This window comes from Streptomyces spinosisporus, assembly GCF_022698145.1.
Lineage (GTDB): Bacteria > Actinomycetota > Actinomycetes > Streptomycetales > Streptomycetaceae > Streptomyces > Streptomyces spinosisporus.
Window position 1 is genome coordinate 110,998 of sequence record NZ_JALDAX010000014.1, and the last position, 57,671, is coordinate 168,668.

48 protein-coding genes and 2 pseudogenes (2 of these 50 only partly in view) are annotated in these 57,671 nt (G+C 69.7%); 27 read left to right on the plus strand and 23 right to left on the minus strand.

The window, feature by feature from the left end; genetic code table 11:
• The 9 genes and pseudogenes from MQN93_RS30995 to MQN93_RS31035 form a co-directional block, all read right to left on the minus strand.
• Positions 1–439 carry the start of an aldehyde dehydrogenase family protein gene (locus MQN93_RS30995; RefSeq protein WP_242712161.1) on the minus strand. It extends 980 nt beyond the left edge of the window, so 439 of the gene's 1,419 nt are visible here — the first part of the coding sequence; the start codon lies at positions 437–439; its stop codon lies beyond the left edge, outside the window.
• A 212-nt stretch (positions 440–651) separates the two neighbouring features.
• The gene (locus tag MQN93_RS31000) at positions 652–1,557 is read right to left on the minus strand and encodes an AraC family transcriptional regulator (protein WP_242712162.1); all 906 of its coding nucleotides are present in this window, start codon (positions 1,555–1,557) and stop codon (positions 652–654) included.
• Positions 1,558–1,840: 283 nt separating this feature from the next.
• Positions 1,841–2,857: pseudogene (locus MQN93_RS31005) on the minus strand (PAS domain S-box protein); the annotation flags it as partial.
• A 126-nt stretch (positions 2,858–2,983) separates the two neighbouring features.
• Positions 2,984–3,667, minus strand: a pseudogene (locus MQN93_RS31010) (caspase family protein); the annotation flags it as partial.
• On the minus strand, positions 3,597–4,007 hold the full coding sequence (locus tag MQN93_RS31015) for an effector-associated constant component EACC1 (RefSeq protein WP_308404450.1): 411 nt from the start codon (positions 4,005–4,007) through the stop codon (positions 3,597–3,599). The pseudogene MQN93_RS31010 and the gene MQN93_RS31015, both read right to left, overlap by 71 nt.
• 183 nt (positions 4,008–4,190) lie before the next feature.
• Positions 4,191–6,098 carry an amylo-alpha-1,6-glucosidase gene (locus tag MQN93_RS31020; protein WP_242712163.1) on the minus strand — a complete coding sequence of 636 codons (1,908 nt, stop codon included), beginning with the start codon at positions 6,096–6,098 and terminating at the stop codon, positions 4,191–4,193.
• Positions 6,095–7,450: an MGH1-like glycoside hydrolase domain-containing protein gene (locus tag MQN93_RS31025; RefSeq protein ID WP_242712164.1), complete on the minus strand. Its 1,356-nt coding sequence runs from the start codon at positions 7,448–7,450 to the stop codon at positions 6,095–6,097. The genes MQN93_RS31020 and MQN93_RS31025 overlap by 4 nt, the downstream gene beginning before the upstream one ends.
• A complete protein-coding gene (locus MQN93_RS31030) occupies positions 7,447–8,247 on the minus strand; it encodes a sugar phosphate isomerase/epimerase family protein (RefSeq protein ID WP_242712165.1) in 801 nt (266 codons plus the stop codon). The genes MQN93_RS31025 and MQN93_RS31030 overlap by 4 nt, the downstream gene beginning before the upstream one ends.
• A gap of 20 nt (positions 8,248–8,267) precedes the next feature.
• Complete coding sequence (locus MQN93_RS31035; RefSeq protein WP_242712166.1) at positions 8,268–9,314, minus strand: zinc-dependent alcohol dehydrogenase; 1,047 nt, start codon at positions 9,312–9,314, stop codon at positions 8,268–8,270.
• Between the two features lie 125 nt (positions 9,315–9,439).
• Between MQN93_RS31035 and MQN93_RS31040 the strand changes: the two genes are divergently transcribed.
• From MQN93_RS31040 to MQN93_RS31060, 5 genes are read left to right on the plus strand one after another with little or no spacing between them, the layout of a single operon-like run.
• Positions 9,440–10,843 (plus strand): ABC transporter substrate-binding protein, encoded by a 1,404-nt coding sequence (locus MQN93_RS31040; protein WP_242712167.1) that lies wholly within the window; start codon positions 9,440–9,442, stop codon positions 10,841–10,843.
• Between the two features lie 31 nt (positions 10,844–10,874).
• Positions 10,875–11,894 (plus strand): carbohydrate ABC transporter permease, encoded by a 1,020-nt coding sequence (locus tag MQN93_RS31045; RefSeq protein WP_242712168.1) that lies wholly within the window; start codon positions 10,875–10,877, stop codon positions 11,892–11,894.
• The gene (locus MQN93_RS31050; protein WP_016432751.1) at positions 11,894–12,760 is read left to right on the plus strand and encodes a carbohydrate ABC transporter permease; all 867 of its coding nucleotides are present in this window, start codon (positions 11,894–11,896) and stop codon (positions 12,758–12,760) included. The genes MQN93_RS31045 and MQN93_RS31050 overlap by 1 nt, the downstream gene beginning before the upstream one ends.
• A gap of 15 nt (positions 12,761–12,775) precedes the next feature.
• A complete protein-coding gene (locus MQN93_RS31055; protein WP_242712169.1) occupies positions 12,776–13,978 on the plus strand; it encodes an ROK family transcriptional regulator in 1,203 nt (400 codons plus the stop codon).
• A gap of 59 nt (positions 13,979–14,037) precedes the next feature.
• Entirely contained in the window at positions 14,038–14,934 is an 897-nt protein-coding gene (locus tag MQN93_RS31060; RefSeq protein WP_242712170.1) for a Gfo/Idh/MocA family protein, read from the plus strand.
• A 43-nt stretch (positions 14,935–14,977) separates the two neighbouring features.
• Here the strand turns inward: MQN93_RS31060 and MQN93_RS31065 are convergent, their stop codons facing one another.
• Entirely contained in the window at positions 14,978–15,589 is a 612-nt protein-coding gene (locus tag MQN93_RS31065; protein WP_242712171.1) for a TetR/AcrR family transcriptional regulator, read from the minus strand.
• Positions 15,590–15,717: 128 nt separating this feature from the next.
• On the opposite strand from MQN93_RS31065, the gene MQN93_RS31070 reads away from it, so the two are divergent.
• Positions 15,718–16,668: an alpha/beta fold hydrolase gene (locus MQN93_RS31070; RefSeq protein ID WP_242712172.1), complete on the plus strand. Its 951-nt coding sequence runs from the start codon at positions 15,718–15,720 to the stop codon at positions 16,666–16,668.
• 25 nt (positions 16,669–16,693) lie between these two features.
• Here the strand turns inward: MQN93_RS31070 and MQN93_RS31075 are convergent, their stop codons facing one another.
• Entirely contained in the window at positions 16,694–18,094 is a 1,401-nt protein-coding gene (locus MQN93_RS31075) for a hypothetical protein (protein WP_242712173.1), read from the minus strand.
• 206 nt (positions 18,095–18,300) lie between these two features.
• Here MQN93_RS31075 and MQN93_RS31080 point away from each other — a divergent pair, with 206 nt between their 5' ends.
• Entirely contained in the window at positions 18,301–19,941 is a 1,641-nt protein-coding gene (locus MQN93_RS31080) for a long-chain fatty acid--CoA ligase (RefSeq protein WP_242712174.1), read from the plus strand.
• Positions 19,942–19,990: 49 nt separating this feature from the next.
• Here MQN93_RS31080 and MQN93_RS31085 read toward each other — a convergent pair whose 3' ends face one another.
• The gene (locus MQN93_RS31085; protein ID WP_242712175.1) at positions 19,991–21,805 is read right to left on the minus strand and encodes a helix-turn-helix domain-containing protein; all 1,815 of its coding nucleotides are present in this window, start codon (positions 21,803–21,805) and stop codon (positions 19,991–19,993) included.
• A 142-nt stretch (positions 21,806–21,947) separates the two neighbouring features.
• Here MQN93_RS31085 and MQN93_RS31090 point away from each other — a divergent pair, with 142 nt between their 5' ends.
• Together MQN93_RS31090 and MQN93_RS31095 are read left to right on the plus strand one after the other, a co-directional pair.
• The gene (locus MQN93_RS31090) at positions 21,948–23,336 is read left to right on the plus strand and encodes an MFS transporter (RefSeq protein ID WP_242712176.1); all 1,389 of its coding nucleotides are present in this window, start codon (positions 21,948–21,950) and stop codon (positions 23,334–23,336) included.
• A 12-nt stretch (positions 23,337–23,348) separates the two neighbouring features.
• Positions 23,349–25,025 (plus strand): tannase/feruloyl esterase family alpha/beta hydrolase, encoded by a 1,677-nt coding sequence (locus tag MQN93_RS31095; RefSeq protein ID WP_242712177.1) that lies wholly within the window; start codon positions 23,349–23,351, stop codon positions 25,023–25,025.
• Positions 25,026–25,061: 36 nt separating this feature from the next.
• Here the strand turns inward: MQN93_RS31095 and MQN93_RS31100 are convergent, their stop codons facing one another.
• A complete protein-coding gene (locus tag MQN93_RS31100; protein ID WP_242712178.1) occupies positions 25,062–25,979 on the minus strand; it encodes a LysR family transcriptional regulator in 918 nt (305 codons plus the stop codon).
• An 89-nt stretch (positions 25,980–26,068) separates the two neighbouring features.
• On the opposite strand from MQN93_RS31100, the gene hisD reads away from it, so the two are divergent.
• From hisD to MQN93_RS31130, 6 genes are all read left to right on the plus strand, one after another.
• On the plus strand, positions 26,069–27,388 hold the full coding sequence (gene hisD / locus MQN93_RS31105) for a histidinol dehydrogenase (protein WP_242712179.1): 1,320 nt from the start codon (positions 26,069–26,071) through the stop codon (positions 27,386–27,388).
• A gap of 86 nt (positions 27,389–27,474) precedes the next feature.
• Positions 27,475–28,836, plus strand: a complete 1,362-nt coding sequence (locus MQN93_RS31110) for an ABC transporter substrate-binding protein (protein ID WP_242712180.1) — start codon at positions 27,475–27,477, stop codon at positions 28,834–28,836.
• Entirely contained in the window at positions 28,833–29,858 is a 1,026-nt protein-coding gene (locus MQN93_RS31115) for a carbohydrate ABC transporter permease (RefSeq protein WP_242712181.1), read from the plus strand. Before MQN93_RS31110 ends, MQN93_RS31115 begins: the two co-directional genes overlap by 4 nt.
• Positions 29,855–30,664: a carbohydrate ABC transporter permease gene (locus MQN93_RS31120; RefSeq protein WP_242712182.1), complete on the plus strand. Its 810-nt coding sequence runs from the start codon at positions 29,855–29,857 to the stop codon at positions 30,662–30,664. Before MQN93_RS31115 ends, MQN93_RS31120 begins: the two co-directional genes overlap by 4 nt.
• Positions 30,661–31,524, plus strand: a complete 864-nt coding sequence (locus MQN93_RS31125) for a nitrilase-related carbon-nitrogen hydrolase (RefSeq protein ID WP_242712183.1) — start codon at positions 30,661–30,663, stop codon at positions 31,522–31,524. Before MQN93_RS31120 ends, MQN93_RS31125 begins: the two co-directional genes overlap by 4 nt.
• Positions 31,521–33,194: a glycoside hydrolase family 13 protein gene (locus MQN93_RS31130; protein ID WP_242712184.1), complete on the plus strand. Its 1,674-nt coding sequence runs from the start codon at positions 31,521–31,523 to the stop codon at positions 33,192–33,194. The genes MQN93_RS31125 and MQN93_RS31130 overlap by 4 nt, the downstream gene beginning before the upstream one ends.
• A gap of 28 nt (positions 33,195–33,222) precedes the next feature.
• Here MQN93_RS31130 and MQN93_RS31135 read toward each other — a convergent pair whose 3' ends face one another.
• Genes MQN93_RS31135 through MQN93_RS31145 form a run of 3 tightly spaced genes read right to left on the minus strand, consistent with a single transcriptional unit; the run spans position 33,223 to position 37,108 of the window.
• A complete protein-coding gene (locus MQN93_RS31135; protein ID WP_242712185.1) occupies positions 33,223–33,612 on the minus strand; it encodes a TraR/DksA family transcriptional regulator in 390 nt (129 codons plus the stop codon).
• Between the two features lie 51 nt (positions 33,613–33,663).
• Complete coding sequence (locus MQN93_RS31140; RefSeq protein ID WP_242712186.1) at positions 33,664–34,206, minus strand: carboxymuconolactone decarboxylase family protein; 543 nt, start codon at positions 34,204–34,206, stop codon at positions 33,664–33,666.
• 34 nt (positions 34,207–34,240) lie between these two features.
• Complete coding sequence (locus tag MQN93_RS31145) at positions 34,241–37,108, minus strand: AAA family ATPase (protein ID WP_242712270.1); 2,868 nt, start codon at positions 37,106–37,108, stop codon at positions 34,241–34,243.
• Between the two features lie 931 nt (positions 37,109–38,039).
• Between MQN93_RS31145 and MQN93_RS31150 the strand changes: the two genes are divergently transcribed.
• A complete protein-coding gene (locus tag MQN93_RS31150; protein WP_016432766.1) occupies positions 38,040–39,437 on the plus strand; it encodes an FAD-dependent oxidoreductase in 1,398 nt (465 codons plus the stop codon).
• A gap of 19 nt (positions 39,438–39,456) precedes the next feature.
• Here the strand turns inward: MQN93_RS31150 and MQN93_RS31155 are convergent, their stop codons facing one another.
• Entirely contained in the window at positions 39,457–40,674 is a 1,218-nt protein-coding gene (locus MQN93_RS31155; protein WP_242712187.1) for a DUF3103 family protein, read from the minus strand.
• Between the two features lie 217 nt (positions 40,675–40,891).
• Here MQN93_RS31155 and MQN93_RS31160 point away from each other — a divergent pair, with 217 nt between their 5' ends.
• From MQN93_RS31160 to MQN93_RS31200, 9 genes are all read left to right on the plus strand, one after another.
• A complete protein-coding gene (locus tag MQN93_RS31160) occupies positions 40,892–43,381 on the plus strand; it encodes a molybdopterin oxidoreductase family protein (protein ID WP_242712188.1) in 2,490 nt (829 codons plus the stop codon).
• Positions 43,378–43,863, plus strand: coding sequence for a hypothetical protein (locus tag MQN93_RS31165; protein WP_242712189.1), 486 nt, complete (start codon positions 43,378–43,380; stop codon positions 43,861–43,863). The genes MQN93_RS31160 and MQN93_RS31165 overlap by 4 nt, the downstream gene beginning before the upstream one ends.
• A 113-nt stretch (positions 43,864–43,976) precedes the next feature.
• On the plus strand, positions 43,977–45,689 hold the full coding sequence (ctaD, locus tag MQN93_RS31170; protein ID WP_242712190.1) for an aa3-type cytochrome oxidase subunit I: 1,713 nt from the start codon (positions 43,977–43,979) through the stop codon (positions 45,687–45,689).
• A gap of 13 nt (positions 45,690–45,702) precedes the next feature.
• Entirely contained in the window at positions 45,703–46,197 is a 495-nt protein-coding gene (locus tag MQN93_RS31175) for a DUF2243 domain-containing protein (protein ID WP_242712191.1), read from the plus strand.
• Complete coding sequence (locus MQN93_RS31180; RefSeq protein ID WP_242712192.1) at positions 46,194–47,093, plus strand: cytochrome c oxidase assembly protein; 900 nt, start codon at positions 46,194–46,196, stop codon at positions 47,091–47,093. The genes MQN93_RS31175 and MQN93_RS31180 overlap by 4 nt, the downstream gene beginning before the upstream one ends.
• Positions 47,093–48,007 (plus strand): SDR family oxidoreductase, encoded by a 915-nt coding sequence (locus tag MQN93_RS31185; RefSeq protein ID WP_242712271.1) that lies wholly within the window; start codon positions 47,093–47,095, stop codon positions 48,005–48,007. The genes MQN93_RS31180 and MQN93_RS31185 overlap by 1 nt, the downstream gene beginning before the upstream one ends.
• 51 nt (positions 48,008–48,058) lie before the next feature.
• The gene (locus MQN93_RS31190) at positions 48,059–48,220 is read left to right on the plus strand and encodes a hypothetical protein (RefSeq protein WP_242712193.1); all 162 of its coding nucleotides are present in this window, start codon (positions 48,059–48,061) and stop codon (positions 48,218–48,220) included.
• Positions 48,221–48,471: 251 nt separating this feature from the next.
• Positions 48,472–49,671 (plus strand): hypothetical protein, encoded by a 1,200-nt coding sequence (locus tag MQN93_RS31195; RefSeq protein ID WP_242712194.1) that lies wholly within the window; start codon positions 48,472–48,474, stop codon positions 49,669–49,671.
• Positions 49,672–49,681: 10 nt separating this feature from the next.
• Positions 49,682–50,272: a hemerythrin domain-containing protein gene (locus MQN93_RS31200; protein WP_242712195.1), complete on the plus strand. Its 591-nt coding sequence runs from the start codon at positions 49,682–49,684 to the stop codon at positions 50,270–50,272.
• Positions 50,273–50,366: 94 nt separating this feature from the next.
• Here the strand turns inward: MQN93_RS31200 and MQN93_RS31205 are convergent, their stop codons facing one another.
• The 4 genes from MQN93_RS31205 to MQN93_RS31220 all read right to left on the minus strand — a co-directional run bounded on the left by MQN93_RS31205 (position 50,367) and on the right by MQN93_RS31220 (position 55,319).
• A complete protein-coding gene (locus tag MQN93_RS31205; RefSeq protein WP_242712196.1) occupies positions 50,367–51,038 on the minus strand; it encodes a response regulator transcription factor in 672 nt (223 codons plus the stop codon).
• A 38-nt stretch (positions 51,039–51,076) separates the two neighbouring features.
• Positions 51,077–52,240 (minus strand): sensor histidine kinase, encoded by a 1,164-nt coding sequence (locus MQN93_RS31210; protein WP_242712197.1) that lies wholly within the window; start codon positions 52,238–52,240, stop codon positions 51,077–51,079.
• A 135-nt stretch (positions 52,241–52,375) separates the two neighbouring features.
• Complete coding sequence (locus tag MQN93_RS31215) at positions 52,376–54,634, minus strand: MMPL family transporter (RefSeq protein ID WP_242712198.1); 2,259 nt, start codon at positions 54,632–54,634, stop codon at positions 52,376–52,378.
• A 337-nt stretch (positions 54,635–54,971) separates the two neighbouring features.
• Entirely contained in the window at positions 54,972–55,319 is a 348-nt protein-coding gene (locus tag MQN93_RS31220) for a helix-turn-helix transcriptional regulator (protein ID WP_016432771.1), read from the minus strand.
• Between the two features lie 208 nt (positions 55,320–55,527).
• Here MQN93_RS31220 and MQN93_RS31225 point away from each other — a divergent pair, with 208 nt between their 5' ends.
• Positions 55,528–56,244 (plus strand): anti-sigma factor antagonist, encoded by a 717-nt coding sequence (locus tag MQN93_RS31225; RefSeq protein ID WP_242712199.1) that lies wholly within the window; start codon positions 55,528–55,530, stop codon positions 56,242–56,244.
• Positions 56,245–56,361: 117 nt separating this feature from the next.
• On the opposite strand, the gene MQN93_RS31230 is transcribed toward MQN93_RS31225, so the two are convergent.
• Both MQN93_RS31230 and MQN93_RS31235 read right to left on the minus strand, forming a co-directional pair.
• A complete protein-coding gene (locus tag MQN93_RS31230) occupies positions 56,362–56,799 on the minus strand; it encodes a DUF2267 domain-containing protein (protein WP_242712200.1) in 438 nt (145 codons plus the stop codon).
• A gap of 120 nt (positions 56,800–56,919) precedes the next feature.
• Positions 56,920–57,351 (minus strand): Hsp20/alpha crystallin family protein, encoded by a 432-nt coding sequence (locus MQN93_RS31235; RefSeq protein ID WP_242712201.1) that lies wholly within the window; start codon positions 57,349–57,351, stop codon positions 56,920–56,922.
• Between the two features lie 125 nt (positions 57,352–57,476).
• Between MQN93_RS31235 and MQN93_RS31240 the strand changes: the two genes are divergently transcribed.
• Positions 57,477–57,671 carry the 5' portion of a type III effector protein gene (locus MQN93_RS31240; protein WP_242712202.1) on the plus strand. Its footprint extends 450 nt past the window's final position, so only the first 195 of its 645 coding nucleotides appear in the window; it begins with the start codon at positions 57,477–57,479; the stop codon falls past the right edge of the window.

A 57,671-nucleotide genomic window follows, 5' to 3' on the forward strand; every position in this document is an offset into this window, starting at 1 on the left:
TCCACGGCGTGATCAACCCCGCGACACCTGCCGGCGCCAGCTCCACTTCCGCCTGACCGATCCGCCGCGTGAAGTCGAACTCCGCCAGCGTGCTGATCATGCCGGCGAAGGCACCGGCAGCCGCGTCCACCAGAAACGAATGACGCTGTGGCCCGCCGTACTCCACGGTGACGGCCTCCAGGAGATCGTCCCTCTGGGCGGCCACCGCGGCCTGCAGCCTTCCCAGCGCGTCGATCCGCTCTTCCCTGGACGTCGCGGACCACGCCGGCAGGGCGCGCTTCGCCGCCGCGACGGCGGCGTGCGCATCGGCCTCGTCGGCGAGCCGGACCTGCCCGATCACCTCACCCGTAGCAGGGTTGTGCAGGTCGAACTCTTCCGTGCCGTGCGGCGTCACGAACTCGCCGTCGATATAGATTTTGTCGATTATGTTGCGCTGCATTTCCAGTGGCTCCTCGGACGGCCGCCGACCCTTTTTGCGCGCGCATGGCGAAAGCGTTGACGCGCTGGGGCGACCGTCTACATATGGTCCGAATGGTTTGCGTCAGGCTCGGATGGTTTACCGAGCAGCAATTCCATGAAACCAGCGGCGTACGGGTCCAGCCAGAAAGATTCTCCCGCGTTCTTGTACGATCCTCTTCGGCCGAGTTGCCCTCAGGGAAGCGCCGCCACTGCAACACCGGCCTCGTCCCGCATGCGTACGGCGTCACGGCTTGGCGGCTCGCCGAAAAGTCGCCGGTACTCCCGGCTGAACTGGGACGGACTGTCGTATCCGACGGCATGCCCGACGCCGGTGACGTCGCTCGGGCGATTGGCCAAAATCAGGCGGGCTGTCTGCAAGCGAATGTGCTTTTGAAACTGGATCGGCGTCATACCCGTGACCACCTGGAAATTCCTGTGGAATGCCGACACGCTCATACCCGAGAGCTGTGCCACTTCCTCGATACGGAACTGCCGGGCGTAGTTCTCCCGGATCCACCGCACCGCTCGCGTGATGTGATGCAAGCTGCTGTCCGCGAGGCCGAGTTGGCGCACGGCGTCACCCTGCTCTCCGGTGAGGAGCCGCCACAGAATTTCGCGCTTGATCAACGGAGCCAGCGCATCACGATCCCGTGGGTGATCGAGCAGGCGCAACAGCCGCACGATGGCGTCGAGCAGCTCCTCGGTCGCATCACTGACCGCGATGCCGGGTCGTGCCGAGCTGCGCGACTGCGGCACCTGCTCCGGACCGGTCTGCAGCAGCAACTCCGCGATGACGGCGGGCTCCAGCGTCATGGCAAAGCCCAGCGCCGGCCGGCCCGGGTCGGCATCGATGAACTGTCCCGTCACCGGAAGGTCCACCGAGGCGATCAGATATTGCCCGGCCCCGTACTCGTAGACGTGATCCCCCAGCGCCAGACGCTTGGTCCCCTGAGCAACGAGCGCCAGGACCGTGCCGGACATCGAGGCCCCCGGCGAAACAGTCTGATCCGCCTTACAGATCCGAACGCCGTCGATGGCCGTGGTCAGATCCGGACGACCATGCCGCTCCAGCAGATCGCAAAACTCACCCAGTGACATGCCACGATTGCAGCACATGGCTCCAGCAATCGCCGCCTCGCAAGAGGATCGTGCAAGAAGTCGCGACTCTTGTGCGGACGCCGACGCGGCGGGACGTACCGGATTCGTCGAGGGCGCCGACTTCGGAACGGCGTGACTTCACTCACTGGTGTGCATCAAGCTTCGATCGGAGAACAGTCTGCTCACGAAGGGCGGCTCCGCATCCGACCGCGCGGCGCTTTCCGTCTGCCCTCCTGTCGTGTGATCACCAATCGGGGCCGGCCCCTTCGGCGCGGAAGTGCGGTTCCTCCAGGTCCTGCACATGGATGAGAAGGGAGTGCGGTCCGGAGGCGGAATCCGCGACGACGCTGTTGCGCATCGACACCCATACATACGTCCTGTCGTTTCGCCTGAGACGTATCTCCGCCCTGCCCCCTTCGGCCGACGTGCGCAACAAGGTTTCGATGTCCTCAGGATGGACGAGATCGGAAAAGGAATGCCGTCGCAGCTCAGTTGCCGATTCGTCCAACATCCGGCACAGCGCAGCGTTCGTGCGCAGGATCCTGCCCGGTTCCTCACCGGTGAGTTCGGCGATGGCCATACCTGACGGCGCGTACTCGAATGCCTGCCGGAAGGACTCTTCGCTGGCACGCAGCGCGTGCTGTTCGCGCTCGACGCGCGCCAGTGCGTGTTGCATGTTCGCTCGCAACTGAGCGTTGCTGATGGCGACCGCGGCGTGCGCGGCATACACCTGCAGCGCCTCGCGTCCCCACGCACCCGGGCGTCGGCCATTACGTGGTCGTTCGACCGAAATGACACCGATGAGGTCATCGAAATCCGTGCCACCGGCGGAGTACATCGGAGCGAACAGACGGTCGTTAGGGTGCCACTGATCGGCGTGTAGCGGTTCAGGGGCTTCCGTGAACCACTGGGGCACGTCGTCGTTGTCGAGCACCCATCCCTCCGTATAAGGAATGAATCGCAACGTGCCCCAGCTCTCACCCATCGACAGGCGGCGTTTCCACGACGCCCTTGAGCCGACACGGCCCGTGATGAGTGCCTCAGCGGCCTGGTTGCCGGCAAGCGCGGCAACAACCAGATCCCCGTCCGGCCGCACCAGATTGAGCGCGGCCAGTTCGTAGCCAAGTCCGGCGACAATGCCATCGATGACAGTCTGGAGCGTGTCGGCAAGGCTTTGCGCCGGTGCGACCTGTTGAATCAGCTGGTCCAACAGACTGCGTAGCGTCGCCAGTCGGACATACGGCTCCGACTCGGTCGCTCCTGCGGTTGCCTCACCGGCTGACTGATCGACAGGCCACACACTGAAATTGGGTTTTGGGGCAGCCGCTGGGGGCCGGTAAGCCCTGTTGCGCAGGAAGGGGACGCCACCCAGGCCGTCCCGGCACAGACGGTGCGGTTCGGGCATCCCTTTGAGACGCAACTCCAGATGCAGCCGGTTGTATATCGTGTCCAGGTCGAGGAACTCGGCTCCCTCCAACACCCCGTTGTCTATGAGCCTGATGAGTTCGCCCGTGAACGCGGTGTACTGCTCTCCGGGCGGGGTGAGCGCGACTGAATTCTCGGCCGAGGCAACCAGCAGATAGGTGCCCTCCACTTCAAGGGCCGCCTCGGCCGCCTGCACACCGAAGGCTCGCGCGCTGTAGCAGCAGTCGACGATGACGACTTTGCGGGCGGCCGGACTGTGCTCTATCGAGCGTCGTATCCATTCGAACGGCGCCGCCGTGTCATGCACCGAGACACGGTCGCTGTCGGCCACGGCCAGGCAGAGTTGTCCGGTGCGCGGTTCGATGAGCCCATGACCCGCGTAGTACACGATCAGGGCATCCGTTGCCTCCTGCGCAGCCTCGGCCACGGGCTTGGAGAGTTGGCGCGGCGTCTGCGGGTTGATGACCGTGTGGCAGTGCTCCAACGGCAGTCCAAGGATCTCCGAGCGGGTGAATGCCTCGGCGAGCGTCATCGCGCTCCGCTCCACGGCCGGCAGGTTACTGAGCGTCTCGTATGCGCCGGCGCCGATGAACACCGCTCGGGACGCGTCCGGATCAGGCGGAGCTGTCATCGTCGCCGTTCTCCGCCCCGTCGGCCAGCAACTCGATGAGACGCCTCGCTTCATCCGGCGAGGATCCCGAGATCGTGACGCTCTGGCCGTCCGGCCGCTGAAAGGTGATCGTCGGAGGCTGCGGACGCGTGCCACGCCAGGCCATCACCGAAAGGGCAAGAGACGCGGCGTTGAAGCCACTGCCGATGACCAAGGACAACAGGTCGACCACGTCCCCCTGTGCTCCAGGCGGCGCGGATCGTGATGCGTGGAGACTTGGCCTGGCCCAGCGACGAGCGGCGGCGTCCAACAACAGCCAATCGTGCAACGCCCGAAGCTCACGCTCCGATCTGTCCAGGCATCGCACACTCAGATCGACCCGCACAGGCACCCCCGCCCAACCCCCAAGACGCACAACGGCACTTGCCAGGCTATCGGGAAGTAGAGCAGGTCAATAACATGTCGTACTGCCTGCGACACGCTCCGGTGCAGCAGGGCTTCTGACGCCGCACCGCGGACCTCGGCCGAGATGCGTTGCCTTGCGATCGGCCGGCAGCGCATCATGATGTCTCCGTCTACGGGACCCGAAACGCGCCGCTCAGCCCCCGGCCCCTAGCCCCAAAGCCGTTCGCAAAGCCCAAGGCGTTGCCGCCGCCCAGGCCTGGGGGGAGCAGGAGTGGGGGTAGGGCACGGGGCGGGGGGTGGTGGATTTGGCGTAGCCGGCCAGGACTTCTGGTAGGCGGTAGTTGTTGTGGGCGGCCACCTCGATGAAGCCTTGGGCGACCGCGTGGGCCTCGTCCGTGAGGCCGTGGCGGGCCAGGCCGAGGGTGATCAGGGCGTTGTCGTGCGGCCAGGCGCTGCCGCGGTGGTAGGAGAGCGGGTGGTAGGGCTTCTGGTCGGCGGCCAGGGTGCGGATCGCCCAGCCGGAGAAGAAGTCCGGTTGCAGGAGGCGGTGTCCGACCCGGCGGGCGTGTTCGGCGTCGAGGATGCCGGACCACAGCAGGTGCCCCGCGTCGGAGGCCAGGGCGTCGACCTGGCGGCCGTGGCCGTCGAGGGCGAGGGCCGGGAAGTCGGTGGTCGGCATCCAGAAGTCGTTCAGGAAGCGGGTGCGCAGATCTGCGGCGATGTGCCGCAGGCGGTGCGCGTAGTCCTCGTCCTGCCAGACGGCGGCGGCGAGTTGGGCGGTGCGTTGCAGGGCGTCGTAGGCGTAACCCTGTGCTTCCGAGACGGCGATGGGACCTTCGGCCTGCGTGCCGTCGGTGAAGCAGATCGCTCCCGCGGAGTCCTTCCAGTTCTGGTTGACCAGGCCGTTGGGGTCGGGTTCGTAGACGAGGTAGCCGTGTCGGTCGAGGCCGCCGTCGGTGAGCATCCAGTCGACGGCCCGGCGGGCGTGTTGTTCAAGGCGAAGCGCCAGGGCCGATTCGCCGGTGGTCTCGTAGTGGGCGTGGAGGAGTACCAGGAAGAGTGGGGTCGCGTCGACGGCGCCGTAGTAGCGGCCGTAGGGCACTTGGCGGAAGTGGGCGAGTTCGCCGTGGCGGGTCTCGTGGACGATACGGCCCGGCTGTTCACCGCTGTCCGGGTGGTGGGAGCGCCCCTGGGTGGCGGCGAGCGCGCTCAGGGTCGCGGCAGCCGTCTCGGGGCGGTACGGCAGCAGGAAGTACGACGTCAGCAGTGAGTCGCGGCCGAAGAGGGTCAGGAACCAGGGGATGCCGGCCGCGGGGACCTGGACCTCTTCGCCGTCGACTCCGGTGACGGTGATGGTGAGCAGGTCCAGGTCGTGCAGGCCCCGTTCGCAGGCGCGCGTCAGGTCGTCGGTGGCCGGGGCGGCTGTGTGCCTCGGCCGGGGTGAGGTGGGCGCCGCGTCCGGCATGCCGTGCGGGTGGGCGCGGACGGTGAGGTGGAGCTCGGCCTCTGCGTGTGCGGCGAGTTCCAGCTCCCAGCTCATGATCTGCGCGCCGCCACTGACGTCCTTGATGGCTGTCGGGGTGGGCCGGGCCGTCACGGTGGTGCGGGAGTGCCAGTCCTCGCGGCGGTAGTCGAAGTCCAGGCCCTCGGCCGTCCTGCGGATCTCGATGTGGGCGCCGGGTTTGGCGTAGTGGCGGTCGTCGGCGCGCAGTTCGAAGAGGTCGGCGAAGTCGGCGTCGACGGTGAGGTCGACCCGGGCGGTGACGGGAGAGGGTCGGTTGCTGACCAGGCGCAGGTGTTCCGTCAACGTCCCTGCCGTCACCCTCTGTTCGCGGAAGACCGTGTACGCGGGCGGGTTGTCACGTGTGCCCTGCGGGGTGAGGACGCAGGTGGCCGTGTTGTCGGTGTCGGCGGTGGCGGGCACCAGGGCGGACGGTTCGGCGCCGTCGACGGTCAGCCGCCAGCGGCTGAGGTGGCGGGCGTCGCGCAGGAACAGTCCGTCGGGTGCCGTGCCCCGGGTGCCGCTGATGCCGCCCCCCGCATCGAGGCGGGCGAAGGTGGCGTCCCGGACCAGCTGGACGCGGTCGCCGGCCGGGCTCATGGGGTGGGCTCCTTGGGGTCGGCGCACAGCAGGTCGAGCGTGAGCGCGGCGGTCCACGAGAAGTGCCGGGCGCCGCGCGGGCGGCCGGTCGCGGGGTCGACGTACTCGGCGAACCCGGTGGCGCCGGCCTCGGTGACGAAGGCCGACCGCAGGGCTGTGGCCTCGGCGTCCAGGGCGTGGGTGTGCAGGCCTTGGTGGATCAGCCAGGCGGTGTTGAACCAGGCGGGACCGCGCCAGTAGCGGTGCGCGTCGAAGGCGTGGCCGCGCAGGTCGTAGCTGGGGACCAGGCCGGTGGCCGGTGCGGTGAAGCTCGGGCCGGTGAGGGTGTCGAGCAGACGGTCGACGATGTGCGGCGGCAGGTCCGGGACGAGCAGCGGGACGAGTCCGCTGACGCTGCTCTCCTCGACCAGGGTGTCCGTGATCAGGTCACGGGCGCGGAAGATGCCCGCCGGCTCGTCCCACAGACGGGCGACCAGGCGCCGGGTGAGCGCCTCGGCGCGTGCGGTGTGCACGGTCGCGTCGGCGCCCGTCTCGCGTGCCATGGCGGCCAGCGCCCGCTCGCTGACGATCAGCAGGGCGTTGAAGCAGGGGTCTTCCACGGCGAAGGCGAACCGGGCCGCCCGGTCGTCGTAGCCCGCGTCGCGGTAGTCGGCGGCGAGGCGGACGTAGCGGCCGTAGTCCAGGTCGGTGGGCCGGTCGGCGGGGTGGCCGTGGTCGAGGTCCGCCCGCTGGAAGGCGTCCGGCGGGGCCGGCTCGATCCGGCGCAGCGCCTCGTCCCAGCAGGGGCTGTTGTCCATGCCGGGCTCCCAGGGGTGGACCACCGCGGCCAGGCCGGCGCCGCCGAGGTCGCGGCGGGCCAGGAGGTAGTCGTGCCAGGCGGACAGGCGTGGCAGGACCCGGTGGAGGAAGCCGCGCCGGCGGGACTCGACCGGGTCCGCGCGGTGCACGAGCCAGGCGGCCAGCGCGTGCACCGGGGGCTGCACGATGCCGGAGGTCTCGGCGGCCGCCGGTGCGCCCGCGGCCCGGCCTGCGGCGGAGGAGCGCCAGAAGTCGGGGCTCGGGAAGTAGGCGTCGTAGGGCAGCGCGGGGTTGAACACTATGTGCGGGATGCGTCCGTCGGCCCACTGCCCGGCGAGCAGGGATTCCAGTTCCTGCTGGGCGCGGCGTGCGGAGAGGTGGCGCAGGCCGATGGCGATGAACGCGGAGTCCCAGCTCCACTGGTGCGGGTAGAGGGTGCGGGAGGGAACGGTGGAGGTGCCGGTCCAGTTGTCGATCAGGACCCGCGCCGCACCGCGCCGCAGTGTCAGGGCTGCGGCGTCGGTGGGCGCGGGCCGGTCCAGGAGGGACTTCACGCGCCGGACCTCTTGAGGAATGCGGGGACGGAACGGACGGCCTCGACGGGGTCGCCCGTCAGCCGGCATTCGAGGGCGAGGTGGCCGTCGTAGCCGATGGTGTGCAGGGCGCCGAGCCAGGCGGGCCAGTCGAGGTGGCCCGCGCCGGGCTGGAAGCGGTTGGAGTCGGAGACCTGGGCGTGTCCGATGACGTCGGCGTGCGCGAGGATCGCGGCGGCGGGGTCGGCCTCCTCGATGTTCATGTGGTAGCTGTCGATGCCGATGCGGATCGAGTCCAGGCCGGTCGCGCGGATCAGGTCGGCGGCCTGTTCCAGGCGGTTGACCATGTGGTCCTCGTACCGGTTGAGGGGCTCCAGGAAGAGGGTGACGCCCTCCTCGCGGGCGTGTTCGCCCAGCTCGGCGAGGCCGGTCAGCAGCACCTCGCGGTCCTCGGCCTCGCTGCGCGGGGGTTCGAAGGGCGGCAGGCGGCGGGAGAACATGCCGTACGAGGCCGGGGTCTGCGCGCCGCGGCCGCCGATCTCGGCGATCACGGTGAGCTGGGACTTCATCTGGTCGATGGCGTCGCGCCGCAGGTCGGCGTCGAAGGCGCCGAAGAAGTGCAGCATGTCGACGCAGACGGTGGGCATGACGACGCCGTCCTTGCGGGCCTGGCGCAGTTCGTCGAGGCGGGAGGCGAAGTGCAGGTCGCCCTGGCCGCGCAGTTCGATGGCGTCGTAGCCGGCTTCCTGGGCGAACTCCCACTTGGCCTGCAGGGTGTCTCCGGGCAGGAGCTGTTCCTGCACCGCGGTCTTGAGCATGTGAGGGGGCCTTCCGGGTTTCAGAATTCCAGCACGACCTGCAGCGCGTCGGCCGGGCGTTCGTCGAGCAGCACGTAGGCGTCGGCGGCGTCGGCGACCGGGACGACATGGCTGACGAGAGAGGCGACGTCCACCTGTCCCTCGGCGACCAGGCGCAGGAACGTCTGCTGGAGGCGTTCGACGGTCCAGCGGTGGGACAGCTGCGGGGGGACGCCGCCGATCTGAGAGCACACGAGCTGGACGCGGTTGTGGTGGAACTCGTCGCCGAGGCGCAGTCCGACGCCGTCGCCCTGATAGAAGCCGGAGGCCACGACGCGGCCGCCGGCGGCGACCGAGCGCAGCGCCTCGTGCAGGGCGGGGTAGGCGCCGCTGATCTCGATGGCCAGGTCCGCGCCGAGTCCGCCGGTGGCCTCGCGGATGCGTTCGGCGACGGCGTCGGTGCGGGCGTTGAGGGTGTGCTGGGCGCCGTAGTGCTTGGCGGTCTCCAGACGGCCGTCGAGGGCGTCGACGGCGGTGACCCGGGCGCCGTTGAGCTGGGCGAGGCGGGTGGTGAGCAGTCCGATGACGCCCTGTCCGAAGACGGCGACGTCCTCGCCGAGGTGGATGTCGCCGGCCAGGACGGCGTTGTAGGCGATGGCGCCGACGCGGGCGAAGGCGCCGGCCAGCGGTTCGAGCCCGGCGGGCAGGGTGTGGCCGATCATCCGCTCGGCGGGGACGATGCCTTCGCTGCGGTGGCCCCAGATGCCCCACACCAGGTCGCCCACGTCCGGCAGGCCGGGGGTGCCCGCGAGGTCGGGGGCGATGTCGACGACCTCGCCGACCTCCGAGTAGCCCCAGCCCGCGACGGGGTACTGGATGCCGGCGGCGCCGTCGCGGAACAGCCGCGCCTCGGGGTCCCAGGTGCGGGTCAGGTAGGGGTTGGTGCCGCGGTAGGCGGTGAGTTCGGTACCGGCCGAGATGCCCGAGTAGCGGGTGCGGACCCTGAGGTGTCCGGCGGGCAGTTCCGCTCTGACCTGCTCGGTTACCTCCACCTGGCGGGGGCCGGTGAATTGGACGACGCGTTCCACGGATGACTCCGGAAGGGTTGCGAGTGCGGTTGCGTCGACAATATCTGCAACTTATGTCTTGTCAACAAGCAAAAGTGATGCTGAGATGCGTGCGCAGTAGACGTAAGTCGGAACGAGGACATGCAATGCGCACCAGGAGCCGGCGATCAAGCGCGATCGCGGTGGGCATCACCGCAGCCCTGACAGTGGGGCTGCTCTCGGGCTGCTCCAGCAGCACGGGACCGGGAAAGCCGGACAAGGAGATCACCGTCTGGTCCCAGGAGAACCTTCCGGACCGCGTCGCGGTCACCCAGAAGATCATCAAGGGGTTCGAGAAGAAGACCGGCGTCAAGGTGCACCTCGTCGGGGTCGACGAGGGCCAGATGCCCCAACTGATCATGTCGGCCGCCGCGTCGGGCACACTCCCCGACGTCATCGGCGCCGCCCCCATGGGCCAGGTCTGGCAGATGTACAGCAACGGCCTGCTCAACACCACGATCCCGCGGCAGATCATCGGCGAGCTGGGCCGCAGCACCTTCAACGCCAACGCCCTGCAGCTGACCTCGGACGGTGCCACCAGCCTGGGCGTGCCCTCCGACGCCTGGCTGCAGCTGCTGGTCTACCGCAAGGACCAGCTCGACCAGAAGCACCTGCCGGTCCCCGACACCTACGCCAAGGCGACCGCCGCGGCCAAGGCGCTGACCACCAAGGGCCGGTACGGCATGTCGGCGGCCACCGACCCCAGTGACGTCTTCACCTCCCAGAGTTTCGAGAGCCTCGCCCTCGCCGACGACTGCCAACTCGTCGACGATGCGCACCAGGTCGCCCTGGACTCGCCGCAGTGCCAAACGGCGTTCTCCACCTACGACAAGCTCGCCCGCGACTACGGTGCCGCCGGCACCCAGACCGTGGACTCCACCCGCGCCACCTACTTCGCCGGGCAGTCGTCGATGATCATCTGGTCCTCGTTCCTGCTGGACGAGCTCGCCGGACTGCGCAAGGACGCGCTGCCCAGCTGTTCTCAGTGCAAGAAGGACCCGCGTTACCTGTCCGACCACAGTGGCATCGTCACCGCGATGAAGGGCCCCGACGCCACGGAGGCGGCCCAGTTCGGCGAGATCACCTCCTGGGTGACGACCAAGACCGCCGAGACCGCGGCCTCCCGCCAGTTCATCGAGTACATGATGGGCACGGGCTACGAGTCCTGGTTCGGCATGGCACCCGAGGGCAAGATCCCCGTCCGCAACGGCACCGCCGCACAGCCGCAGCGCTACCTGGACGCATGGCGCCACAGCACGATCGGCGTCGACACCAAGAAGCCCTTCGACCAGGTGTATCCGCCGAGCCTGCTCAACCAACTCGCCGCCGGCGTCAGCCACATGCGGCGCTGGGGCATCACGCAGGGCGAGGGAGCGCTCGTCGGCGCCACCAACGGCGAACTGCCCGTGCCCAAGGCCATCGGCGCCATGACCAGCGGGCAGACCTCCCCGTCCGAGGCGGCCCGCCAGGCCGACGACGACGTCGCCGCCCTGCAGAAGTCCCTCCAGTAGCCGCCCGCATGCACGTCGCAAAGGCCCACTCATGACAACAGCACCGACCGGCGCGCCAGAGCGCCGGGACACCAGCACCGGGTCCGCGGACGGGCCCGCCCGCCGCGGGCGCCGCCCGATGACCGCAGGCCGCCGCGCCAACCGCGCGGGCCTGGCGTTCGTCTCCCCCACCTTCGTGGTGGTCCTCGTGGTGGTGATCCTGCCCATCGCCTGGACCGTCCTGCTCGCCTTCCAGCACGCCAAACTGGTCGACATCCAGGGCATGGGCCTGTTCGGCAACTGGACGCTGGACAACTTCACCCAGGTCTTCGGCTCGGCCGGTTTCTGGCAGAGCCTGACCACCACGCTGCTCTACACCGCGGGCGGCACCCTCGGCTCCGTCATCCTCGGTCTGATCGCCGCACTCGCCCTGCGCAAGCCGTTCAAGGGCCGCGGTCTGCTGCGCGCCGCGATGCTGCTGCCCTACGTCGCTCCCGTCGTCGCCGTCGCCTTCGTCTGGGAGGTCGCCCTCAGCCCCCAGTACGGCGTCGTCAACGACTGGGGCCGCCGCCTGTTCGGCTGGGACGACCCGATCGCCTTCCTGTCCACGCGGGAGTACGAAGTCGGCCTGCTCGGCGTGCACTTCGAGATCCCGCTCGCCCTGCTGACCGTCATCGCCTTCGAGTGCTGGCGCTACTTCCCCTTCGCCTTCCTGTTCATCCTCGCCCGGCTGCAGGCCGTTCCCGACGGCCTGGAGGAGGCCGCACTCGTCGACGGCGCCACTCCCACGCAGCGCTTCCGCCACATCCTGCTGCCCCAACTGATGCCCGTCATGGCCCTGTTGTGCGTGCTGCGGTTCATCATGACCTTCAACAAGTTCGACGACGTCTACCTGCTGACCGGCGGCGGCGCGGGCACCGACGTCGCGGCGGTACGGGTCTACGACTTCCTCACCGCCCGCTACGACGTGGGCGCGGCCGCCGCACAGGCCCTGGTGCTGGCCGTCTCGCTGATGATCCTGCTGGGCTTCTACTTCAAGTTCTTCGCCAACAAGGTCCAGGAGGAGTCCTGATGACGCGCGCTCAGTTCGAGGACCGCCTCTTCGGTGTACTGCGCTGGGTCGTCATCGCCTTCCTCGCGGTGATCACCCTGCTGCCCTTCTACTACATGCTGCTGCTGTCGCTGAAGCCCATCGACGCGCTGCTGCTCGACCCCGGCTCGCTGTGGGTGTCGACCAAGGACTTCACCCTGTCCACCTACCGCGACGTCCTGCGCTCCACCGACGCCGGCGGCCAGGGCTTCCTGAAGTTCCTGCTCAACTCCGCGCTGGTGTCGCTCGGTACGGTCGCCCTGACGCTGCTGGCGGCGGTGCCCGGCGCCTACGCCATCAGCCGGCTGAAGTTCTTCGGCCACCGCCAGGTCAGCGCGCTCTTCCTCGCCGTCTACCTCTTCCCGGCGACCCTGCTGGCCGTCCCGCTGTTCGTCATCTTCGCCAAACTGCACCTGTCCTCCAGCCTGGTCGGACTCGCCATCGTCTACGTCGCCCAGACCGTGCCGGTGTCGATCTACATGCTGAAGAACTACCTCGTCACCATCCCCTACACGATCGAGGAGGCAGCCGCCCTCGACGGCTGCAGCCGGCTGCAGACCGTCCGCAAGGTGATCCTGCCGCTCGCCCTGCCGTCCCTCATGGCGACGGGCCTCTACGTCTTCATGATCGCTTGGAACGAGTTCCTCTTCGCGCTCCTGTTCCTGGCCGCGGACCCGGACAAGTGGACGGTGTCCCTCGGACTCGCGCAGCTGTCCAACGGTGTGGAGGTACCGAAGACGGTCCTGATGGCCGGGTCGGTGGTGCTGACGATCCCCGTGGTACTTCTGTTCTTCGCCGCCGAGCGCCTGCTCACCGAAGGCCTGACCAGCGGCGCCGACAAGAGCTGACAACGGGGGAAAGTGATGCTGACGCCGAACCAGTCGAGTGCGGGTGAGCTGCTGCAGCTCATCCGCAGCGGCCAGGCCAACACCCGCGCCGATCTCCAGCAGGCCACGGGCCTGTCCCGGTCGACCATCGGCCAGCGGCTCAACCTCCTCAACCAGGCGGGCTGGCTCAAGGAGTCCACCGGCTCGTCGACCGGCGGCCGGCCCTCGCAGCAGATCCTCTTCGACCCCACGCACGCCTCGGTCATCGCCGTCGACCTCGAGACCCGCTACGCCCGCGCGGCCGTCCTGGACCTGGCGGGCACGATCCTCGCCGAACAGACCGGGCCGCTGCGGATCAGCGACGGGCCGGACCAGGTGCTGGACCAACTGGCGGGCTGGTTCCCGGAGTTGATCACCGCGGCGGGCATCGACGCCGGACATGTCCGCGGGATCGGCCTGTCCGTGCCCGGGCCGGTGGACTACGCCACCGGCCAGGTCGTGGAGCCGCCGATCATGCCCGGCTGGGACCGGTACCCCGTCCGCGAACGCATGCAGAAGGCGTACGCCGACCATGTGCACGCCGATGTGGAGGGCGGCCCCGTCCCCGTCTTCGTGGACAACGACGCCAACCTCATGGCGCTGGCCGAGCACCAGGCCAACCACCGGGACTGCACCGCGTTCGTCCTGGTGAAGGTCTCCACCGGCATCGGTGCCGGCGTCGTCGTGGGCGACACGGTCTACCGCGGCATCGACGGCGGCGCGGGCGACATCGGCCACATCCGGCTGCACGACCAGCCCGACGCCCTGTGCATGTGCGGCTCTTACGGCTGTCTGGCCGCCGTCGCCAGCGGCGGCGCACTGGCGAAGCAACTCGCCGCCCTCGGCATCGACGCCGACTCCGCGTCCGACGTCAGACGCCTCCTCGGCGACGGACATCCCGACGCCATCCGTCTTGCCCGTGAGGCGGGGCGGCGCATCGGCGAAGTCCTGGTGACCGTCATCACCCTCCTCAACCCGGGCGTTCTCATGATCGCGGGCGACCTCTCCGGCGCCCCCTTCATGACCGGCGTGCGGGAACTGCTCTACCAGCGTGCCTTCCCCCGAGCCACCGCCCACCTCCAGGTCGTCACCTCCCGCCTCGGCGACCACGCGGGAGTCATCGGCGCCGCGTCCATGGTCGTCGAGTTCCTCTACTCCCCCGCCTCGGCCGACGCCCGCCTCGCGCGCCTCGCCCTCTGAACGCCCCACAACCACAAGCCCGTTCACCGAGCACACCGCCCCAGCCCTACAGGAACACCGTGAACAGCGCAGCCTCCCCCTGGCCGTACGAACCCGTCGACGTGGGTCTCGTGGGCGCCGGCCCCTGGGCCCGGGCCATGCACGCCCGTATGCTCGCCGCCGGCCCCGAGACCCGCCTCGCAGCCGTGTGGGCCCGACGCCCCGAAGCAGCCCACGAACTCGCCTCACTGCACGCGACCCACGCGGCCGCCTCCTTCGACGAACTCCTCGACCGCTGCGAGGCGGTCGCCTTCGCGGTACCGCCCTCGGTCCAGGCCCAACTGGCGCCCGTCGCGGCGCAACGTGGCAAGGCCCTGCTCCTGGAAAAGCCCCTCGGCCCCGATCTGACCTCAGCCCAGCGCGTCGCCGACGCCGTCCAGTCCGCGGGCGTGGTCTCCCAACTCGTCCTGACCAAGCGCTACCACCCGATCACCGACGCCTTCCTCGAAGCCGCCCGCGCCCGCGACATCACCGGCGCCCGCTCCTGCTATCTCCACGGCGCCTTCCTCGGCGGCGACTTCGCCACCGGCTGGCGCCTGGAACACGGGGCGCTGCTGGACCTCGGACCCCATCTCCTCGACCTGCTGGACTCCGCCGTCGGCCCCATCAAGGCCATCCGCAGCACCGGGGACTCCCGCCGCTGGATCGAGCTCAGCTGCGAACACGACAACGGTGCGGTCAGCCAGGCCTCGCTCTCGGGATCCGTCGCCGTGCCCCGAGCCGTCACCCGCGTCGAACTCTTCGGCAGCGAGGCTCCGTTGGTCTACGACACCGCCGAGATCGACCACGAGGAGTGCTGGCCCATCCTGCGCCGCGCCTTCGCCACCGCCGTACGCACCCACAGGTCGACGGGGATCGACGCGGCCCGCGGGCTGTATCTGCAACGACTCATTCATCTGGCGACCGGGGCGCAGTGAGCACAGGGTGCCCGGTGGGCACGCGGTCGGAGTGGCGTGCTGATCAAGCCTGAGGAGGCTGCTCGCGTGCGGCGCGGTCGAGGCTGTCCGCCACGGTCCGGCAGGCTAGCCGTACCACGGTGCGCAACTCGGCGTCCGTGGCTCCCGCGCGACTCAGCACGGCCAGCGACTGGTTGACGGCGACGACGTAGGTGGCCAGCTCGTCGAGGACGCTGGGGTCCGCCGGACTGTCGGCCAGGGCAGCGCGCACGCGCTCGCGCTGACGGTCGAGGAGCATGCGCACATGCGCGGCGTTGTCGTCCTTGAGGACGGGTGCCTGGGTGGCGGACTGGGCGATGAGGCACCCGGTGGGGACCGAAGGGTCGGCGATGCGGGCCAGGACGACGTCGAAGAACGCTTCGACAGCCCGTACGGGCTCGCCCGGGTGCGCCGCGAGAGCCTGCTCGTACCGCGCGCCGTAAGTCGCCGCGTAGCGGTCGAGACTCTCCCGGAACAGGGCGTCCTTGCCGCCGAAGGCGCCGTAGAAGGAGCCGCGGCCGAGTCCGGTGGCCGAGGTGAGGGCCTCGAGTGAGGCGTCGGCGTAGCCCCGCTGCCAGAACACGTGCATCGCACGGTCCAGGGCTGCGGTGACGTCGAACTGCTTCCGGCCTGACATGGCGCTCCCTCTCGTCTGTCCAAGGGCAACCCTACCCACTGATGGATCGATCGGTCCAAGAATCATGGACCGATCGATCCATGATGGGTTACGGTGACGGCCGGACACATCCCGCCCAAGGAGGTCCCGTGACCGCGTCGACCACACCCCTGCCCGTGCCGGACGGCTTCGGCGCCGTTTCCCGAGCGCCCGGCCTTCCCCCCGGTTTCACCGAGACCTTCACCGGCCGATACGTCGACACCGGCGACGTACGTCTGCACGCGGTCGTCGGCGGCGAGGGCCCGCCGCTGCTGCTCCTGGCCGGCTGGCCGCAGACCTGGTACGCGTGGCGTCTGGTCATGCCGGGACTGGCCCGGAACTTCCGGGTCATCGCCGTCGACCCGCGCGGCGTCGGCCTGTCCGACAAGCCCCGGGACGGCTACGACACCGGCACGCTCGCCCGTGACATGGCGGCCTTGATGACGGCCCTGGGGCACGACCGGTTCGCGATGGCCGGTCACGACGTGGGGATGTGGATCGCATACGCCGTCGCCGCGGACCACCCCGAGCGCGTGGCGCGCCTCGCCGTCGCCGAAGCAGCCATCCCGGGTCTGTCCCCGTCACCGCCGCTGTTCGGCGACCGGCAGGCGAACGACCGGCTCTGGCACTTCGGCTTCAATCGCCTCGGCGAACTCAACGAGCAACTCGTCCGAGGCCGCGAACACCTCTATTTCTCCCACCAGTTCGAGAGCAAAGCCGTACAGAAGTTTCCTGCCGACGTCGTGCGGTACTACGTCGACCACCTCGCGTCCGACGCCGACGCCCTGCGCGCCAGCTTCGCGTTCTACCGGGCGCTGGACCTGACCGCCGCGCAGAACGAGCAGCGCAGGAAGCGCCGTCTGACGCTGCCCGTCCTGGCCATCGCGGGCGCGGCCAACTCCGGCGGGCTGGTCGCCGCCACCATGAGGCTCGCCGCCGACGACGTGGACAGCCTGATCATCCCGGACTGCGGCCACTACCCGGCGGAGGAAGCCCCCGACGCCGTCCTGACCGCCCTCATCCGCTTCCTCGCCCCCTACCGCGACGGTGCGGACGTATGAGCGCGTGCACTCACCTTGGTGCACCTCATGACGCTCTACGGCGGCGGTACAGCACCACCCCGCCCACCATCGCCACGACTGCGAGGGTCGTCGGAATCACGAAGGCAGGTCTGCGGTACAGCGGTGCCGGGGACGCCTTCAACGGGATGACCGCGATGTCGTTCCCGGCAGTGCGGTCGAAGGGGTTGTGGACGCGGATGGTGCCCTTCGCACCCGGGACCTGCCGGTCGATGCGGAAGCGGAACTCCGCCGTGGTCGTCCCGTCCTCCCCCGGCCAGAACGCGTCCCGGTTCAGATCGCAGACGAATGCTCCGCCGGATGTCGTGGGACGCTCGCAGGCCCACTTCCCGGGGTCGCCCTCGACGGAGAAGGGGATGGACGTCACCGTGGTGCCCTTCGGGGGGATCACCTCGAAGCTGCCCCTGTCCCCACTCGGAATTCCGGGGCCGAGCCGCCGCACCCCGAGCTTGACGCCCACGGTGTCACCGACCCGGCCCCGGACGGTCCCGGTGACCGGCTCGAAGTCCGCCTGCACGGTGGTGGTGACCCGGACCCTGCCGCCGGTTTCGTCGAAGTCCCTGCGCGGCGCGGTGCGGACCAGAGTGAGCGGGGCGCCCGTGCCGCGTCTGGTGTGGCCGACGGGCCGGTCCGTGGCCGACGACCAGGTGTACGTCACCTCGCCGGACAGGGCCTTCGGGTCGGTGACGGTGTACGTCATCGGTGCGCTCGTGCGGTACGCGGTGCCCGGGGCCACCGCCGTCCGGAACGTGCACCACGCGGATGTGGGCGCATCTTCGGCGTAGGAGCAGTTGCTGTACCGGGTCTTGAGGGCGAAACCGTCCGAGACGTCCACCTGCAGGGCCACGCCTTTCGTCGCCGGAAAGCGGGTGTTGTCGGCCAGCAAGGGGGTCACCTGTGCGGACTTACCCGGTGCCAGCCCGCTCACGCTCTTCTCCTGCCCGGGCCCGGACAGGGTGGGCCCGCCGACGGTCATCCGGGTGGTGCCGGTGATGGTGGGCGCGTTGTCGGCGGTCGCCGTGTAGGTCACCGTGCCACTGTCCCCCGGCTCGACGCCGTCCACGCCGAGGAGGACCAGCGGGTCGTAGCTCTCGCCGTCGCCGTTCTGCAGATCGCCGTACACGCAGGTATAGACGGGGCCTTCGGCCTTGCACATGCGGGCGTCCCCGAGCCGGGCGACGCCCTTGAGGCCCGAGGCGTCCACGACCACCCGCACATTGCGGGCCGGAGTGCCGCCCTTGCTCCGCTCGACGAAGACGGGCACGTGGAAGTCGTCGTTCGAGGCCGATACCCCCTCGTCCGCGTTGTACATGACGAAGGTCTTCTCGGTCTCGAACCGCATCACGACACGGTCCGAGTCGTCGGCGGTGGCAGGCGTCCGGTCCGTCGACCACAGGGTCGCCAACACCGTTGCCAGGGACAGCAGTAGTCCTGGTGTTCGTCTCCGCAAGCGCATCCAGGCACTATGCCCGACGCCACCGAAACCTGCGACGGATCCTACGAACGTGGAGTGTGCGGAATCACCGCCGAAGTGGGCGGACGAGTGGAAGGTTCCCACCTCTCTTTGATCCACAAGCGTACCTAGGGTGAGGTGCAGCCGAAAGGAGACGATCCATGGCCGATCAGGCCCACGAACCCGTCATGGACGGCCTGATGCAGCCGCGGCCGCTCACCATCGCGCACATTCTGGAGCGGGCCGAACGGCTCTATGCGCACAAGCCCGTCGCCGTCGCCGGCACTGAGCGAGTCACCTACGCCGACGTGGCCCGTCACACGCGGCGCCTGGCCACCGTGCTCGACCGGCTCCACGTCCCGGTCGGCGCCCGCGTCGCGACGTTCGCGAGCAACAACCGGCGCCACCTGGAGCTGTATCTCGCGGTGCCGGTCACCAAGCGGGTTCTGCACACCATCAACATCCGGCTCGCGTCGGAGCACCTCGAGTACATCGTCAACCATGCCGAGGACGATGTGGTGTTCGTCGATCGCGGGCTGCTCCCCCGCATCTGGCCGAGCGCGGACCGGATGCCGCGCGTACGGCACTGGGTGGTGCTGCCCGACGACAGCGACACACCCATCCCGGCGGACCCCCGCATCCTGCACTACGACGAACTCCTCGCCGGCGCCGAGCCGTTCGCGGGTTCGTTCGAGGACACGTTCACGCTCGCGGACGAGCAGCTGGCCTCCGGGCTGTGCTACACCTCCGGCACGACCGGCCGGCCCAAGGGCGTGCTCTACAGCCACCGTTCGACCGTGCTGCACTGCCTCGGCGCACTGGCGGCCGGTTTCATCGGCCTCGGCGAGAGCGACGTCGTGATGCCGATCGTGCCGTTCTTCCACGCCAACGCCTGGGGACTGCCCTACGGCGCGATGATGGCGGGAGCCTCCCTGGTCCTGCCCGGCCCCTCCGCGAAACCGGCGCATCTGCTGCGGCTGATGGAGAGCGAGCGGGTCACGGTCGCCGGTGCCGTTCCCACGGTGTGGACGAGCATGGCCGACGAGTTGAGCGCGTACGACCTCAGTGCCACGCGCTTCCTCCTCGGTGGCGGGTCGGCCGTTCCTCCGGCGCTGTCGGAGACGTATCGCACGGCAGTCGGTATCCCCATCACCCACTCGTGGGGCATGACGGAGGTCAGCCCCGTCGGGACCATCGGCGGCACGCGGACCCAGCACCGGGCGGCGACCGAGGACGAACAGGTGGCGGTGCGGGCCGCCCAGGGCCAGCCGCTGCCCTTGGTGAACGTGCGTGTCGTCGACGTAGGGACGGGCAGGGAGCTGCCGCGCGACGGCCACACCGTCGGCGAACTGCAGGTGTCGGGGCCCTGGGTGGCGAGCGGCTACTTTCAGGTGGGTGAGGACGACAGCTTCACCGACGACGGCTGGCTGCGCACCGGGGATCTGGCCACCATCGACTCCGACGGCTATCTGCGTCTCGTCGACCGGATCAAGGACCTCATCAAGTCCGGAGGCGAGTGGATCTCCTCGGTGGAGCTGGAGGCGGCCATCGCCTCCCACCCTGACGTGGTGGAAGTCGCCGTGATCGCCCGCCCCGACCCGCGGTGGACGGAGCGTCCCGTCGCCTACGTCGTCCTGCGCGACGGCAGCGCCGGCACGGCCGAGGACCTGCTGCGGCACATCAGGCCGATGGTCGCCAAGTGGTGGCTGCCCGACGACATCGTCTTCATGACCGCGCTGCCCAAGACGGGAACCGGAAAGCTGTCGAAGAGCAGCTTGCGGGAGTCACTGCACATCAGTTGAGCTGCTGGCGGGTGACTGACCAGCCACCCGTGTCGCGGCGAAGCGTCCCTCACTCCTTGGGCGGGGCGGATGTGACCCTGCGCAACTGGTGCAGCCGCAGCCCGAGTTGCAGTTCCAGGTCGTAATCGTGGCGCCAGTCGAGGTCGAGGACGCTGCCGGCCCGGTCCAGGCGCTTGAGCAGCGTGTTGACGTGCACGTACAACGCCCTGGCGGTCGCGGCGACGTTGGCCTGGTGGTCGTAGTAGGCGCCGAGTGTGTCGACGAGGTTGGTACCGCGTCGCTCGTCGTAGTCGAGGAGCGGTCCTATCGAGTCCGAGATGAACCGGTCGAGTTCGTGGACCCGTTCGGTGTCGAAGACCATGGCGTACAGGGCGTAACGGCCCGTGGTGGCTCCCAGGTCGGTGTGGCCGAGCGCTCGCGCGACGGCGCTGCAGCGGTTGGCCAGGGAGAAGGCGCGTGCCCAGTCGTGGTGGACCACTCGTTCCGCGATGACGACGACGCGGCCGCCGAGGGTGTTCCGCAGTTGTTGGTGCACCTCTTCGACGGTGCGGTCGTCGTCGACGCTGTGCAGGAGCATCGTGGCCCGGCCCAGATGTTCACCGGCCAGGCCCGAGCGGCTCTGCGCGATATCGTGCAGATGACGCGAGAGATCGGTCGACGACACGGTGGGAGAGTCCGCGACCAGGACCAGGTCCAGCCGGTCGGCGTCGATGTTGCGGGCCTGGGTGCGGGCGCGCTGGGCAGGGCTGATGCCGGGGCTGCCCACCATGAGCTCGGTCAGCAGCTCTCCGCTCAGCCGCTCGCTGGCCTCGGCGACGGCCCGTTCCTTGAGGATGAGCAGCCCCAGGATGTGCGTGGCCCGTTCGAGGGTGCGCAGGTCCATGTCGTCGCGGGCGCCCTGGTCGGCGGCCTCCTTCCGGCTCCAGGCGAGCGCGCCGAGATGGCTGTCGCCCGCTTGGATCGAGGCCACGCTGTGGGCGACCCCGCCGGTGTCCACCGAGTTGGTGGTCCGGCCCGAGCGGCGCGCCTGGTCGACGGCATCCGTCAGGTCGGCCGTCAGGTCGCTCGGTGAGGGGTTCCGGCCGGGGGTCGACGCCGAGCCCCGGCGCACGAGAACGGCGCCGGTCCGGTCGAACAGCGTGACGCTTCCGCCCAGTTGGTCGGCGAGCAGCTGGACGACATCGCCGGGTGTCCCGCCGCCGAGCACCGCGCCGGTCAGGGCTTCGTGGATCTCCTGCGCCCGCTCCATGACCGCCACGTGCTCCTCGATCTTCCGGTACGCGCCCTGCAGTTCCTGCAGGGCGGTCCGACTCGCCTCGTAGAGACGGGCGTTGTCGAGGGCGACGGCGGCGTGATCGGCGAAGGCGCTCAGCAGCGCGATCTCATCGGCCTGGAAGGACCGTTCGGACCGGTCCGCGGCGAACAGCGCGCCCACGGCCTCGCCCCGAATGACCAGGGGCACACCGAGGAGCGCGACGAGGCCTTCGGTGGCGACAAGGCGGTCGAAGTTCGGATCGTGGTCGATGAGTGTCGTGGAGACGTAGTCGCGCACCCAGTACGGACTCTGGGACGCCAACACCTTGCCGCCGAGCCCCACATGGGCCGGGATGCAGGCGGCGAGGAACGACGAGGAGATCGTCCCCTCCGACGCCCTGGCCGACAGCTTGCCGTCGGTCCCGACCAGTGAGAGGTAGGTGAAGTCGGTGCTGATCAGGTCGTGTGCATGGTGCACGATCGACTGCAGGACCTCGTCGAGTTCGCCCAGCGCGGTGAGGGACTTGGCGGTCGCGTACAGCGAGGCCAGTTCGCGCTGCCTGCGCACCAGTGAGTGCGGCTCCGTCTCGCCGCCGAGGTCGCCGACCACTGTGCCGTCCCTTTCCGCAGCGGGTGGGAGAAAGACCCACCGAGCCCACATGAGGTGTGTGTGATGTACACCTCAACCAAAGGGTATCGGCGCCCTAGTCTCGCCGCCATCACCTTGCTGTGTAACGACGAAGGCGGCATGTATGGCTACCCCGCTCGCCCAACCCGACGGCCAGTCCGGCCGTCTCGACACCGGCGTGTCCGCCACCCGGCACCGGGCCACTCGCAAGCTGCTGGCCGCAGGGCTCGTCGCCGGCTCGATCGAGTGGTACGACTTCTTCCTCTACGGCACCGCGGCGGCCCTGGTGTTCCCCAAGGTGTTCTTTCCCAACTCCTCGGCCCTCACGGGGACGTTGCTCGCCTTCAGCACGTTCTGGGCGGGCTTCGTGGCGCGTCCGATCGGCGGGGTGCTCGCCGGCCACCTCGGTGACCGGTACGGGCGCAAACCGGTCGTCGTCGCCTGCCTGGCGCTCATGGGGGCCGCGACCTTCCTGATCGGCTGCCTGCCCAGCGCGGCGACCGTCGGCGCGCTCGCACCGACCCTGCTGGTCGTACTGCGCTTCGTGCAGGGCCTGGCGACCGGAGGCCAGTGGGGCGGCATCGTGCTGCTCCTCACCGAGTCCGCCGCTCCCAAACGGCGGGGCTTCGCCGGCACCTTCGGGCAGACCAGCGTCCCCGTGGCCGTGATCATCTCCAACCTGATCTTCGTGGCCGCGGGCGCCCTGATGCCGGACGACGCCTTCCTCAGCTGGGGGTGGCGCATCCCCTTCCTGGCCAGCGTCGTGATGTTCGTGGTCGTTCTCTACATCCAGGCCAAGGTGGAGGACACCCCGGAGTTCCGCGACCTGCAACGCGAGGTGTCACAGGCGCAGAACAAGGTGGTACGGGCCCCGCTGACACAGGTCATCCGCAGCAAGTGGGGCACTGTCCTGCTCGCCTGCGGCCTGTTGTCCGCCACCAACAGCCTGTTCTACGTCAGCATCTCCGGACTGCTGAGCTACGGAACCGACCATCTCAAGCTGGACCGCGACCCGTTGCTCGCGGTGGTGCTGCTCAGTTCCGCGGCGATGCTCGCGACGATCCCCTGGTCCGGCCACATCTCGGACCGGATAGGGCGCCGCCCGCTGATCCTGGTCGGCGGCATGGGCGTCGCCGTATGGGCCTTCCCGTACTTCTGGCTCGTCGACAGCGCCTCGCTGCCGCTGATCTTCGTCGCCGTGACGGTGGGCTTCGTGTTCCAGTGCCTCACCTACGGCCCGATCGCGAGCTTCCTCGGCGAACTCTTCGCACCCGCCGTGCGTTACTCGGGAGCCTCGCTGGCCTACCAGTTGTCCGCCATCGTCGTCAGCGGCGGCACGCCCTTCCTCATGACCGCGCTCATCGCCCGGACGGGCAGCACCTGGCCCGTCGCCCTCTACATCATGTTCATGGGGCTGATCACCTTCGCGAGCGCCTGGTTCCTGCCCGAGACGAACCCCACCGAGGTGCGTGCCGACCCGGACGCCGTCCCGGGCGCCCACCTCTACGGCTGAGGAGTGGCCGACGTGAAGAGATCAACAGCAGGAAGCGGGGCGAGACTTCGTCGGCGTGCCGTGCTGGCCGTCGCGGTCATCCTGACAGGCGCGACAGGGCTGTTCGGGGTCGGGCCCGCCACCGCGTCGGCCGGCGCCTCACCGACGGTGCCGCGATGTGCCGCGCTGGACGGGATGACGATCCCGGCCTCGGCGATGAGCCTGCCGACGACCGGCGGCCGTGTCGAGTCGACGGCGGCCATGACGAGCGTGGTCAGTGGTCGCACGATCCAGTACTGCCAGGTCGACGTCGACATCTTCCCCGTGGACCGCTCTGCGCCGGACATCAAGGCGCGGATCGACCTGCCCCACGGCTGGAACCGCAAGGCGTTGATGTTCGGTGGCGGCGGCTACAACGGCACCATCCCCGACCTCACGCAGAACGTGCCGTTCGGCCCCGCCGACCAGCCCGCCCCGCTGGCCCGGCGCTATGCGACCTTCGCCAGTGACTCCGGTCACCAGCAGAGCCCGACCGCCCCGCCCAGCCTGGACGGTTCGTTCGGGATGAACGACGAGGCCCTGACCAACTTCGCCGCCGGTGACGCACTCAAGAAGACGCGCGACGCAAGCCTGTTCCTCATCCGGCAGGCCTACGGCACACATCCTGCCGAGGTCTACTTCGCGGGAGGGTCGACAGGCGGTCGGGAGGCTCTCGTCGTCGCACAGCGGTGGCCGAAGGCGTTCGACGGAGTGATCTCCGCCTACCCCGCCTGGAACAACCTCAGCGAGATCCTGGATCTGGGCTACCTGACCCAAGTCCTGTCCCGCCCCGGCGCGTTCCCCGGACCCGAGAAGCAGACGCTCCTGTACGACAGCGTCATCAGCGCGTGCGACCGTCTGGACGGCGTCAGGGACAACGTCGTCTCGAACCCGCAGGGCTGCGGCTTCGATCCGCACGTCCTTCGCTGCCCGGGCGGTGCCGACACGGGTCCGACCTGTCTGTCGGACCCGCAGATCAGGTCCGTGATCGCCATGTCCTCCCCGTTCAGGTGGCCGTACCGGATCGCCAGTGGCGAGACCGAGTACCCGGGCTTCCCGTTCCTGTCGGGGGCCGACATGAGGACTCCGTTCCTCGGATTCGGTGACACTGCGCCGGCCGATCCCATGCCCGCGACGAGCGGCTACGGCATGCAGTACTGGGACCAGTGGGTCAAGTACTTCCTGACCCGCGACCCGCACCACAACTCCCTCGACGTCGATCCACGGCATCCCGGGACATGGCTCGACCGCATCAGCCGGCTGTCCACGGTCGAGGACCGCAACAACGCGGATCTCGGTCCGTTCGCCCGCGCGGGCGGCAAGTTGATCCTGCTCCACGGCGCCGCGGACGAGCTGGTCTCGCCCCGCTCGACGAGCGACTACTACCGGCGCGTGCGTGACCTGCTGGGTGCCGGGACGACCCGTGGCTTCATGCGGTACTACGTCGTGCCGGGCGCGAACCACGCCAACTTCGGCACACCGGCGTTCGCCGCCGGCTGGGACTCCCTGACGGCACTCGAACGCTGGGTGGAGAAGGGGCGGGCGCCCGCGCATCCCACGGTGACCGACACGACCCGTCACCGCACCCGGCCGCTGTGCGACTATCCGGACTGGCCCAGGTACCGCACCGGCGATCCGAACGACGCGTCCAGCTTCGTCTGCACGCGCTGACGGGCACGGGACCGGTCCACTCCCGGGGGTCCGTCCTCAGTGCGCCAGCAGCATCCGTCGAGCCAGGCGGGTGAGCTCCTGCGTCGCCGGTGACAGCACCGAGCCCTGTCTGCGGACGACCGCGATGGTGTCGTAGAGGGGCTCGGCGAAGCCGACGGTGTGGAGGGTGTCGGGGAAGACGCGACTGCGGGCGACCGCGCGGGAGACGATCGTGTCTCCGGCTCCCCGGCTCACGATGTGCAGCGCGGATTCGACGTGCTCGACCTCGATGGCGGCGGACAGAGTGACGCCCTCCACCTGGGCGCGGTCGGCGAGTTGGCGCCGGGTGGGGTCCCGCCAGCCGTAGTGGGCGTCGTAGAGGATGAGGTTCGCCTGCGCGAGGTCGGACATGGTGACGGGCCGTGCGGTGCGCTCGGGGTCGGCGGAGGCGTAGACGACCTCGTCCCGCATGAGGGGCGTGACGTCGAGCCCCTCGGCGTCGATGGGCAGGACCACGAGCCCCGCTTCCAGGTCCCCGGCACTGACGGCTTCCGCGACCTCGACGGAGTTCAGGCCGACGATCCGCAACCGCACCTTGGGGTGACGGGCGTGGAAGGTCTCCAGCAGTTCGGACAGGAAGTAGTAGTTGGCGTTGCGCAGCAGCCCGAAGGTGGCGACGCCCCCGTCGAGCGAGGTCAGCGAGCGCAGGGCGCGGTCGGCGCCGTCGGCCGCTTCGATCGCCTGCTGGGCGTAGGGCATGAGTTCCTCGCCCGCGGCCGTCAGGACCAGCCGGCGGGGGCCGCGGGTGAACAGGGGCACCCGGTAGTGCTCCTCCATGCGTTTGATCAGTTCCGACACCGAGGGCTGGGTCGTTCGCAGCTCGGTCGCGGCGGCCGAAAACGTACCCAGTCGCGCAGAGGTGAGGAACGCGCGCAACTGGTTGAGGGTGATCGCGGCGGCGGAGGAAGGAGGCATACCGGGCATCATGCCATAGGGCAGCCCTATGGAGGGTCGAGGACAATTCAGGGTTGTCCTTGGGAAGCCGCTGCTTCAGGCTCAGCTGTATGAAATTGAGCCACCGCTTCACCACCGCTTTCGCCGACCGTTTCACCCTGCTCAAGGCTCCCGGTGTGGACGCTCCCCCGGCCCAGCGCGACCCCGAGGTGATCGAGACCGTCAGCCGCATGCTGTCGGAGATCGAGCACCAGGGCATGGACGCGATCCGCCGCTATGCGAGCTCCCTGGACGGCCAGTCCGACGGCCCGGTCGAGCTCGGTGCGGCGGAGGTGGCCCGCAGCGGCGACCGGCTGCCCAAGGACCTGCGGGAGGCGATCGAGCTCGGTGCCGAGCGCACCCGGCGTTTCGCCGCGCTCCAGCGTGCGCACCTGACGGACTTCGAGGAGGAGCTGGCTCCCGGGCTGCTGGTCGGGCAGCGCTATGTACCGGTCGGCGCGGTCGGCGCGTATCTGCCGGCCGGGCGCTTCCCACTCACGGCCAGCGCGTTCATGACGGTGGGCGTCGCGAAGGTCGCGGGGGTCCCGACGGTGCTGGGATGCACTCCGCCGCAGCCGGACGGCCGCGCCAACGACGCCGTCACCTACGCCGCCCATGTGTCCGGGATCGACCACCTCTACGTCCTCGGTGGTGTGCAGGCCCTTGCCGCCATGGCGTTCGGCCTGCTGGACCGGGCGCCCGTCGACATGATCGTCGGCGCGGGCAACGCCTATGTGGCCGAGGCCAAGCGCCAGTTGTTCGGCACGGTCGCCATCGACCTGCTCGCGGGCCCCTCCGAGGTCGCGGTCATCGCGGACGAGACGGCCGACGCCGAGGCCGTCGCGGCGGACCTGCTCGGTCAGGCCGAGCACGGCCCGACGTCCCCTGCCGCCCTCGTCACCACCTCCGAGCAACTGGGACGGGACGTCATCGCGGCGGTCGAGCGCCAGCTCGCGACCCTGTCGACGCGGGACATCTGCGGCCCCGCCTGGCGCGACCACGGCTCGGTCGTCCTGGTCGGCAGCCGGGAGGACGCCGTGGCGGTGATGGACGAGTTCGCCCCCGAGCACCTGGAGGTCCACACGGCCGAGGACGACTGGTACCACGACGCGCTGCGCAATTACGGCTCCCTCTTCCTCGGTCACTGGAGCACGGTGGCCTACTCGGACAAGGGCATGGCCGGCACGAACCACACCCTGCCGACCGCGGGTGGCGCGAAGCACAGCGCCGGTCTCTCCGTCTCCCGTTACCTCAAGCCGCTCACCTACCAGCGCGTCGCCCGGGAGGCGACCCCGCTCCTCGCCGAGGCTGTGGAGGTCATCTCCGCCAGTGAGGGCATGTCCGCCCACGAGGCCACGGCCACCCTGCGGCTGCGCACCTACGCGGGCTGACCCCGCCCGCCAGTCCCCCACATCCCCGAGCCCCCCAGTCCCCCACATCCCGAGCCAGTGATCCCGTACAGAGAACCGGTGCACCCATGAAATCCGTACGTCGTGAAGGGGCGGGCCCGCGCCGGTTCGTCCCGGTCGCCGCCGCGGTCACCGCGCTGGCCGCCCTGGCGGCATGCGCCGGATGCAGCCCGCCCGGGGCGGGCAAGAGCCCCGCAGGGGCGAACCAGCTCGCCGTCACCGACCCGGTGACCCCCGCGCAGGTCGCCGACCTCGGCGAGGTCACGCTGCGGATGTGGGCGGACCAGGCGGAGAAGCCCCTGATGAAATCCCTGGTGCCGGCCTTCGAGAAGAAGTACCCGAACGTCAAGGTCGACATCACCTACAAGAGCTTCGACGACCTCGTCGCCACCGTCGTCAACGCCGCCTCCGGCAGCAACCCGCCCGACCTGTTCGAGGGCAACATCGGCTACGCCGTCGACGGCGCTCTGGTCAAGGCGAAGCTGGTGCGCCCGCTGGACGACGTGGCGGCCGCCTACGGCTGGATCACGGGCACGGGTGCCAGCACCCTGGCCCCCGCCCGCTGGAACGGCTCGGGCACCGCGTTCGGCAACGGCAACCTCTACGGCATGTCGCCCATCAGCGAGGTCCAGGGCATCTACTACAACAAGGCCCAGCTCAAGGAGCTCGGTCTGAAGCCCCCGCAGTCCCTCGCCGACCTGGAGAAGGACCTGCCCGTCGTCAAGAAGGCCGGCAAGCAGCCGATCATGCTGGGCAACAGCGACCAGTACGCCGCCACCCACATCTTCTCCGACCTGGCCGTCACCGAGCAGACGCCCGCCTCGATCCGCGACTGGATCGGCGGCAAACCGGGCACGACCTTCGTCACCGACGGCAACGCGAAGGCGGCCGACACGATGGCCGACTGGGCGAAGAAGGGCTACTTCGGCTCCGGCTACAACGGTCTGAGCAACGAGGATGCCGTCACCCGCTTCGCCAAGGGCTCGGGCGTCTTCTTCGTCGGCGGCTCGTGGAACGGCGCCACGCTCGACCCCGAGAAGTTCGGCTTCGGCGCCCTGACCACCGGCGGCGCCGGCGCCACCGCCTCGCCCTGGCACATCTCCGCCTCCTCCAAGGTCACCCCGGCAGCGGTCGCCTTCCTCGCCGCCCTGCACACCCCGCAGACCGGTCAGAAGATCCTCGACACCGGCCGCCTTCCGGTCGTCACCGACGGCGTGAAGGGCGGCAACAGCCTGCAGAGCCAGACCCTCGACGCGCTCAAGCGCACCATCGCCGCCGGAACCCAGGTCGGCTACTACGACTGGACCGCCACCGACATGCTCAACGTCATGGGCGGCAAGCTCCAGGAGGTCATGTCCGGCCGCACCAGCAGCTCCGCGTTCATGACGGCGGTCCAGGACTCCTGGCGGACGGCGAGGCAGGCACGATGAGCACCGCTGCCCCCACCACCGGACGCGACACCGCCGCCTCGGCACCGGCCTCCACCAACCGTACCGGCGGACGACGACGCCGTCCCTCCCCCCTCACCTACCTGTCCTCCCTGCACTGGACCTCGCTGCTGTACGTCGCCCCGGCCCTGGCCTTCTTCGGCGTCTTCGTGCTCTACCCCATCGGCATCTCGGTCTGGTACTCGTTCTACGACTACGACGGTCTGACCGTGGGCACGCCGGTCGGCTGGGGCAACTACACGGCCGTCTTCACCGACAGCCAGCTGCGCGCCGCACTGCTGCACTCACTGGTCCTGCTGTTCTTCTACGCCGCACTGCCGGTGTGCGTCGGCCTGCTACTGGCGGGAGCGATGTCCCGGATCCGGGTGTACGGCCTGACGGTGTTCCGGGCAGTGCTGTTCCTGCCGCAGATCCTGTCCAGCGTCGTCGTCGCCGTCGCCTGGCGGAACCTGCTCGCCGAGGACGGCCCCGCCAACGCGGTGCTCCGGGCCGTGGGACTGGGCCGGTTCGCCACCAGCTGGCTGGGCGACTTCGACACCGCCCTGCCATCGATCGGCGTGATCGGCAGCTGGGTGGAGTACGGGCTGTGCATGGTGCTCTTCCTCAGCGGCATCGTCGCCATCGACCGCTCCACCTACGAGGCGGCCCGCCTCGACGGCGCCGGGCCGGTGCGGGAGTTCTTCGCGATCACCCTGCCCGCCCTGCGCCCCCAGATCTCGATCGCGCTGATCCTCACCATCACCTTCGCGCTGCGCAACTTCGACCTGATCTGGAACACCACCCGGGGCGGCCCCGGCACCACCACGACCGTCCCGAGCCTGTACGTCTACCAGGACGCGTTCCAGAACCGCATGCTCGGCCGGGCCTCCGCCCTGGCCATCGTGCTGACCGTGGTCATCCTCCTCGTCGTGGTGGTCGTCCAGCTGGCGCTGCGCGAACGCGAAGGGCCGCGCCGCCGGTTCACCGGGCCGCGCACGCCGGCCAGGAAGGTGCACTCGTCATGAGGATCGCCCGAAGCGAGAGCATCGCCACCCACGCGCTGCTCGTCCTCGCCTCCGTCGTCGCCGTCTTCCCTCTGGCGTCGATCGTCGTCTCGTCCCTGCAGGGAGTGACCGGCTCGTCGAGCGGCCTCTCCTTCACCGCCTACTCCACGGCCTGGACCCAGGGCCGGTTCGGCTCCGCCCTGCTGTCGAGCGCACTGGTGTCGGTCACCGTCGTGGTCGTCACCGTCGTGCTGGCCGCCCTGGCCGGCTACGCGCTCGCCACCATGCGGGTGCCCGGCGGCAAGGTCATCGTGGCACTGCTCCTGGTGGGTCTTGTCCTGCCCTACGAGGTGACCGTGCTGCCGCTGTACGAGATGCTCACCGGCTGGCATCTCATCGACACGTACGGGGCGTTGATCCTGCCGCAGATCGCACTGTCGGTGCCGCTGGGCGTGCTGTGGATGCGGTCGTTCTTCGCCTCCGTCCCGGTGGAGCTGCTGGAGGCGGCACGCATCGACGGCACGAGCCGCCTGCAGAGCCTGCGCCTGGTCGTCCTGCCCATCGCGGGGCCCGCGATCACCACCCTGAGCACCGTGCTGTTCCTGTTCACGTGGAACGAGTTCCTCCTGGCGCTCATCCTCGTCCCGGACAACCCCTCGGTGCAGACCGTGCCGTTGGCGCTGTCCTTCTTCTCCGGGGCAGCCCGTTCCAGCGACCCGGCCGTGACCGCGGCCGCCGCCGTACTGGTCGCCCTGCCGGTGCTGCTGGCCTACGTCTTCCTCCAGCGGCGCCTGATCAGCGGACTGACCGAAGGAGCCGTCAAGTGACCGCGCCCGCCCTGAACCCGGACAGCGGCGTCGCTCGTGTGGTGTGCGAACAACTCGCGCCGCGCGTCGGCGATCTGGCCCACAACATGGAACTGGCCCTCGACGCCGTCCGCCGCGCCCGCTCCGACCGCGCCGACATCGTCGTCCTGCCCGAACTCACCACGTCCGGCTACGTGTTCGCCGACACGGACGAGGCACGGCGTACGGCGATCACCCCCTCCGACGCCTTCTTCGCCGACCTCACCAATCTGCTGGCCGGCACCCGGACCGTCGCCGTCCTCGGCTTCTGCGAGGACGCCGGCCCCACGCTGTACAACAGTGCCGCCGTCGTCGACGCAGACGGCGTACGTGCCGTGTACCGCAAGACCCACCTGTGGGACCGCGAGACGCTGTTCTTCACCCCCGGCGAGCAGATGGCCCCCGTCGTCACCACACCGCACGGCCGTATCGGCGTGCTGATCTGCTACGACCTGGAGTTCCCGGAGATGTCCCGCCGACTGGCCACGGCGGGCGCCGACCTGATCGCCGTACCGACCAACTGGCCCCTGGAGGAGCGTCCGGACGGCGAACGCCCCGCCGAGATCGTCCAGGCCCAGGCAGCCGCCCGTGCCAACGGCGTCTACATCGCCTGCGCCGACCGCAGCGGCACCGAACGCGGGCAGGCGTGGACGCAGGGGACGTCCGTCATCAACCAGTACGGCTGGATCACCGCCACCGCGGGTGCGACCGACGGGACACGACACCGGGCCGTCACCGACGTCTTCCTCCACCTCGCCCGGGACAAGTCCCTCTCCCCGCACAACGACCTGCTCCGCGACCGCCGCACCGACCTCTACGCCCAGGAGAGCCCCCAGCTATGACGTCAGCCGACCTCACGCCCGCGCCGGCCGCCGCCGGCCACGCGGCGGACGACACCTGGTGGCGCACGGCCGTCATCTACCAGATCTACCCGCGCTCCTTCGCCGACAGCGACGGCGACGGCACCGGTGACCTGCCCGGCATCACCGCCCGCCTCGACCATCTGGCCGATCTCGGCGTCGACGCCCTGTGGCTCTCGCCGTTCTACCCGTCCCCACAGGTGGACGGCGGATACGACGTCGCCGACTACCGCGACGTCGACCCGCGCTACGGCACCCTCCGCGACTTTGACGCCCTGCTGGCCCGCGCCCACACACTGGGCATCCGCGTCGTCGTCGACCTCGTCCCGAACCACTGCTCCGCACAACACCCCTCCTTCAAGGCGGCGTTGAGCGCAGCGCCCGGCAGCGCGGAGCGGGCCCTGTTCCACTTCCGCGACGGCCGCGGCCTTGACGGCAGCCTGCCGCCCAACGACTGGACGTCGATGTTCGAGGGCCCTGCCTGGACCCGAGTCACCGAGGCCGACGGCAGCCCCGGGCAGTGGTACCTCCACCTGTTCGACCCCGGCCAGCCCGACTGGAACTGGGACAACCCCGCCGTGCGGGAGGACTTCGAGACGACGCTCAGGTTCTGGCTCGACCGGGGTGTCGACGGCTTCCGCGTCGACGTCTGCGACGCCCTCGTCAAGGCCTCCGGCCTGCCCGACTGGCCGTACCCCACCCACGGCGTCATCGAACCGGTCGACGGCGTGATGCCGCCCATGTGGGACCAGGAAGGCATCCACGACATCTTCCGCGCCTGGCGCAAGCTGCTGGACGGCTACGACGGCCCCCGGATCCTGTGCGCCGAGGCCTGGCTGCCGCCCGAGCGTGCCGCCCGCATCATCCGCGCCGACGAGATGCACCAGGCGTTCAACTTCCGCTTCCTGGAGACCCCGTGGCAGCCGGCCGCCCTGCGCCGCGTCATCGACGAGTCACTGGCCGCCAACGACGCCGTGGGCGCCCCCACCACCTGGGTGCTGTCCAACCATGACGTCATGCGGCACGCCAGCCGCTTCGGCTACGACGGCCCCGTCGCCCTGGAGCACGGCGTCGGCGCCGACGACCCCCAGCCCGACCAGGCGCTCGGCCTGCGCCGTGCCCGCGCCGCGACCGCCCTGATGCTGGCCCTGCCCGGCTCCGCCTACCTCTACCAGGGTGAGGAACTCGGCCTCCCCGAGGCCACCGACCTGCCCGACTCCGCACGCCAGGACCCGGTCTGGGAACGCTCCGGCCACCGCATCCGCGGCCGTGACGGCTGCCGGGTCCCCCTGCCCTGGACCGCCGAAGGCCCCGCCCTGGGTTTCAGCAGCTCTCCCGACACCTGGCTGCCTCAGCCCTCCTCCTTCGCCTCCTACGCGGCCGACGCCCAGCGCGACGACCCGGACTCGACACTCAGCCTCTACCGCCGCCTGCTGCGACTGCGCCGCCAGTACGGGCTGGGCGCGGGAGAGTTGCGCTGGCTGCCGTCCCCGCCCGGGCTGCTGCACTTCGCCAACGGCCCCGTCGAGGTCCTGGTCAACCTCACCACCGAGCCGGTCCCCCTTCCGACCGGGGCCCGGATGCTGGCCGCCTCGACAGCGGTGAGCGATCAACTGCCCGCCGAGGCGGCGATCTGGTTCGTCAGGGAGTAGAACTCCCCTCGGCCACAAGGCCCGTGTATCAACGCGAGGCGGACTGTGACCTCTCCAGCTCGGTCTGGCAGCGCAGGCAGTGCTCGATGTGCGGAAGCGCCCGCAGACGGTCGGGGTCGATCTCCGTGCCGCAGCGGGCGCAGTACCCGAACCTGCCGTTCTCCAGGCGGTCGAGGGCGCTCTCGACGCGTGCCAGGAGCGTGCGGTCGTTCTCCGTGTCCGCCTGGTGCTGCCGCAGCGCTTCGGTCGCCGAGCTGACGTCCGCCGCATCGAGGAGGCAGTCGCCTCGCAACTCCTCCTCCTTGATCGACCGTTCGTCGAGTCGGCGGCGCAGAGAGGCGGCCTGCTCGGCGAGCCGCGCGCGCAGTTCCTCCGCTTCGGCTGAACCGACCGTGTTGCGCGGCTCTTCGACGCTCATCTCTTTCGACCTTCCTCTGCATGGCGCCGACGACGAGCTCGGTGGATCACATCAGCGCGGAGTGACAAGCACGGGGTATTCGTTCGGGGTGTCGTTGAAGCGGTTGAAGTAGTTCGTCAGGACGTTCAGTGCGAGGTTCGCGATGATCTCGGCGATCTCCGCGTCCGTGACTCCGGCGGCGCGCGCCTCCTTGATGTCCTCGTCGGCGACGGAGCCGCGGCCACGGGCGAGGGCGTCGGAGAGCTTGAGGACGGCGTCCGTGTGGGGATCGTCGGAGGCGGCGTCCCGGGCGTGGTCGATCTCCGCCTGGTCCAGTTTGGCGACGTTCTTGGCCAGGAAGGTGTGCGCCGACAGACAGTAGGTGCACCGGTTGTACTCGGCGCTGGTCAGAGCGAGTCGGTGACGTACGGCCGCAGGCAGCACGCCCCCGTCGAGCGCGCCCGACAGCGTCATCCAGGCCTTCACCACCGCGGGGCTGTTGGCCATGTAGCGGACCATGTTCGGGACGACGCCGATCGTCGTCTGCAGCTGGTCGTACAGGTCGGCGACCTCGCCTGTCGCGTCGGCCGGCTCGATACGGGCGAGCTCACTCATCACAGTTGCCTTCCGTTCGTACAGGATCTTGGCTTCACTGCTTCGAGTCTGCTGACCTGCGTCGGCGACAGACAGCTCCTTCCGGCGCACTTTTCTGCCCCAGAGTCTCATCCGCCGACGCCGACGCGAGCGGACCTAACGCCGACTCCGGCAGGACTCCGGCCAGCTGGCTGCGCGAGCTGATGCCGAGCTTCGCGAAGACCTTGCGCAGGTGGTACTGGACCGTGCGTGCGCTGATGAACAGCCGGGTACCGATCTCCGGGTTGGTCAGTCCGTCCCGGGCCATCCGGGCGATCTGGGTCTCCTGCGCGGTCAGGCACGCGTCCGCTGCACGGGCGGCACTCCTGTCCGTGCGTCCGCCGACAGCCCGCAGTTCGCGGTCGGCCCGCGCCGCGAACGCCGCCACCCCCATGTCGGTGAACATGCCCTGCGCGGCGTCCAGTTGGACACGCGCGTCATTACGGCGACGCCGACGGCGCAGCCATTCGCCGTACAGCAGGTGTGCTCGGGCGAGGTCGACGCGCAGGCCGGTCCGGCCGAGGCGGGCGACGGCCTGCCGGTACAGCGGCTCGGCGGTCTCGTCCCCGACCAGCAGGGCGTGCGAGCGGGCCTGGACTCCCAGCGCCCAGTCGCTGCCGCAGGCATTGGCCATCTCGGTGAGCTGTGCGAAGGCCTTGGTGGCGGCTTCGGGGCGTCCGCTGCGTACGGCTGCTTCGATCATTTCCGGCAGGGACCAGCACAGCGAGGCCACGTCCCTGTCGTAGGCGACGGCGTTGCGGCATGCGCTCAGCGCGAGGTCGTAGTTCCCAAGTCCGTTGTAGAGCAGCGCCTTTGCCCATTCGGCGAAGTTGATGCCGATGCCCTCGCCGCGACGGGTGGCGTCCTGGATCGTGGCGTCCGTCAGTGAGACGACCTCGCTCTCGTCGCCGCGCAGCGCGGCCAGCGCCATGGCGCCGTAGGGAGCGAGACCGCTGCCGGTGACCTCCTGCGCCACCCGCAACTCGCCGATCAGGGCGGCCGCGTTGGGCAGGTCACCGGCGAACAGCAGCGTGTACGCGCGCTGGGTGAGGGCCAGTGGGAGCTCGCTCAGCGCGCCGGTCTCGCGGGCCAGCCGGACGTAGCGGCCGGACAGTACGTTCCAGCGCTCGTCGTCCCACACCCGGATCGCCGTGATGGCGGCCAGCCACATCCAGCGCAGTTCCTCCTCGGCCGTCATGTCGGTGCCGAACGCGAACAGTGCCAGGGTGAGGAACGGGATTCCTGCCCCGTACCCCTTGTCGAGCCCCGCCGCCATGCCGTCGAGCAGAAGGTCGACGGCAGAGGGCGGGTGGGGTGAGCGGGGTGCGCCGACGGCGGCACGGGCCGCTTCCGGGACGTGTCCTCCGGGGCCTGCCAGGCGGCCGGCGAACACCGCCGCGGAGAGCGCGTCGAGGTAGGTGGCCCGGGACAGGGTGACGTCGATGGGTTCGAGCTGCCGGGCGGCCTTCAGCAGCAGCACCGGTGCTTCGCCGCCGCGCGAGGTGTTGTACGCCAGTTGGGCCCGGACCACGTCGGCGCTCGCTCGTTGCTGAGGGGTGAGCGATGCGGACTCGGTCATGGCCAGCAGGGCCTGAGCGGCGTCGAAGAAGCCGGCCTGGACCTTGGCCGCGGCTGCGGCGACCGCCCGTCCCGCCCGGGCGGCGGGATCGGTCGTGAGTACGGCCGCCCGCTCCAGGAAGGCGGACGCCGCGGCCAGACCGCCGCGGGCCCGAGCGCGTCCCGCGGAGCGTTCGAGTTCGGCGGCGACGTCCTCGTCCGGTCCCGGTGCTGCCTGCGCGCGGTGCCACGCGGACCGGTCGGCGTCGAGGTGCTGGTCAGTGGCCTCGGCGAGGGCGCGATGGGCTGCCTGCCTCTGCTGGGCCGAGGCGCCCCGGTAGGTGGCGGTGCGGGCCAGCGGGTGGCGGAAACGTACGCGGGTACCGAAGTCGGCGAGGCCGGCATCGACCGCGGGCGTCGCCGCGTCGGCGTCGACACCCAGCCGGCCGGCCGCACGCCAGAGCAGTGCCGGGTCGCCGGAGGGGTCGGCGGCGGCGACGAGCAGCAGTGTCCGGGTGTTCGAGGGCAGGGCGGCGACCTGCTGGGCGAAGCCCGCTTCGAGACTGGTGGGCAGGGGCGCCGCGCCGGGAAGCCCGAAGCCCCCCGCGAGTTCGGTGGGGGTCAGGCCCCGGGCCAGCTGCAGGAGTGCGAGCGGGTTGCCGCGGGCCTCCAGGAGGATCTGCTCGCGGACCCGGTCGTCGATGGGGCCGCTGAGCGCGGAGCTCAACAGGCCACGTGCGTCGGTCTCCCGCAGGCCGGTCATCCCGAGCTCGGGGATCCCACTCAGGTCGGCGCCGGCGGCACGGGTCGCGAAGAGCAGGCCGATCGACTCGGTGCCCAGCCGACGGGCCACGAACGCCAGCACGTGTGCCGAGGCCTGATCCAGCCACTGCACGTCGTCCACCAGACAGATCAGGGGCTGCCGCTCGGCGGCCTCGGACAGCAGACCCAGCACCGCGAGCCCGACGAGGAACCGGTCGGGCGGCGGTCCGGCACCCAACCCGAACGCGATCCGCAACGCATCACGCTGCGGCGCCGGAAGCCTGTCATGCAGGTCCAGCACGGGCACGCACACCTGGTGCAGACCCGCGAAGACAAGCTCCATCTCCGACTGAACGCCGACCACCCGAACGACCTGGCACCCCACCGCTTGCCGCGCCACATAGTCGAGCAGCGCCGTCTTACCGACCCCCGCCTCACCATGCACCATCAGCGCCCGACTCGCCCCGGCACGAACATCACCGACCAGCCGATCAAGAACACCGCACTCGAGCCCCCGCCCGGTGAGTGCCACCCCATCGCTCCAGCCTGACTCGTGGGAGGGCATGCGCACGGGATCAGCCTAGCGCGCAGGTGAGGTGAGGATGACGGGCGGATGGCCGGGGCTTGCCGAACGGAGTGGGCGGGTCGGGGCGGGCGGCTGACGGTGTTCCGTCGGGGCAAGCGTTTTGGGCGGGTTGGGCGGCAGGCGGCGTTCGGACGGGGGTCCGGCGGTCGGGGACGTCTGGTTAGCGGCATCCCGTCGGCGACGGACGGCTGGTGGCATCCGGCCCACAGGCAGCCGACGGCGTGCGGCCCGTGGCGGACGATCGCCAGCAGGCGGCGGCCCCTCCCCGTGGCAAGCAGTCGGTGGCGGGCGGCCAGGGGCATCCAACCGTCGTCGCGCGGGTGGCGTCCTGCCGGTGCCTGCCCGCCGACGGCGTGCGACCAGGGGCAGGCGGCCGACGACGTATGGCCAACGACGTCCCGCCGACGGTAGGCAGCCGACGACGTTCGGCAGGGGCGGGCGACCGACGGCGTCCAGCGAACGGCGTCCCGCTGGCGGCGGACGACTGATGGCGGGCGACCGACGACCGGCAGCCCATGGCGCTGGGCCGCCGACAGGCAGCCTACGACAGTCGGCCAGCGGCGTCCCACCCGGGTTTGCCTGCCGAGGCGGCGTCCGGCCAGGCGCGGGTCGGCCAGCGGCGTTCGGCCGGCGGCAAGCGGCGAGTGGTGATTGCCCCCGCACGGGACCGCCCACCCGCCCGCCAAACCCAGCGGTAGCGGCCCCCAGGCCCAGACCTGTGTGGAGTGGCCAGTGGCCATGTGGACCAGCCAGTGGCGGATGCGCTGGGCGTGGTCACGGCGGCAAGGTCCATTGCGAGCGTGCCGGCGGTCGGCGTCCAGGAGGGACGGGGAACGCCGGTGAAGTCGCAGGTGCGGCCTGGCGCTCATGAAGGTCGACGGTCCCCTTGCCTCATCGTTGGACGGTAGCCATGAACATCGACTCGGACGTAATCCAGGCAGACGTACTGGTGATCGGTTTCGGAAAGGGGGGGAAGGCGGTGGCCGCGCAGATGGGCGCCCTCGGCAGGACCGTCGTTCTGGTCGAGCGTTCGCAGCACATGTACGGCGGCACCTGCCCCAATGTCGGCTGCGTGCCCACCAAGGCGCTGGTCCATCACGCCAACAAGCGGCGGCCGGAGGATTCGCTGCAGGACTGGTACGAGCGCTCCGTCGGAGAGGTGCAGGCACTGACCTCCCTGTTCCGCGCCGGCAACTACGACGGCCTCAACGGGATGGACACCGTACGCGTCGTCACCGGACAGGCCCGGTTCGAGGACCCGCACACCGTGTCCGTTCAAGGGCAGGACGGCCCCCTGACCATCAGGGGCGAGACCATCCTGATCAACACCGGCTCGGAACCGATCGTCCCCGATGTCCCCGGCCTGCAGAACAGCTCGCGCGTGGTGACCAGCACCCAGCTGATCGAGACCAGCACCCTCCCCCCGAGGCTCGGGATCATCGGCGGCGGCTACCTCGGGCTCGAATTCGCCTCCATCTACCGCCACTTCGGCTCCGAAGTGACCGTCTTCGAGGCCGCCGAGGACATCCTGCGCCGAGAGGACGACGACGTCTCCGCCGCCGTGAAGGCGATCCTCAGCGAGGAGGGCATCAGCCTCGTGACCGGCACGCAGGTGCTCGAGGTCGACGACGGTCCGGCCGCGACGACCATCGTCTACGAGCAGGACGGCACGAAGCACAGCACCGACGTCGACGCCGTCCTCGTGGCCGCTGGACGCCGTCCCGTCGTCGACGACCTGAATCTGGAAGCGGCCGGCGTACGTGTCTCACCCCGAGGCGCGGTCGAGGTCGACGAGCACCTCCGCTCCAGCCGGCCGCACATCTTCGCCCTCGGCGACGTCAACGGCGGCCCGCAGTTCACGTACATCTCCCTCGACGACAGCCGGATCGTGCTCGACCAGCTCATCGGGGACGGCACGCGCACCACACAGGACCGCGTCGCCGTACCGCACACGCTGTTCATCACCCCGCCCCTTGCGACGGTCGGCCTCACCGAGACCGAGGCCCGCGCACAGGGGCACCGCGTCACGGTCGCGAGCCAGCCGGTGGCCGAGATCATCGCGATGCCCCGGGCGTACGTCGTCGAGGAGACGCGCGGGATGATGAAGTTCGTCATCGACGCCGTCACCGACGAGATCCTGGGCGCCGCTCTGCTCAGTACCGACGCCCAGGAGCTCATCAACACGGTGGCCCTTGCCATGCGCCACGGCATCACCGCCACCGAGCTCCGCAACTCGGTCTACACGCACCCCAGTTCGACGGAGGCCTTCAACGACGTCCTCGGCACGGTCATCCGTACGGACCGATGAGACGGCCGTAAAGCGGGCTTCACAATTGCTGTACGTAGTACGGCTCGACGGTCATCCAGCCGTTGCCGCGGGCTCCCTGGCGTGTGCCGTTGTCGCTCTGGGCGAGGGTGTACCACGAGTCGACGTAGTCGGGGTCGTCCGTCCACCAGTCGTCGGGGATGGCGTCCAGGAGCGCGTTGACCAGCGGGATGTACGTCCCCTGATCGGTGATGGTGAGCAGCGCGGTGGCGATGGCCTTGGCGAGGTCGCGGTAGTTGGTGCTGCCGTCCTCCTCCATCATCACCGCGTCGGCCAAGTCGTATTTGTAGAAGGACCAGTTGACCAGGATCTGGTTGGGCCGGTAGACGGTTCCGTCGTTGTCGAGGTAGGGCATGTCGACGGGGTCGACCCGCACCTTGCCGTCCTGCCCGAAGCCGGTGACGAGCGTGTAGATCTCGGCGTCGCCCTTGACCCAGGGCTCCTCGTCGTCGGAGAGCTCCACCGCGGAGATGCGGGTGGTCCAGAAGCCTCCGGTCGCCGACTCCGTCCGCGCGCCGGTGGCCGACTGCATGGACGGTGCGGCCGGCTTCATGGACGGTGCGGCCGAAGCCAGGCCGTAGCGCTGGAGTTGGCCGTTGAGTACGTCGAGTCCGGCTGCCAGCGCCTTCGAGGTGTCGATGTCGATGACGTACACCGGGCGTGCGGGCGCGTGGCGGGCGTCGATGGTGTGCGCCCTGCCCCGGCTGTCGTAGGCGACGGCCGTGGTGGCGTCGTCGGCGACGGTCGCCGGCGCCACCCAGGGTGCGGTCCCGGCGCTCAGCGCGCCGCGCATCGACGGGTCCCCGAGCCGTAGCCGCAGCAACGATCCGGCTCCGGCGGCGTCGAGGCCCTTGGCGGCGGCGATCCGACGGTCGGCCGCGCTCAGCGTGTCCGAGAGACGGGACGGGCCGTCGTGCCGCGCCAGCGCGGTTACGGCCACGTCCCGCGAGGTCAGGGCGGAGTGCTGGAGACGGGCGCTCCAGGTGCCGTCGGCGAGCGAGCGGGCGACCGCCTGTGCGGCCTGGTCCTGTGCGGTGGTGACGGCCGAGGCGGTGGCGGGGGCTGGTGCGGTGGTGACGGCCGAGGCGGTGGCGGGGGCTGGTGCGGAAGGGGCAGGAGCAGCCGGTGGGGCGGCGGACGCCTGGCCGGCGGAGAGGGCGAGCAGGGATGCCGCGGCGGCGCCGACGGCGCCGCGTCTGCAGAGCTGAGCAGGTCTCACTTGATCCTCCTGGGAGCGGTGTGGGTGTGCGCGCTGTCAGGTGGAGCGGTTGATCCTGGTGGGATCTATGCGAGTAGATACTCAACGCCCAATCATGAAGGGTGCATGACATCCAAGCAAGGAGCCACGCACCCAGAAGCTCGGTTAGAGCACCGTGACCTTCGGGCACCCGTGACGCGCGGCGCGGCAGGCGTCGTAGCAGCCTCAGGAGGCCGGCATGCATGCTTCGGTCGACCGGATCGGGCAGCCGTGGGGCGGCCGTACGCCCTACGACCGCCATGAGCCGTGGCCCGTCCGCGTGGACTCCTTCCTCGCGGAGGGTGTCGATCCGCGGACGGTGCAGCGTTGGGTGCAGGCCACGTCCCTGCTGCACTCCGACGGCGACGCCATGGACATCGCGGTGGTGGACGGGCGCATGGTGGGCGTACGGGGACGAGCGCAGGAGCGGGTCAACCATGGCCGCCTCGGTCCGAAGGACCTCTACGGCTGGCAGGCCAACGCCTCCCCGGACCGACTGACGAGCCCCTTGGTCCGCCGCAACGGGCGCCTGGTGGAGTGCGACTGGGCCACCGCGATGGAACGGATCGTCAGCCGGTCCCGGGGACTGCTGGAAGAGCGGGGCCCGGGATCGATCGGCTTCTACACCACGGGACAGCTGTTCCTGGAGGAGTACTACACGCTCGCGGTGCTGGCCCGGGCCGGCATCGGCACCAACCACCTGGACGGCAACACGCGCCTGTGCACCTCCACGGCCGCCGAGGCGCTGAAGGAGTCCTTCGGCTGCGACGGACAACCGGGCAGCTACGACGACATCGACCATGCCGACGTGATCGCGCTGTTCGGGCACAACATCGCCGAGACCCAGCCGGTCCAGTGGATGCGCGTGCTGGACCGCCTCGACGGCGGCGATCCGCCCCGGCTCGTGTGCGTCGACCCGCGCCTCACCCAGGTCGCCCGCAGGTCCGCCGTGCACCTGGCACCGCGCGGCGGCACCAACGTCGCCCTGCTCAACGCCCTCCTGCACGAGATCATCCGCACCGAACGCGTCGACCACGACTACATCGCGGCCCACACCGTCGGCTTCGAGGAACTCGCCTCCCATGTCCGGCACTGCACGCCCAGGTGGGCGGCCGACATCTGTGACGTGCCGGCGGCCCGGATCGGCGAGGCCGCCGAACTCCTCGGCACCGCCGACCGGTTGCTGTCCACGGTGCTGCAAGGCGTCTACCAGTCCCACCAGGCCACGGCGGCCGCCGTACAGATCAACAACCTGCACCTGATCCGCGGGATGCTCGGACGCCCGGGCGCGGGCGTGCTCCAGATGAACGGCCAGCCGACCGCCCAGAACACCCGTGAATGCGGGGCCAACGGCGACCTGCCGGGCTTCCGCAACTGGCAGAACGACAGCCACGTAGCCGATCTGGCGAGGGTGTGGAACGTCGAGCCGAAGACGATCCCGCACTACGCACCGCCCACGCACGCGATGCAGATGTTCCGCTACGCCGAGCAGGGCTCGATCCGCATGCTCTGGATCAGCGGCACCAATCCGGCCGTCTCCTTGCCGGAGTTGTCCCGGATCCGCTCCGTCCTGTCCCAGGAGCGCCTCTTCGTCGTCGTACAGGATCTGTTCCTCACCGAGACCGCCCAACTGGCCGACGTGGTGCTGCCCGCCGCGACGTGGGGCGAGAAGACCGGTACCTGCACCAACGCCGACCGCACGGTCCACCTGTGCAACAAGGCCGTCGACCCGCCCGCCGGGGCCAGGCCGGACCTGGACATCTTCCTGGACTACGCGGCCCGCATGGACTTCCGCGACAAGGACGGCGGCCCGCTGATCACCTGGCACGACCCCGAGTCGGCGTTCGAGGCGTGGAAGCGCTGCAGCGCCGGCCGGCCGTGCGACTACACCGGCCTCACCTACGACAAGCTGCGGACGAACGGCGGAATCCAGTGGCCGTGCCACGAACAGGCCCCCGACGGCACGGAACGTCTCTACACCGACGGCATCGCCTGGGCCCACCCGGACGTCTGCGAGAGCTACGGCAAGGATCTGGAGACGGGCGCGTCGAACGACGTCGTCGAATACCGCTCCCTCAACCCCGACGGCAAAGGCGTGATCAAGGCAGCGGCGTACCTGCCACCCCACGAAGCACCCGACGACGACCACCCCTTCCAGCTCACCACGGGCCGCACCCTCTACCACTTCCACACCCGCACGAAGACCGCCCGGGCGCCCCAACTGAACGCCGCCGCCCCCGACGTGTGGGTCGAGGCGTCCGTCTCCGACGCCTCCGCGCTCGGTCTGGAAGAGGGCGACCTGGTGGAGGTGTCCACGCCGCGCGGCGCCGTCCAGGGACGGCTGCGCATCACCGGCATCCGCCCGGGGTTGTTGTTCGTCCCCTTCCACTACGGCTACTGGGACACCAAGTCCGGCCACGCACCGGACGGCGACACGCCCGCCCGCGCCGCCAACGAGACGACCGTCACCGACTGGGATCCCGCCTCCAAACAGCCCCTGTTCAAGACCGCCGCGGCCGCACTGCGGCGCGTGGAACACGCCGACGGCCACACCTCGCCGGCACCGACCACCACCGCGTCCGCCCCCGCGCGAACCGACGCCATACCGGCCACGACCGGTGGCCCGCCGGCCCATGCGTCCGAGCGAGCCGACGCCTCCCGGGACCGCGACGAACAGGACATCGGATGACCGGCATCGACCTCACCCTCCGGGCCCTCCATCACGGCGAGCAGCACCTGGCCGAAGAGCTGACGGCGGTCGCCGAGCGCCACCGCACCGAGCACGAGATCCACCACATCGCGACCGACCTCGCTCGCTGGTCCACCGAACACGCCCAACGCCTCGCCGACACACTGCGCGACCACGACGTCGACGATCCGCCCCAGGATTCCTCCTCGGGTCTGCTCTCCACGCTCAGAGAGAAGGCGGCGGAGGCACTGGGCCGCCGTCCGGAGCCCGGCCTGCTCCTCCTGCGCGACCTGCGGGGTCTCCACCTCGACGCCACGCGGAACTCACTGCACTGGGAAATGCTCGCCCAGGCCGCACAGGCCACCAAGGACGACGAACTCCTCGCCCTCGCCTCCGCGTGCCACCCGCAGACCCTGCGGCAGATGCGCTGGACCAACACCATGATCAAGCAACTCTCGCCGCAGATCCTGTCGAGTCTGTGACCACGTGAGCCGCCGAACCGGCGGTGCCAAGGCCGGGAGAACGAGCAGGGGTTGCCCCCGTCCGGTCACGCGCTGCCCACGCCCCACAACGACCGACAACCGCGAGGACATCGATGGCGACACACACCGAACCGGTCGCTCCGGTCCCGACGGCGGGCCGCCGCAGCAAGGGCCACGTGGTCGTCTCGTGGCTGACCACCACCGACCACAAGAAGATCGGTCATCTTTATCTGATCACCTCGTTCTGCTTCTTCCTGGTCGGCGGGCTGCTGGCCATGGCGATCAGGGCCGAACTGGCCCGGCCGGGGCTGCAGTTCATGTCCACCGAGCAGTACAACCAGGCGTTCACGATGCACGGCACGATCATGCTGCTGCTCTTCGCGACGCCGACGTTCGCCGGTTTCGCCAACGCGGTGATGCCGCTGCAGATCGGCTCCCCGGACGTGGCCTTCCCCCGGCTGAACATGTTCTCGTACTGGCTGTTCCTGTTCGGCGGCCTGATCGTCCTCGGCAGCTTCCTCACCCCGCAGGGCGCCGCCGACTTCGGCTGGACCGCCTACACCCCGCTCAGCGGCCCCATCCGCAGCGGATACGTGGGCGCCGACCTGTGGATCATGGGGCTGGCGCTGGCCGGGTTCGGCACCATCCTCGGCGCGGTCAACTTCATCACCACTATCATCTGCATGCGCGCCCCCGGCATGACCATGTTCCGGATGCCGATCTTCACCTGGAACGTGCTCCTGACCTCCGTGCTCGTCCTGCTGGCCTTCCCGGTCCTGGCGGCCGCCCTGCTCGTCCTGGAGTCGGACCGGCGCTTCGGCTCGCACGTCTTCGACGCCCAGAACGGCGGACCGCTGCTGTGGCAGCACCTGTTCTGGTTCTTCGGACATCCCGAGGTGTACATCCTCGCCCTGCCCTTCTTCGGCGTGATCAGCGAGATCATCCCGGTCTTCGCCCGCAAACCGATCTTCGGTTACGTCGGGCTGATCGGCGCCACCATCGCCATCACCGGTCTCTCCGTGACCGTGTGGGCCCACCACATGTTCGCCACCGGGGCCGTGCTGCTGCCGTTCTTCTCCTTCATGAGCTTTCTGATCGCCGTGCCCACCGGCGTGAAGTTCTTCAACTGGATCGGCACGATGTGGAAGGGCTCGCTCTCCTTCGAACCACCCATGCTGTGGGCGGCCGGCTTCCTCGTCACGTTCCTCTTCGGCGGGCTCACCGGCGTCCTGCTCGCCTCCCCGCCCCTGGACCTCCACGTCACGGACAGCTACTTCGTCGTGGCGCACTTCCACTACGTCCTGTTCGGCACCATCGTCTTCGCGATGTTCGGCGGGTTCAGCTTCTGGTGGCCGAAGATGACCGGCACGATGCTCGACCACCGGCTGGAGAGGATCCACTTCTGGACGCTGTTCGTCGGCTTTCACACCACGTTCCTCGTCCAGCACTGGCTCGGCGCCGCAGGCATGCCCCGCCGCTATGCCGACTACCTGGCCGCCGACGGTTTCACCGCTCTCAACACCATCTCCTCCATCGGCGCGTTCCTGCTGGGTCTATCCACTCTGCCGTTCCTCTACAACGTATGGATGACCGCGAAGAAGGGCGAGCGGGTGGAGGTCGACGACCCCTGGGGATTCGGCCGTTCCCTGGAGTGGGCCACCTCCTGCCCGCCCCCGCGCCACAACTTCAACACCCTGCCGCGCATCCGCTCCGAGTCCCCCGCCTTCGACCTGCACCATCCACAGGTGACCCGACTGGACCAGAAACAGCACTCCGGCAGGCGCGACGCGATCGACGCGGAAGGACATACGGGCGAACGGTCATGAGGAGAGCGGGCCCATGAGCACGTCGACACCGCCGGACACCGCTTCCGGATCACGCCGACGACCCGGCAGGTCGATGGCCGTGTGCGCGCTGGTCGGGGCGGCCGTCATGGCCGCGGTCGATGAGATCGTCTTCCACCAGATCCTGGGCTGGCACCACTTCTACGACCGCGCCACCACCAGCGTGGGCCTGCTCTCCGACGGCCTGCTGCACACCGCCGAGCTGCTCGCCCTGTGCGCAGGGTTCTTCCTCTACGCCGACCTGCGCCGCAGCGGATCCCTGGCGGCGCATCACGCCTGGGCGGGCCTGCTGGTCGGCATGGGCGCCTTCCAGCTGTTCGACGGCCTCGTGGACCACAAGCTGCTGCGCGTGCACCAGATCCGCTACGGCGTGGACGTCACCCCCTACGACTGGGCCTGGAACCTCGCCGGGCTGCTCCTGCTGCTCACCGGCGTGGCACTCGCCGTGCGCGCGCAGCGGCGGCGTACGGACGGCGAGCCGCCGGGATGACACCCGCGCACGTCCACCCGGGTCCGGGACCGGGAGAGCTGCTGATCGCCGGTACGGCACTCTCGCTGACCGTCGCCTACCTGGCGGCCGCGGAGCGGCTGCGCCGGCGCGGGGACGTCTGGCCCGGAGGACGGGATGCCGCGTTCGCCCTCGGTGGCCTGGGTACGGTCTGGGCGGCGCTGGGCGAGGCCTGGGGCGGGCCGTTCACCCAGCACGTGGTACGGCACCTGGTCCTCGGCATGGGCGCCCCGCTGCTGTTCGTCACGGCACGCCCTCTCACCCTCGCCCTGCGCGCGCTTGCGCCCGGCCCGGTACGGCGGCGCCTGCCGGCCCTGGCGCACTCCGGCGTCGTCGCTCTGCTGCTCTTCCCGCCCCTGGCGGCCGTACTGGACATCGGCGGCCTGTGGCTCCTGTATCGCACGGAGCTGTTCGCGGCGACAGGGCACCGGCCGCTGCTGCACGGCGTCGTGATGGTGCACATGGCAGCGGCGGGACTGCTGTTCTCCCTGGCCGTGGGCCAGCTCGATCCCGTACGCCGCCGCCGGGGTCTCGCCGTGCGCGGCACGACCCTGCTGGTCGCGGGCGTCGCGCACGGCGTGCTGGCTCGCACCCTGTACGCACAGCCGCCGCCCGGCACTGGCTTCACACCCGTCGACCTGCAGCAGGGGGCCCAGTGGATGTACTACGGCGGCGACCTCGTGGAAGCGGGCCTCGCTGTACTGCTGGGGGTGGGCTGGTACACCGCCACGGGACGGGCCCGAGCCCGCCGTCGCCGCCGAGGTCCGGCACCGGCTCACGCCCTGCCCCTGCCGCCCGCTCCGGTTTCTCCCTCGCCGAGCCCGGGCACCCGGCGCGGATCGTGGTCGTATCTCGAATTTCCCCGCAAGGAGGCATGATGCAGGACCAGGGACAGGACCAGTTCGGCGCCCCGCCGGTGATCTCCTCGGAACCCGCCCCACCACTCTCGCAGCAGAAGCAGAACCCACCGGGGCTCGAGTCCGACATGGATCCCAGGCCTCGCTACCGGGCGGAGCGCTACCGGGCGGCGGGCAAGCTCACCGGCAAGGTGGCACTCATCACCGGAGGGGACTCGGGTATCGGCCGGGCCGTGGCCCTCCTCTACGCGCGGGAAGGTGCCGACGTCGCCGTGGTCTATCTGCCCGGTGAGCAGTCCGACGCCGAGGAGACCCGTCAGGCCGTCGAGGAACAGGGCCGCAGGTGCCTCCTGCTGCCCGGCGATCTGTGCGAGGCCGCATTCTGCCGGGAGGTCGTCGAGCGCACCGTCGAGCAGCTCGGTGCGTTGAACATCCTGGTCAGCAACGCCGCCTACCTCAACAGCAAGCTACGGCTGGAGCAGTTGACGGCCGAGGACTGGGACCTGACGTTCAAGACGAACGCCTATGCCTACTTCCATCTGGTCATGGCCGCCCTCCCCCACCTGGACGAGGGCGACGCGATCATCGCCACAGCCACGGAGGAAGCCCTCAAGGGCAGCACCACCATGATCGATTACGCGGCCTCCAAGGCCGCCCTGGTCGCTTTCACCAAGTCCATCGCCCCGCACCTCGCGGAGCGGGGAGTGCGGGCCAACGTCGTGGCTCCCGGCCCGACGTGGACCGTCCTGAACGCCGCCGACCAGCACATGCCGCCCGAGGACCTGGCCCAGGTCGGCAGCGAGACCCCGATCGGGCGACCGGCGCAGCCGGAGGAGATCGCCCCTGCCTACGTGTTCCTGGCGTCGGACGCGGACTCCAGCTTCATCACGGGAGAGGTCCTCGCGGTCACCGGTGGCGAGACGGACACCCGGTGAGGCGTCACCCGCAGCACGACATGCACATTACGGACAGTGAGTGAGGCCGACATGAGCGAACAGACCCCTTCCCAGGCGGAGGGTGAGCAGCCGGAGAACGCGTCGGACAACGGGCCTGGTTGGCCCGAGCAGCGGGACGTACCCCGTACGACCCCCTCGCAGGCGGAGGGTGACGACGCGGAGGAGGACGAGGACCCGGGCGAGGAGGCGTAACCGGGTCTTCCGGAGGCGGGTGAGCCGGCCTCACAACCGCGACGCGTCGTCACGCGACATTCGGACATTTCATACGCTGCGCCGACTGTCCTGTCGGGTGGGCCAAGCAGGGAGATCCGTGCGGCGACGGGCGTGAGCGGTGGCCGGATCCTGTCCGTCGTGCACAGACTGCAGGGAAGACCCGTGCTCGCTTTCCATGGCGGGGTACTCCGCCTACCCGCGAGTTCCTCTCGCCATCAGGAGGCACCCCCATGACCTTCAACCCACTCGAACAACGGGGCATCCCGCTGGACCGTCAGCTGCGCAACTGGCGTGAGCTGAATGTGCAGCCCATCGACCCCGACCACTGTGACCCCTACACCCGGTGCCGGATCATCACGATGAACGGCATCGAGGTGGAGGCGATCCTGTTCAGCCACCATCTAGCCCGCAACACGGTCGACCCGGAGGTCAAGCGGCAGCTCGCACGCACCCGCTACATCGAGGCCCAGCAGCAGAAGGTCGTGAACTGGCTGCTGCCGGGCGTCTCCTCGGTCCTGGAGACGACCATCGCCTACGAGCAGGTCGCCGTGGACCTGACGGCGTGGGTGGCGCGGATGGAGCCCGACCCGTACCTCAAGCAGGCGTACCAGTTCGGTGTGCTGGAGGACTTCGACCACCTCTACCGGTACGCCAACCTCTACGAGTTGATCGAGCACCGCAAGGCGGAGTCGATCGTCGAGGGCCTGACCGAGGTCATGCCGGGCCGGCCCACGAGGCTGCACCACCGCGACGCGTACGACAACGTCCGCGATCCGTACGACAAGGACGCCACGAACCCGCTGTCGAAACTGCACGCGCTGACGATCATGTCGGCGGAACAGCAGACGATGAACTTCTACATGAACACCGGCCCCACCTACATGGAGCCGATCGCCCGACAGCTCTACCAGGAGATCGGGCTGATCGAGGAGGAGCACGTCACCCACTACGAATCCCTGGTCGACCCGGGCGAGACCTGGTGGGAGCAGCTGGTCAACCACGAGTACAACGAGTGCTACCTCTACTACTCCTTCATGGAGCAGGAGAGCGATCCCAGGGTCAAGGCGATCTGGGAGCTGCACCTGAACATGGAGCTGGAACATCTCCACGTCGCCTGCGATCTGATGCGCCGTCACGACGGCCGGGAGCCGCAGGAGGTCCTGGCGCCGGAGCTGCCCAACGTGCTCACTTTCGAGCCGAACAAGGCCTACCTGCGCGAACTGCTGGACACCCAGATGGATCTGACGACCCTCGGTGCCGGTTATGTGCGCGAGGCGCACGAGCGGTTCGAGCAGATGCAGGAGCAGATCCACGGCGGCGAGGCACCGCCGAGCGACCGTGTGATGGCCGAGCACGACGCGACGTTCGGCCGTGAATACCGCGTCCAGACCGAGGGCGAGCACCCCGACCCCACCCAGCGCGAGAAGTAGGGAGGCCACGATGTCCGAGCTGAAGACCCCGCACGCCGGGGACGACAAGTCCAGGGACGACGACGTCGTCTCCCTGCTGATGCGCCAGCACGGCGACATCCGCAATCTCTTCGACGAGGTCGAGCGGAGCAAGGGCGAGGAACGCCGGGACGCGTTCCGCCGTCTCGTACGGTTGCTGGCCGTGCACGAGACCGCCGAGGAGGAGGTCGTGCACCCCTTCGTCCGCAGGTCGATCGAGGGGGGCGAGCAGGTCGTCAAGGACCGCCTGGCGGAGGAGAAGTCGGCCAAGGAGACCCTCTCCACGCTGGACGACACGGACACCGACGACCCGAAGTTCATGCCCCAGCTGATGATGCTGCGCAGGGACGTGCAGGAGCACGCCCGGGCCGAGGAGCGCTACGAGTTCACGCACATCCGCCGCAGCACCGACGCCACGAACCTCGCCGCGATGGCCAAAGCCGTCAAGGCGGCCGAGGCCATGGCGCCCACCCGGCCCCATCCGGGCGTCGAGTCCGGCGCGAAGAACGTGGCCCTCGGACCGGTCGCCGCCCTCATGGACCGCACCAAGGACGCCGTCCGCAAGGCCATGGGAAACGGCTGATCCCGCCTTGGGGGGCCACATGGCATCCCCCGGGCGGCGTCTACCGAGGGCGTGGGCGCAGTGCAGCTGCCGACTGCCGCCTGCCGCCTCCCGGTCATCGCGCGGGGTGTACGAGGCCGGACTGATAGGCGAAGGCGACGAGTTGAGCGCGGTCGCGGGCAGCCGTCTTGGTCTTGGCCCGCTGGACGTGGGTGCGCACGGTCAGGGGGCTGAGGAACAGTGCGTCGGCGATCTCGTCGTTGGATCTGCCCTCCGCGACCAGGGCCAGCACCTCGCGCTCGCGTGGAGTGAGGCTGTCGAACTGGCCGGGGTCGAAGGCGCCGGAGCTGGGGGCCGCGGTGGAGAGGAAGCGAGTGATCAGCGAGCGGGTGGCCGCAGGTGACAGCAGGGCGTCGCCGGAGGCCACCGTGCGGATGCCGTCGAGGAAGGCGTCGGCGGTGGTGCTCTTGCCGAGGAAGCCGCTCGCCCCCAGCCGCAGGGCCTGGGCGACGTGCTCGTCGGTCTGGAACGTGGTGAGGATGAGGACGCGGGTGGCCTGCAGTTCGGGCCGGGCGCAGATGGCAGCGGTCGCGGCCAGTCCGTCGGTGCCGGGCATGCGGATGTCCATGAGCAGGACATCGGGGCGGTGGAGGCAGGCGAGCGTGATGGCCTGCTGCCCGTCTGTTGCCTCGCCCACGACCTCCAGGTCGTCGCAGGAGTCGATCAGCACCCGGAAGGTCGCTCGCAGTAGGGCCTGATCGTCGGCGATCAGTACTCGGATCGTCATGGAACGTACTCTCTGGTCAGGTGGAACGTACTCTCTGGTCAGGCGCTGATGGGGAGTTCGGCCGTGACGGCGAAGCCGCCTTCCGGCCGGTGTCCCGCACGAAGGCGGCCTCCGGCGGACTGGGCCCGTTCTCGCATGCCGATGAGCCCGAAGCCGCCGCCGGGTGCGCGCGGGGGTGTGACCGGGCCGCCGTCGTCGCTCACGGTGATCGTCAACTGCTCGTCGGAGTAGGCGAGGTTGACATGCGCCGTGTTCACCGCGGCATGCTTCGCGACGTTGGTCAGCGCTTCCTGCACGATGCGGAAGGCGGTCAGGTCCGCCCCGGCCGACAGGGGCTGCACGGGTCCGTCGACCGTGATGGTGATGTGCAGAGCGGCAGCGGCGAAGGCCGCTACGAGGTCCGGCAGTCGATCGAGTCCCGGTGCGGGGTTCAGTGACTCCTCGGCAGGCTCCGGCTGACGCAACAGGCCTACGGTCGCCTCGAGTTCGCGCAGTGCAGCCGTGGTCGTGCCGGTGAGTTCGGTGAGGATCCGGCCGGCCTGTGCGGGGTGCGTGGCGAACAGGTGGGCGGCTGTGCCGGCTTGGGCGTTGGCGAGTGCCATGTGGTGAGCGACCACGTCGTGCAGTTCCCGGGCGATGCGGACACGTTCCTCGGTGACCCGGTGCTGTGCCTCCTCGTAACGGGTGCGTTCGGCGTCCTCTGCGCGGGTGCGGACGGAGTCCAGATAGGCGCGGCGCGCGCGAACTGCCGATCCGTACAGGACCGGCAGCAGGACCCAGAAGGCCAGACTCACCGCTCTGCTCGCCCAGGGGTCACCCCCCGGATCCGGGTGCAGGGCAGTGGGCAGGAGGATGACTACCGCCAGGACGCTGTGGATACGGACGGCCCGCTGAGAGGCCCGCAGAGTCAGTTCGTACAGCGCGACGACGACCGGGAGCAGCAGGAGGGGGCCGAACATGCTGCCCTGGATTCCTGCGACAGCGGTGACGAGCGCGGTGAGGACGACGACGGTGCCGGGGCGACGACGCCGTACCAGCAGGCTCGTACAGGCAATTGCCGCCAGGACGAAGCCCGGCCACCAGATCGTGTCGGTGTCGGTCCGGCGGTACTGGTTGCTGGTGGCCGCATAGATCAACAGGAGGAAGGCCGCCTCGACCGGGCGGGGGTGCCGGTCGGTGAGCTGTCGCAGGCGGGTGACCATGGTTTCTCCGAGCGGTACGTGACGGCCGTGACGGAAGCCAATGGCGTAGGTACAGGCAGGGGTTGTGGGCGGTTCCGGGCCGCTCGTGGACTCTGAGCTCAGGGCAGTGCACGAGCGGCCCGGTCGGTGCGTGCGTCAGACGACCGTCATGGGGGTCCGTCGATCGTCGTTGTCGGACGAGTCGCGCGGTGTGTGGGCGTGCTTGGTGAGCGCCTCGCCCTCGACGTCGACGCGGGGCAGCAGCCGGTCCAGCCAACTCGGCAGCCACCAGGCCCGCTTGCCGAGCAGGGCCAGGACCGCGGGCACGAAGGCCATACGGACGACGAAGGCGTCGAAGAAGACGGCGCCGGCCAGCCCGAAGCCGACCATCTTGACCATGGATTCTCCGCCCGTCATGAATCCGCCGAACACCGCCATCATGATCAGCGCCGCGGCCGCCACCACTTGAGCACTGTGCCGGAAGCCGGTGACGACGGCCTGGCCGGGTCCTTCTCCGTGGATGTGTGCCTCGCGGATCCGGGAGACCAGGAAGACCTGATAGTCCATGGCGAGCCCGAAGACGATCCCCACCAGGAAGATGGGCATGGTGCTCATGATCGGGCCAGTCTCGTCGACGCCGAAGAACCCGGCCCCGTGGCCCTGTTGGAAGACGGTGACGATCGCGCCGAGGGCTGCGCCGACGGACAGCAGGAAGCCGAGCGCCGCCTTGAGCGGCACCAGGATCGAACGGAAGACCAGCATCAGGAGGACGAAGGCGAGACCCACGACGACCGCGAGGTAGGGAATGAGGGCGTCCTGCATCTTCTGGCCCACATCGATGTTCAACGCGGTGGTGCCGGTGACCTTGAATTCGGCGTCGGTGGCCGACTCCACAGCGCTGCGCCCACCGCGGATGGTGTGCACCAGATCCTGTGTCTCACGGCTGGTGGGCGCGGTCGACGGAACGGCGGAGATCACTGCCGTGTCCTTCGCCTCGTTGAACCGCGCCGGCGAGAGGGAGACAACTCCCTTGGTGGCGGCGAGCTTTGCGGAGACCGCCGACACGGCCGCCTTCGGGTCATCGGCCTTCCTCGCGTCTACGACCACGGTCAACGGGCCGTTGAAGCCCGGGCCGAAACCCTCGGCGAGATCGTCGTAGGCGCGGCGCTCCGTGGTGGCCGTCGACTTGGCCTCGTCACCGGGCATGCCCATCCGCAGATCCAGCGACGGCACCGCGAGCGCGCCAAGGCCGATCACGGACAGGAGCAGCACCGGCAGCGGGCGGCGCACCACGAACCGCGCCCAGCGAACACCCCGGGCCTCCTTGGCACTTGTACCGGCCGTCCTGGTCCTGCCGATGCGGCGGAAGAGCTTGATACGGGCGGGACGCACACCCTTGCGGTCACGGCGCGCGAGCACCGCGTCGGGCCAGAAGCCCAGGAGCGCCGGGACCGCGGTCAAGGCGATCAGGACTGCGACCACTACTGCGCCTGCCGAACCGATCCCCATCTTGGTGAGCATCGGAACGCCGATGACGGAAAGGCCCAGCAGAGCGATGACGACGGTGAGCCCGGCGAAGACGACCGCACTCCCGGCCGTGCCCGCTGCCAGGGCGGCCGCCTCCTGCGGTTGGTGTCCCTTGGACCGCTCCTCCCGGTATCGGGAGACCACGAACAGGGAGTAGTCGATGCCGACGGCGAGGCCGAGCATCATCGCCAACTCACCGACGGTGGACGAGAATCCGAAGGCACTGCTCACGGCGGTGATCCCGGCCAGGCTGACGCAGACGCCGAGGATGGCGGTGAGCAGGGGCAGGCCGGCGGCGGCGAGTGAACCGAAGGTGATCAGCAGCACTACTGCGGCGACAACCACCCCCAGTGCCTCGCCCAGGCCCTCCCCCGCGTCGGTCTCCAGCGCGGAGCCGCCGACCTCGACGGTCAGACCCGCGTCCCGCGCATGCTCGACCGCCTTGGTCAGGTCCGTCTTGCTGGCGTCCGTGAGATCGTCGCTCGCGACCTTGTAGGTGACGGTGGCGTACGCCGTCGACTTGTCCTTGCTGACTGCGTTCGTACCGAAGGGACTGGTCGCGTCGGCGACCTGCGGTCCGTCGGCCACCGCGGCGACGAGGTCTCCGATGGCCGCGCGGTTGGCGGCGGCGGTGATGTGCTGTCCATGGTCCGCGACGAACACGATGCGGGCCTCTGCACCGTCCGCCTCGGCGCCCGGGAATCGCTCGTTGATCAGGTCGAACGCCTGCTGGGACTCGATGCCGGGCATGGACGACGAGTCGTCCGGTGCCTCGGATGCGCCGGACGCCCCGAGGAACACGGCGGCCAGCACCACCACCCACGCCGGCACCACCACGCGGCGCCTTCGGAAGGCCCAACGGCCCACCCGATGCAAGAAAGTCGCCATGAAAGGGCATCTCCATATCTGGATGTCGGGAACGCCTTCACCCTCACGGAGCGGCCCCTTCATGTCGTCAGCCGTATCGACAATCCCGCGTACTGAAAAACAAGTAGGGGTGGGGAGGTGTCTCATCTGCCGTCGGTAGGTGGGCCGTTGTGAGGCGCCACTCACCGTCCGCCACCACCATGAGCCCGATCTGAACGAACGTGCGAGCTTTATGGGAGCCCCGGTCCTCTGACATCGGACGACTCCGCACGCAGCGCCCGACGCCCCTGCGACTCACATGAAACTCGCATGATCGCTGCCGCGGTGCCCGGGTCCCGGGGCGGGTGCCCCCGGGGAATCAGTTGGCCGATTCGTCCGGCCCGACGAGGTCGCCCATGGGCTGCCCGGCCTCGTGGCGCTGCAGGATCGACAGCAGCTCTGCGACGGTGGCCGGAGCGTCGGCGGGGTGGCGCAGCACCCGGTCGGGGGCGATGCGGTAGACGTTCGAGCGGCCCTCCCGGCTGTGGGTGAGGTATCCACCCTCTTCGAGGTCGGCGATGATCTTCTGCACCGCCCGCTCGGTGAGCCGGCAGCGGGCGGCGATGTCGCGGACGCGGGTGGTGTGGTTCTCGGCGATGGCGGCCAGCACCCGGGAGTGGTTGGTCAGAAAGGTCCAGCCTGCATGCGATTCCGGCACTCGATCCATCCCCCCAGCATAGGGTCTGCGATTCACGCATTCAAACAGACGAACTTGTTTTCATGTGTTTCTTGACGTGAAACGCAGGTGGAGTGATGCTGGTGTGGTCGAAAGCCGATCCGCGCCGGGAGCGACGATGCGTCCTCACCTGCCCACCCCTCCAGGGGACGGGGCCCACCCTGCCTGCCCCATCGCAGCCGAGCACTCATCGACATCGATGACGTTGCACGTCGATGCCGCCGGGGACCGGTTCGTGGTGACAGTCCGCGGCGAGCTTGACCTGGACAGCGGTCCGCTCCTGCAGCAGACGCTCAACAAGGCCCTCGACCGCGCCACCGACGGCATCGAGCTGGACTTCGCCGCCGTCGACTTCTGCGACTGCTCCGCCCTCAACGTCCTACTGGACGTACGCGGCCGTGCCCGTTTGGCGGGCAAGCAGGTCATCCTGCGCGTCACCAGCCGCGCCGTCCAACGCCTGCTCACCCTCACCGGCACTCTCCCCCTCTTCACCGAGGGGCGCCCGGGAGTGGACGGCGTCACCGAGGGACACCCAGGAGTCGACGGGCACCCGGCCTCCGCAGCGCCCGCGGCGCGCCCGCATCCGTCGGCCGAACCCGTGGAACCATCCCGCGACAGCCTCGCCACGGAGAACGCCCAGCTGCACCGCGCCATGCAGACCCGCGCGCCCATCGACCTGGCCAGAGGCATGCTCATGGCCTCCTTCCGCCTGACGCCGGAACAGGCCTGGCACGTACTGGTGACCACCTCCCAGCACAGCAACACCAAGCTTCATCGAATAGCCGACGCCCTGCTGCAGAGCGCCGACGGCCGCGCTCCCCTGCCCGCGCCCCTCGCCGGCCATCTGGCCGCCGCCGTCCAGACACACGCCGGCCCAGCAGGCCAGACGAGTCACGCCACAACCCGGCGGGCCTGAGTCTTCGACTCGATCGTCCCCTGCGAACCGCCGCGACAGAGGAACGGCCCGGCACCGCGAAGGCACCGGGCCGTTCCTGTCTGTGGCACCAGAGCTGTCAGCCTCGCACGCCCTCGCCTACGCGGCTGTAGTGAGCTCCGCGCGGCCGAACAGCAGGGCGTAGCCGGAGGGGAGTTGGCGCAGGATGCGGGTGATCAGGTCGGAGCCGGCGTAGGCGGCGACGGCGGAGAACACGGAGCCGGTGTCCCAGCGGGTGGTGGCCAGGGAGGCGCCGGTGCGGGTGGCGAGGTCCTTGACGAAGGCCCAGCCGGTCAGCGGCTGCGTGTCGGGGATCTGCGCGGTCAGCACACGCGCGGCTTCCACGGGCAGGCAGCGCGCCAGGTCGACACGTTCGTCGCCGGTCACCTGGCGTCCCAGTCCGGCAAGGACCAGGCGTATGGCCTCCTCGGCCCGCTCGCGGGTGGGGTAGGCGCCCTCGTAACGGACTTTCTCCAGCATCTGCTCGTAGGCCGTCCCGTACGACTGCTGGGACGGTGCGTGCCGGTCGGAGATCACGGGGGTGTTTGCCTTTCTTGCTGTAGCCGGTGTCCGGGCACCGGTGCGGGATGGTCAGGTGAGCCGGGGCGGGTGAAGGGGGGAGATCCGGCGCCCGCCCTCCGCGCACGTCCAGCCGTGTCAGCTGGAGATCTCCTTGCGGCCGGAGCCGGAGCCGATGGCGATCTTGCGGGGCTTCGCGCGCTCCGCGATCGGGATGCGCAGGGTGAGCACGCCCGCGTCGTAGTCGGCCTGGATGCGCTCGGTGTCGAGGGTGTCGGCGAGCACCAGCTGGCGGGAGAAGACGCCCAGCGGACGCTCGGACAGCTCCACCTTCACGTCGTCGGCCGTCGCCAGCGGGCGCCGCTCGGCCCTGACGGTGAGCATGTTCCGCTCGACGTCGATGTCGATCGCGTCCGCGGTGACGCCCGGGAGGTCGAAAACCACCACGTACTGGTCGCCCTCGCGGTAGGCGTCCATCGGCATCGCCGACGGCTTCGACCACGTGCCCGGGCCCATCAGCTGCTGTGCCAGACGGTCCAGCTCACGGAAGGGGTCAGTGCGCATCAACATCGTGAAAACACCTCCAGGTTCAGGCAGTTGCTGCCAATGCGCCTCACTGACACCGTTGTAACATGTCATCCAATGGATGACAAACAAGATGTCGTCCAAGCGATGACAGCGCGAGGGAGGCGCCCGTGACCACAGCCGACCAGCCGTCCACGACCAGCGCGAACGCCGGTGGCCCGGCGTCGTTCAGGGCCGCCGCGGCGGCCCTGAACGCCATAGACCACGCCCTGCGCGAGGCCCGACAGGAGCCGCAGCAGGAGTCCGAGGACGTGCCCGACTCCCCCGGTCCCGGGCCGGAGCAGGCGCTGGCCTCCCTCCTGCTG

Coding starts and splice junctions, on each gene's coding strand:
- MQN93_RS31000 (WP_242712162.1), bottom strand. CDS start 1,557: ATGTCACTGGGTGAGTTTTGCGATCTGCTGGAGCGGCATGGTCGTCCG.
- MQN93_RS31020 (WP_242712163.1), bottom strand. CDS start 6,098: ATGAGCCCGGCCGGCGACCGCGTCCAGCTGGTCCGGGACGCCACCTTC.
- MQN93_RS31030 (WP_242712165.1), bottom strand. CDS start 8,247: ATGCTCAAGACCGCGGTGCAGGAACAGCTCCTGCCCGGAGACACCCTG.
- MQN93_RS31040 (WP_242712167.1), top strand. CDS start 9,440: ATGCGCACCAGGAGCCGGCGATCAAGCGCGATCGCGGTGGGCATCACC.
- MQN93_RS31045 (WP_242712168.1), top strand. CDS start 10,875: ATGACAACAGCACCGACCGGCGCGCCAGAGCGCCGGGACACCAGCACC.
- MQN93_RS31050 (WP_016432751.1), top strand. CDS start 11,894: ATGACGCGCGCTCAGTTCGAGGACCGCCTCTTCGGTGTACTGCGCTGG.
- MQN93_RS31055 (WP_242712169.1), top strand. CDS start 12,776: ATGCTGACGCCGAACCAGTCGAGTGCGGGTGAGCTGCTGCAGCTCATC.
- MQN93_RS31065 (WP_242712171.1), bottom strand. CDS start 15,589: ATGTCAGGCCGGAAGCAGTTCGACGTCACCGCAGCCCTGGACCGTGCG.
- MQN93_RS31080 (WP_242712174.1), top strand. CDS start 18,301: ATGGCCGATCAGGCCCACGAACCCGTCATGGACGGCCTGATGCAGCCG.
- MQN93_RS31090 (WP_242712176.1), top strand. CDS start 21,948: ATGGCTACCCCGCTCGCCCAACCCGACGGCCAGTCCGGCCGTCTCGAC.
- MQN93_RS31100 (WP_242712178.1), bottom strand. CDS start 25,979: ATGCCTCCTTCCTCCGCCGCCGCGATCACCCTCAACCAGTTGCGCGCG.
- hisD (WP_242712179.1), top strand. CDS start 26,069: ATGAAATTGAGCCACCGCTTCACCACCGCTTTCGCCGACCGTTTCACC.
- MQN93_RS31110 (WP_242712180.1), top strand. CDS start 27,475: ATGAAATCCGTACGTCGTGAAGGGGCGGGCCCGCGCCGGTTCGTCCCG.
- MQN93_RS31115 (WP_242712181.1), top strand. CDS start 28,833: ATGAGCACCGCTGCCCCCACCACCGGACGCGACACCGCCGCCTCGGCA.
- MQN93_RS31120 (WP_242712182.1), top strand. CDS start 29,855: ATGAGGATCGCCCGAAGCGAGAGCATCGCCACCCACGCGCTGCTCGTC.
- MQN93_RS31130 (WP_242712184.1), top strand. CDS start 31,521: ATGACGTCAGCCGACCTCACGCCCGCGCCGGCCGCCGCCGGCCACGCG.
- MQN93_RS31135 (WP_242712185.1), bottom strand. CDS start 33,612: ATGAGCGTCGAAGAGCCGCGCAACACGGTCGGTTCAGCCGAAGCGGAG.
- MQN93_RS31140 (WP_242712186.1), bottom strand. CDS start 34,206: ATGAGTGAGCTCGCCCGTATCGAGCCGGCCGACGCGACAGGCGAGGTC.
- MQN93_RS31145 (WP_242712270.1), bottom strand. CDS start 37,108: ATGCCCTCCCACGAGTCAGGCTGGAGCGATGGGGTGGCACTCACCGGG.
- MQN93_RS31150 (WP_016432766.1), top strand. CDS start 38,040: ATGAACATCGACTCGGACGTAATCCAGGCAGACGTACTGGTGATCGGT.
- MQN93_RS31160 (WP_242712188.1), top strand. CDS start 40,892: ATGCATGCTTCGGTCGACCGGATCGGGCAGCCGTGGGGCGGCCGTACG.
- MQN93_RS31165 (WP_242712189.1), top strand. CDS start 43,378: ATGACCGGCATCGACCTCACCCTCCGGGCCCTCCATCACGGCGAGCAG.
- ctaD (WP_242712190.1), top strand. CDS start 43,977: ATGGCGACACACACCGAACCGGTCGCTCCGGTCCCGACGGCGGGCCGC.
- MQN93_RS31175 (WP_242712191.1), top strand. CDS start 45,703: ATGAGCACGTCGACACCGCCGGACACCGCTTCCGGATCACGCCGACGA.
- MQN93_RS31180 (WP_242712192.1), top strand. CDS start 46,194: ATGACACCCGCGCACGTCCACCCGGGTCCGGGACCGGGAGAGCTGCTG.
- MQN93_RS31185 (WP_242712271.1), top strand. CDS start 47,093: ATGCAGGACCAGGGACAGGACCAGTTCGGCGCCCCGCCGGTGATCTCC.
- MQN93_RS31190 (WP_242712193.1), top strand. CDS start 48,059: ATGAGCGAACAGACCCCTTCCCAGGCGGAGGGTGAGCAGCCGGAGAAC.
- MQN93_RS31195 (WP_242712194.1), top strand. CDS start 48,472: ATGACCTTCAACCCACTCGAACAACGGGGCATCCCGCTGGACCGTCAG.
- MQN93_RS31200 (WP_242712195.1), top strand. CDS start 49,682: ATGTCCGAGCTGAAGACCCCGCACGCCGGGGACGACAAGTCCAGGGAC.
- MQN93_RS31205 (WP_242712196.1), bottom strand. CDS start 51,038: ATGACGATCCGAGTACTGATCGCCGACGATCAGGCCCTACTGCGAGCG.
- MQN93_RS31210 (WP_242712197.1), bottom strand. CDS start 52,240: ATGGTCACCCGCCTGCGACAGCTCACCGACCGGCACCCCCGCCCGGTC.
- MQN93_RS31215 (WP_242712198.1), bottom strand. CDS start 54,634: ATGGCGACTTTCTTGCATCGGGTGGGCCGTTGGGCCTTCCGAAGGCGC.
- MQN93_RS31220 (WP_016432771.1), bottom strand. CDS start 55,319: ATGGATCGAGTGCCGGAATCGCATGCAGGCTGGACCTTTCTGACCAAC.
- MQN93_RS31225 (WP_242712199.1), top strand. CDS start 55,528: ATGACGTTGCACGTCGATGCCGCCGGGGACCGGTTCGTGGTGACAGTC.
- MQN93_RS31235 (WP_242712201.1), bottom strand. CDS start 57,351: ATGTTGATGCGCACTGACCCCTTCCGTGAGCTGGACCGTCTGGCACAG.